General features: G+C 71.6%; 45 protein-coding genes and 2 tRNA genes (2 of these 47 running past the window's edge). 30 read left to right on the top strand and 17 right to left on the bottom strand.

What is annotated here, in order from left to right:
• Positions 1-777, top strand: partial view of a general stress protein gene (locus tag CRP27_RS10815; RefSeq protein ID WP_097180668.1) — the 3' portion only. The gene continues 153 nt to the left of window position 1, outside the view; 777 of the gene's 930 nt are visible here — the last part of the coding sequence; its start codon lies beyond the left edge, outside the window; the stop codon is at positions 775-777.
• A gap of 162 nt (positions 778-939) precedes the next feature.
• Here CRP27_RS10815 and CRP27_RS10810 read toward each other — a convergent pair whose 3' ends face one another.
• Positions 940-1,428, bottom strand: coding sequence for a GNAT family N-acetyltransferase (locus CRP27_RS10810; protein ID WP_097180667.1), 489 nt, complete (start codon positions 1,426-1,428; stop codon positions 940-942).
• Positions 1,429-1,437: 9 nt separating this feature from the next.
• Positions 1,438-2,922, bottom strand: coding sequence for an aminopeptidase P family protein (locus CRP27_RS10805; RefSeq protein WP_097180666.1), 1,485 nt, complete (start codon positions 2,920-2,922; stop codon positions 1,438-1,440).
• A gap of 70 nt (positions 2,923-2,992) precedes the next feature.
• Here CRP27_RS10805 and CRP27_RS10800 point away from each other — a divergent pair, with 70 nt between their 5' ends.
• Positions 2,993-3,865, top strand: coding sequence for a PHP domain-containing protein (locus CRP27_RS10800; protein ID WP_097180665.1), 873 nt, complete (start codon positions 2,993-2,995; stop codon positions 3,863-3,865).
• Between the two features lie 85 nt (positions 3,866-3,950).
• On the opposite strand, the gene CRP27_RS10795 is transcribed toward CRP27_RS10800, so the two are convergent.
• The gene (locus tag CRP27_RS10795) at positions 3,951-5,429 is read right to left on the bottom strand and encodes a DEAD/DEAH box helicase (protein ID WP_097180664.1); all 1,479 of its coding nucleotides are present in this window, start codon (positions 5,427-5,429) and stop codon (positions 3,951-3,953) included.
• 91 nt (positions 5,430-5,520) lie between these two features.
• Between CRP27_RS10795 and CRP27_RS10790 the strand changes: the two genes are divergently transcribed.
• A complete protein-coding gene (locus tag CRP27_RS10790; protein WP_255257545.1) occupies positions 5,521-6,237 on the top strand; it encodes a ferritin-like fold-containing protein in 717 nt (238 codons plus the stop codon).
• Positions 6,238-6,266: 29 nt separating this feature from the next.
• On the opposite strand, the gene CRP27_RS10785 is transcribed toward CRP27_RS10790, so the two are convergent.
• Together CRP27_RS10785 and CRP27_RS10780 are read right to left on the bottom strand one after the other, a co-directional pair.
• On the bottom strand, positions 6,267-6,563 hold the full coding sequence (locus CRP27_RS10785) for a hypothetical protein (RefSeq protein WP_097180663.1): 297 nt from the start codon (positions 6,561-6,563) through the stop codon (positions 6,267-6,269).
• Positions 6,564-6,567: 4 nt separating this feature from the next.
• Positions 6,568-6,792 carry a DUF3107 domain-containing protein gene (locus CRP27_RS10780; protein WP_079239209.1) on the bottom strand — a complete coding sequence of 75 codons (225 nt, stop codon included), beginning with the start codon at positions 6,790-6,792 and terminating at the stop codon, positions 6,568-6,570.
• Positions 6,793-6,919: 127 nt separating this feature from the next.
• On the opposite strand from CRP27_RS10780, the gene CRP27_RS10775 reads away from it, so the two are divergent.
• Both CRP27_RS10775 and CRP27_RS10770 read left to right on the top strand, forming a co-directional pair.
• Positions 6,920-10,075 carry a UrvD/REP family ATP-dependent DNA helicase gene (locus tag CRP27_RS10775; protein ID WP_176505556.1) on the top strand — a complete coding sequence of 1,052 codons (3,156 nt, stop codon included), beginning with the start codon at positions 6,920-6,922 and terminating at the stop codon, positions 10,073-10,075.
• Complete coding sequence (locus CRP27_RS10770) at positions 10,072-13,311, top strand: ATP-dependent DNA helicase (RefSeq protein ID WP_255257544.1); 3,240 nt, start codon at positions 10,072-10,074, stop codon at positions 13,309-13,311. Before CRP27_RS10775 ends, CRP27_RS10770 begins: the two co-directional genes overlap by 4 nt.
• A 90-nt stretch (positions 13,312-13,401) precedes the next feature.
• On the opposite strand, the gene CRP27_RS10765 is transcribed toward CRP27_RS10770, so the two are convergent.
• Positions 13,402-14,400 carry a phosphotransferase gene (locus CRP27_RS10765; RefSeq protein WP_097180661.1) on the bottom strand — a complete coding sequence of 333 codons (999 nt, stop codon included), beginning with the start codon at positions 14,398-14,400 and terminating at the stop codon, positions 13,402-13,404.
• Between the two features lie 106 nt (positions 14,401-14,506).
• On the opposite strand from CRP27_RS10765, the gene nudC reads away from it, so the two are divergent.
• On the top strand, positions 14,507-15,442 hold the full coding sequence (gene nudC / locus CRP27_RS10760) for an NAD(+) diphosphatase (RefSeq protein WP_097180660.1): 936 nt from the start codon (positions 14,507-14,509) through the stop codon (positions 15,440-15,442).
• Entirely contained in the window at positions 15,439-17,187 is a 1,749-nt protein-coding gene (locus CRP27_RS10755; protein WP_255257543.1) for an ATP-dependent helicase, read from the top strand. The genes nudC and CRP27_RS10755 overlap by 4 nt, the downstream gene beginning before the upstream one ends.
• Here the strand turns inward: CRP27_RS10755 and CRP27_RS10750 are convergent.
• Complete coding sequence (locus CRP27_RS10750) at positions 17,078-17,935, bottom strand: TOMM precursor leader peptide-binding protein (protein ID WP_097180659.1); 858 nt, start codon at positions 17,933-17,935, stop codon at positions 17,078-17,080. The two genes, CRP27_RS10755 and CRP27_RS10750, sit on opposite strands and share 110 nt — an antisense overlap.
• A 59-nt stretch (positions 17,936-17,994) precedes the next feature.
• The gene (locus CRP27_RS10745) at positions 17,995-19,386 is read right to left on the bottom strand and encodes a zinc-dependent metalloprotease (RefSeq protein ID WP_097180658.1); all 1,392 of its coding nucleotides are present in this window, start codon (positions 19,384-19,386) and stop codon (positions 17,995-17,997) included.
• Between the two features lie 106 nt (positions 19,387-19,492).
• Here CRP27_RS10745 and CRP27_RS10740 point away from each other — a divergent pair, with 106 nt between their 5' ends.
• The 4 genes from CRP27_RS10740 (at position 19,493) to CRP27_RS10725 (ending at position 24,876) form a co-directional block, all read left to right on the top strand.
• Positions 19,493-20,602 carry a PDZ domain-containing protein gene (locus CRP27_RS10740; protein WP_255257542.1) on the top strand — a complete coding sequence of 370 codons (1,110 nt, stop codon included), beginning with the start codon at positions 19,493-19,495 and terminating at the stop codon, positions 20,600-20,602.
• 239 nt (positions 20,603-20,841) lie between these two features.
• The gene (locus tag CRP27_RS10735) at positions 20,842-23,832 is read left to right on the top strand and encodes a UPF0182 family protein (protein WP_176505555.1); all 2,991 of its coding nucleotides are present in this window, start codon (positions 20,842-20,844) and stop codon (positions 23,830-23,832) included.
• A 64-nt stretch (positions 23,833-23,896) separates the two neighbouring features.
• Positions 23,897-23,973, top strand: a tRNA-Met gene (locus CRP27_RS10730).
• A gap of 90 nt (positions 23,974-24,063) precedes the next feature.
• On the top strand, positions 24,064-24,876 hold the full coding sequence (locus CRP27_RS10725) for a carbon-nitrogen hydrolase family protein (protein ID WP_097180656.1): 813 nt from the start codon (positions 24,064-24,066) through the stop codon (positions 24,874-24,876).
• 324 nt (positions 24,877-25,200) lie between these two features.
• Here CRP27_RS10725 and CRP27_RS10720 read toward each other — a convergent pair whose 3' ends face one another.
• Positions 25,201-26,403: an aminotransferase class I/II-fold pyridoxal phosphate-dependent enzyme gene (locus CRP27_RS10720; RefSeq protein WP_097180655.1), complete on the bottom strand. Its 1,203-nt coding sequence runs from the start codon at positions 26,401-26,403 to the stop codon at positions 25,201-25,203.
• A 192-nt stretch (positions 26,404-26,595) separates the two neighbouring features.
• Between CRP27_RS10720 and CRP27_RS18370 the strand changes: the two genes are divergently transcribed.
• From CRP27_RS18370 to CRP27_RS10695, 5 genes are all read left to right on the top strand, one after another.
• Positions 26,596-28,572, top strand: coding sequence for a S1C family serine protease (locus CRP27_RS18370; protein ID WP_217990727.1), 1,977 nt, complete (start codon positions 26,596-26,598; stop codon positions 28,570-28,572).
• A gap of 168 nt (positions 28,573-28,740) precedes the next feature.
• Complete coding sequence (locus tag CRP27_RS10710; RefSeq protein WP_097180654.1) at positions 28,741-29,784, top strand: glycosyltransferase family 2 protein; 1,044 nt, start codon at positions 28,741-28,743, stop codon at positions 29,782-29,784.
• Positions 29,785-29,793: 9 nt separating this feature from the next.
• A complete protein-coding gene (locus tag CRP27_RS10705) occupies positions 29,794-30,612 on the top strand; it encodes a CDP-alcohol phosphatidyltransferase family protein (RefSeq protein ID WP_097180653.1) in 819 nt (272 codons plus the stop codon).
• 59 nt (positions 30,613-30,671) lie between these two features.
• On the top strand, positions 30,672-31,517 hold the full coding sequence (locus CRP27_RS10700) for a glycosyltransferase family 2 protein (RefSeq protein WP_369680018.1): 846 nt from the start codon (positions 30,672-30,674) through the stop codon (positions 31,515-31,517).
• Between the two features lie 42 nt (positions 31,518-31,559).
• A complete protein-coding gene (locus CRP27_RS10695) occupies positions 31,560-32,792 on the top strand; it encodes a CDP-glycerol glycerophosphotransferase family protein (protein WP_097180651.1) in 1,233 nt (410 codons plus the stop codon).
• 28 nt (positions 32,793-32,820) lie between these two features.
• Here CRP27_RS10695 and CRP27_RS10690 read toward each other — a convergent pair whose 3' ends face one another.
• From CRP27_RS10690 to CRP27_RS10675, 4 genes are all read right to left on the bottom strand, one after another.
• Positions 32,821-33,126, bottom strand: a complete 306-nt coding sequence (locus tag CRP27_RS10690; protein WP_097180650.1) for a hypothetical protein — start codon at positions 33,124-33,126, stop codon at positions 32,821-32,823.
• A 109-nt stretch (positions 33,127-33,235) separates the two neighbouring features.
• Entirely contained in the window at positions 33,236-34,006 is a 771-nt protein-coding gene (locus CRP27_RS10685; protein WP_097180649.1) for an ABC transporter ATP-binding protein, read from the bottom strand.
• A complete protein-coding gene (locus CRP27_RS10680) occupies positions 34,006-34,830 on the bottom strand; it encodes an ABC transporter permease (RefSeq protein ID WP_097180648.1) in 825 nt (274 codons plus the stop codon). Before CRP27_RS10680 ends, CRP27_RS10685 begins: the two co-directional genes overlap by 1 nt.
• A 44-nt stretch (positions 34,831-34,874) precedes the next feature.
• Positions 34,875-35,570 carry an NTP transferase domain-containing protein gene (locus tag CRP27_RS10675; protein ID WP_097180647.1) on the bottom strand — a complete coding sequence of 232 codons (696 nt, stop codon included), beginning with the start codon at positions 35,568-35,570 and terminating at the stop codon, positions 34,875-34,877.
• Between the two features lie 298 nt (positions 35,571-35,868).
• Between CRP27_RS10675 and CRP27_RS18495 the strand changes: the two genes are divergently transcribed.
• From CRP27_RS18495 to CRP27_RS10660, 3 genes are all read left to right on the top strand, one after another.
• A complete protein-coding gene (locus tag CRP27_RS18495; RefSeq protein WP_255257541.1) occupies positions 35,869-37,155 on the top strand; it encodes an ABC transporter ATP-binding protein in 1,287 nt (428 codons plus the stop codon).
• Complete coding sequence (locus tag CRP27_RS10665; RefSeq protein ID WP_097180646.1) at positions 37,131-38,702, top strand: ABC transporter permease; 1,572 nt, start codon at positions 37,131-37,133, stop codon at positions 38,700-38,702. The genes CRP27_RS18495 and CRP27_RS10665 overlap by 25 nt, the downstream gene beginning before the upstream one ends.
• Before the next feature lie 148 nt (positions 38,703-38,850).
• Positions 38,851-39,111: a DUF3039 domain-containing protein gene (locus CRP27_RS10660; protein WP_097180645.1), complete on the top strand. Its 261-nt coding sequence runs from the start codon at positions 38,851-38,853 to the stop codon at positions 39,109-39,111.
• A gap of 7 nt (positions 39,112-39,118) precedes the next feature.
• Here CRP27_RS10660 and CRP27_RS10655 read toward each other — a convergent pair whose 3' ends face one another.
• Positions 39,119-40,405 carry a nicotinate phosphoribosyltransferase gene (locus CRP27_RS10655; protein ID WP_097180644.1) on the bottom strand — a complete coding sequence of 429 codons (1,287 nt, stop codon included), beginning with the start codon at positions 40,403-40,405 and terminating at the stop codon, positions 39,119-39,121.
• A 632-nt stretch (positions 40,406-41,037) separates the two neighbouring features.
• Between CRP27_RS10655 and murI the strand changes: the two genes are divergently transcribed.
• From murI to rdgB, 3 genes are read left to right on the top strand one after another with little or no spacing between them, the layout of a single operon-like run.
• A complete protein-coding gene (gene murI / locus CRP27_RS10650; RefSeq protein ID WP_097180643.1) occupies positions 41,038-41,883 on the top strand; it encodes a glutamate racemase in 846 nt (281 codons plus the stop codon).
• Positions 41,880-42,614: a ribonuclease PH gene (gene rph, locus CRP27_RS10645; protein WP_097180642.1), complete on the top strand. Its 735-nt coding sequence runs from the start codon at positions 41,880-41,882 to the stop codon at positions 42,612-42,614. The genes murI and rph overlap by 4 nt, the downstream gene beginning before the upstream one ends.
• Positions 42,611-43,201: an RdgB/HAM1 family non-canonical purine NTP pyrophosphatase gene (gene rdgB / locus CRP27_RS10640; RefSeq protein ID WP_097180641.1), complete on the top strand. Its 591-nt coding sequence runs from the start codon at positions 42,611-42,613 to the stop codon at positions 43,199-43,201. The genes rph and rdgB overlap by 4 nt, the downstream gene beginning before the upstream one ends.
• A 77-nt stretch (positions 43,202-43,278) precedes the next feature.
• Here rdgB and CRP27_RS10635 read toward each other — a convergent pair whose 3' ends face one another.
• The 3 genes from CRP27_RS10635 to CRP27_RS10625 form a co-directional block, all read right to left on the bottom strand.
• Complete coding sequence (locus tag CRP27_RS10635) at positions 43,279-43,974, bottom strand: DedA family protein (RefSeq protein WP_097180640.1); 696 nt, start codon at positions 43,972-43,974, stop codon at positions 43,279-43,281.
• Between the two features lie 130 nt (positions 43,975-44,104).
• Positions 44,105-44,185 (bottom strand) — tRNA-Leu (locus CRP27_RS10630).
• 161 nt (positions 44,186-44,346) lie between these two features.
• Positions 44,347-45,708, bottom strand: a complete 1,362-nt coding sequence (locus CRP27_RS10625) for an MFS transporter (RefSeq protein WP_097180639.1) — start codon at positions 45,706-45,708, stop codon at positions 44,347-44,349.
• A 39-nt stretch (positions 45,709-45,747) separates the two neighbouring features.
• Between CRP27_RS10625 and mnmA the strand changes: the two genes are divergently transcribed.
• From mnmA to CRP27_RS10585, 8 genes are all read left to right on the top strand, one after another.
• On the top strand, positions 45,748-46,854 hold the full coding sequence (gene mnmA, locus CRP27_RS10620; protein ID WP_079238467.1) for a tRNA 2-thiouridine(34) synthase MnmA: 1,107 nt from the start codon (positions 45,748-45,750) through the stop codon (positions 46,852-46,854).
• A 36-nt stretch (positions 46,855-46,890) separates the two neighbouring features.
• A complete protein-coding gene (ligA, locus tag CRP27_RS10615) occupies positions 46,891-49,215 on the top strand; it encodes an NAD-dependent DNA ligase LigA (RefSeq protein WP_097180638.1) in 2,325 nt (774 codons plus the stop codon).
• Positions 49,216-49,543: 328 nt separating this feature from the next.
• Positions 49,544-50,755, top strand: a complete 1,212-nt coding sequence (locus CRP27_RS10610) for an alpha/beta hydrolase (protein WP_097180637.1) — start codon at positions 49,544-49,546, stop codon at positions 50,753-50,755.
• A gap of 89 nt (positions 50,756-50,844) precedes the next feature.
• Complete coding sequence (locus CRP27_RS10605; RefSeq protein ID WP_097180636.1) at positions 50,845-53,103, top strand: transglycosylase domain-containing protein; 2,259 nt, start codon at positions 50,845-50,847, stop codon at positions 53,101-53,103.
• Between the two features lie 48 nt (positions 53,104-53,151).
• Positions 53,152-53,451 carry an Asp-tRNA(Asn)/Glu-tRNA(Gln) amidotransferase subunit GatC gene (gatC, locus tag CRP27_RS10600; RefSeq protein WP_079238471.1) on the top strand — a complete coding sequence of 100 codons (300 nt, stop codon included), beginning with the start codon at positions 53,152-53,154 and terminating at the stop codon, positions 53,449-53,451.
• Between the two features lie 11 nt (positions 53,452-53,462).
• A complete protein-coding gene (gatA, locus tag CRP27_RS10595) occupies positions 53,463-55,010 on the top strand; it encodes an Asp-tRNA(Asn)/Glu-tRNA(Gln) amidotransferase subunit GatA (protein ID WP_097180635.1) in 1,548 nt (515 codons plus the stop codon).
• Positions 55,010-56,515: an Asp-tRNA(Asn)/Glu-tRNA(Gln) amidotransferase subunit GatB gene (gatB, locus tag CRP27_RS10590; RefSeq protein ID WP_097180634.1), complete on the top strand. Its 1,506-nt coding sequence runs from the start codon at positions 55,010-55,012 to the stop codon at positions 56,513-56,515. Before gatA ends, gatB begins: the two co-directional genes overlap by 1 nt.
• Before the next feature lie 94 nt (positions 56,516-56,609).
• Positions 56,610-57,671, top strand: partial view of a type III polyketide synthase gene (locus CRP27_RS10585; protein ID WP_097180633.1) — the 5' portion only. The gene runs 81 nt beyond the window's last position; only the first 1,062 of its 1,143 coding nucleotides appear in the window; the start codon lies at positions 56,610-56,612; its stop codon lies off the right edge, out of view.

The following is a 57,671-nucleotide window of genomic DNA, read 5'->3' as shown; positions in this document are numbered from 1 at the left end:
ATCGTCGGCAACGACCTCAAGACCGTCGAGCGGGTCACGGGCAAGATGACCTACGGCCGCGCCGCCATCGCCGGCGCGCTGTCCGGACTCTGGCTCGGCATCTTCTTCGGCATCGTGCTCACCCTGTTCTCGCCGAGCGCCGGCGGGCTCATCCTCGCCGCCGCCATCATCGGCGCCGCGTTCGGCATGCTCTACGGCATCGTCTCGTTCGCGATCACGAAGCGGCAGCGGGACTTCACGAGCGTGCACCAGGTGCTCGCCACGAACTACCAGATCGTCGTCGAGCCGCAGCTCGTGGGCCAGGCCCGTCGCATCCTCGGTGAGGCCGGGCTCGCCCCCGCCACGCACTGGAACCCGGGGACGCCGGGTGCACCGGGACCGCAGAGCGGCCCTGGCGCCGGCTTCCAGGGCCAGCAGCCGCAGCAGCCGTGGCGTCCGGGACCGGCCGGTGGGCAGGTACCGCCCCAGCAGTCGCCGTACGGCGGCCACGCGACACCCCACCAGCAGCCTGGAGGCACGCAGCAGCCCGGCACGTCGGCGTCGGGTCCGCAGGCGGGTGCGCCCTCGGGCACGCCGCGCTACGGCACGAACGACGGGCCCCGGTACGGGGAGACGCCGTCCACGGCGCCGTCCTCGTCCGAGACTCCGGCGGCCGTGCCGCAGCCCCGAGCGGACGAGCCGCCGCGCTACGGCGAGCGGGTGACGGGCGCGACGCCGACGTCCGCGCCGCCGACGTCCTCGTCCTCGGACGAGTCGAAGGACGACGATCCCCGCTGACCCCGCGTCGGACGAGGCGGACGAGGTCGGCGAGGTCGCAAGACACGCCACTCACGTCCGCCGAGGTCGCACGAACGGCCGCTCCCCCTCGCGGGGAGCGGCCGTTCTCGCGACCTCGGCAGCCGCCCGGGGCGCCCCCGGGGCGCCCCCGGGCGGAACGGGCTACAGGACCTTCGAGTAGCAGATCGAGGTCGGGACCCCGACGTAGGGGCCGAAGTTCGCGATGCGGCCGAAGCCCTCGCGCTCGTAGAACCCGATCGCACGCTTCTGCTCGTTGCCCGTCTCGAGCACGAGCGCGGGTGAGCCGAGGTCGAGGGCGGCCTCTTCCAGCCGACGGAGCAGCGCCGCGGCGACACCCGCGCCCCGGGACTCCGGCCGGACGTACATCCGCTTGATCTCCGTGATGCCGTCCTGCACGACGCGCAGGCCCCCGCAGCCGAGCGGGGTACCGTCCTCGTCGCGCGCGAGGAAGAACACCGCGATCGACTCGGCAGTGGGCTTCTCGCCCGGCTCGGTGTCGCCGCCGTACGCACGATCGATCTCCAGGCGCTGCGCGGCACGGAGCCGTTGCGCGTCCGGGGAGTCGAAGTGCTCGACGTCGATCGAGAACGCGCTCTCGCTGGGGCTGGGGGAGACCTCCGGTGTCGTCACACGCTCAGGCTAGCGGCCGGAGCGGGCGATCCACCCCTCCACTTCCGAGGGGGTCCGGGGGATGCCGACCGACAGGTTCTCGGCGCCGTCCTCGGTCACCAGGATGTCGTCCTCGATGCGGACACCGATGCCGCGGAACTCCTCGGGCACGGTGAGGTCGTCCTGCTGGAAGTACAGGCCGGGCTCGATCGTGAAGACCATGCCGGGCTGCACGATGCCGTCGATGTACATCTCGCGGCGGGCCTTGGCGCAGTCGTGCACGTCGAGGCCGAGGTGGTGGCTCGTGCCGTGCACCATGTACCGGCGGTGGAACTGGTTGTCCTGCTGGAGCGATTCCTCGGCGGTGCCGGGCAGGAAGCCCCACTCGGCGGTCTTCCGGGCGATGACCTCCATCGCGGTGGCGTGCACCTGCCGGAAGGTGATGCCGGGCTTGACGATCGCGAAGGCCGCGTCGGCTGCTTCGAGCACGGCTTCGTACACCAGGCGCTGGACGTCGGTGAAGGTGCCGCTGACGGGGAGTGTGCGCGTGATGTCGGCCGTGTAGAACGAGTCGACCTCGACACCGGCGTCGATGAGGATCAGGTCACCCGGCTCGACGGCACCGTCGTTGCGGGTCCAGTGCAGGATGCAGGCGTGGTGACCAGAGGCGGCGATCGTGTCGTAGCCCACGGTGTTGCCGTCGGCCCGGGCACGGCGGTTGAAGGTGCCCTCGACGATGCGCTCGCCACGGGGGTGCGCCAGGACCGCGTCGAAGTCGGCGATGACGTCGTCGAACCCGGCCTTGGTGGCGTTCACGGCCTTGCGGAGCTCGTTGACCTCGTACGCGTCCTTCACCAGGCGGAGCTCGGAGAGGTCCCGCGCGAGGGCGTCGTCGGTCGCGGGCACACCGTCGGTCTCGGGCGCGCCGCCGACCGGGCCGCCCAGGCGCTCGTCGAGCGCACGGGTGAGCTCGGTGTCGGCGTCACGGACGAGCAGCGCCGAGGCGTCGAGGCCGGCCGTCACGGTGTCGAACGTGCCGAGGTCGGCCGTCGCGAGCCCGAGGTCCGCGGCGACCTCGTCGAGGGAGGGGCGCGGCCCGACCCAGAACTCACCGATCTCGGGGTTCGCGTAGAACTCCTCGGAGTCGCGACCCGCGGTGGCGCGGAAGTAGAGCGTGGCGTCGTGCCCGGAGCCGTTCGGCGTCATCACGAGCACGGAGCCGACGACGGTGTCGGTGCCCCAGCCGGTGAGGTGCGCGAACGTGGAGTGCGGGCGGAACGGGTAGTCGCAGTCGTTCGAGCGCACCTTCGCCTGGCCCGCCGGCACGACGATGGTGCGACCGGGGTGCAGCTCGGAGACCTTCGCGCGGCGCTCGGCGGCGAAGGCGGCCTGCTCGCGCGGCTCGGGCAGCGGACGGTCACGGTCGGCCCACTGCGAGCCGATGTAGTCCTTGAACGTCGAGGATCCGGGAGTCGTGGAACGGTTGCTCGTCGCGCGGGGAGTGGTGTCGGACATGCCCCCATCATCGCACCGCCCGACGGCGGGCGGCCTGTGCGCCCGCTCACCTGTGGATACCATTGGCCACGTGCCCGATCCGTTCATCGACCTGCACGCGCACTCGAGCGTCTCCGACGGCACCGAGCGACCCGCGGACCTCGTCCGGGCGGCAGCAGCCGCCGGGCTGGACGCCGTCGCGCTGACGGACCACGACACGACGGCGGGATGGGCGGAGGCGACCGCGACCGCGCGTGCCCTGCCGCTGACGCTGCTCCCGGGGCTCGAACTCAGCACCCGCGTGGGGTACCGCAGCGTCCACGTCCTCGGCTACCTGGTCGACCCCGAGCACCCGGGACTCGTCGCCGAGACCGAGCGCATCCGTGACGGCCGACTGTCCCGGGCACGGCGCATGGTCGACCGCATCGGCCGCGACCACCCGATCACCTGGGACGACGTCATCGCCCAGGCCAGCGAGGGCGCGACGATCGGTCGCCCGCACATCGCCGACGCGCTCGTCGCCCGCGGTCTCGAGTCCGACCGCAGCGCGGCGTTCCGCGGGATCCTGCACCCGGCCTCCGGGTACTACGAGCCGCACGAGGCACCGACCCCGCTCCGGGGCGTCGAACTCATCCGACAGGCCGGCGGTGTGCCCGTGATCGCACACCCGGCCGCGTCGTCCCGTGGGATCGTCATCGACGAACCCGCCCTCCGCGAGCTCGTCGAGGCCGGACTCGGCGGCCTCGAGGTCGACCACCGCGAGAACCTCGCCCACGGCAAGCGCACCCTGCTCGACTGGGCAGCGCGCTACGACCTGTTCGTCACCGGTTCGAGCGACTACCACGGCACCGGCAAGCCGAACCGGCTCGGCGAGCACCGCACGGCCCTCGCCGCGTTCGACGCCATCCGCGCCGAGGCGACGGGCAGCGCGCCCGTCGTCGGCGCCGGCAGCCGCCTGGCCTGACCCGAGTCTCGGGCCAGCGCGGCTGGTTGGGCGGGGACGACGAAGGGCCCGTCGCGTCAGCGACGGACCCTTCGTCCTGGAGGCGCTACTCGCCGTCCGACGTGCCCTGCGGCGCCGAGGCGGTCGCCTCGGACGACCCGGTGCCGGCACCGCGACGACGGCGACGCCGGCGACGCTTCGCCGCTCCGTCGCCGGACGCGGCCTCGGTGCCCTCGGCACCAGCGGACTGCGGAGCCGTCGACTCGGAGGCCGTGGCCTGCGAGGCGGGCTGGTCCGTGCCTCCGGTCCGGGTGCGGGTCCGAGGGGGACGCGAGCCGCTGCGCGGACGGTCGCCCGTCTTCTTGTCGGCGGGGCCACCGGCCGAGGCCGCGTGCGCGGACGCACCGGGGAGACGGCCCTTGGTGCCCTTCGGGATGTCGAGCTCCTCGAACAGGTGCGGCGACGACGAGTAGGTCTCGACGGGCTCGGGGATGCCGAACTCGAGGGCCTTGTCGATGAGCGTCCACTTGTGCAGGTCGTCCCAGTCGACGAACGTGACCGCGATGCCCGTCTTGCCGGCACGGCCGGTGCGGCCGGCGCGGTGCAGGTACGTGTCCGGGTCGTCCGGGATCGTGTGGTTGATGACGTGCGTGACGTCGTCCACGTCGATGCCGCGGGCCGCGACGTCGGTCGCGATGAGCACGTCGCGCTTGCCGGCCTTGAAGGCGGCCATGGCGCGCTCGCGCTGCTCCTGGTTGAGGTCACCGTGCACCGCTGCAGCGTTGAAGCCGCGGTCCTTCAGCTCCTCGACGAGCTTCGCCGCGGCGCGCTTCGTGCGGGTGAAGATGACGGTCTTGCCGCGACCCTCGGCCTGCAGGATGCGGGCGATGACCTCGTCCTTGTCGAGCGAGTGCGCGCGGTAGATGACGTGCTTGATGTTGGCCTGCATGAGGCCCTCGTCCGGGTCGGTCGCGCGGATGTGCACCGGGCGGCTCATGAACCGGCGGGCGAGCGCGACGATCGGCGCGGGCATCGTGGCCGAGAACAGCATGGTGTGCCGGACCTCGGGGATGGCCTGGAAGATGCGCTCGATGTCGGAGAGGAACCCGAGGTCGAGCATGCGGTCGGCCTCGTCGAGCACCACTTCCTGCACGTGGGACAGGTCGAGGAGCCGCTGGCGCTGCAGGTCGATGAGGCGACCGGGCGTGCCGACGACGATCTGGGCGCCGGCCTTGAGCTGCTCGATCTGGCCCTCGTACGCCTTGCCGCCGTAGATCGACACGATGGTCGTCGGGCGGTTCGAGGTGGCGAGCTCGAGGTCCTCGGTGACCTGGACCGCGAGCTCACGGGTGGGGACGACCACGAGGGCCTTCACACCGGGTGCCGGGTCGGCGCCGAGTCGCTGGATCAGGGGGAGTCCGAAGCCGAAGGTCTTGCCGGTGCCCGTCTTGGCCTGGCCGATGATGTCCTGGCCGGTGAGGGCGAGCGGGATCGTCTGCTGCTGGATCGGGAAGGGCTCGAGGATGCCCTTCGTCGCGAGCGCGTCGACGATGTCCTGCTCGATGGAGAGGTCTGCGAAAGTCAAAGAATCACCTTAGTTCTGGTGGAAGTCCCGACCAGTCTACCGACGGGCCGGTCGGGCGGGGCGCGGGGTGGTTCCCCGCTATGCTCGTCGGGTGGTGTCGTGGTGGAACCGGAAGCGCGCGGCGGAACTCGCGTCCGCGTGGCTCGCGTCGCGGAACCCGCGGAACGCGTCGCCCGTGGAACGCCTGCAGCTGGACGACGTCACCCCCGAGCTCGACGTGTACCTCGGCCAGGCCGCGTACCTCGAGCTCTCGCTCTACGAGACGATGGGCCGCGCAGGAGCCGGTGCCCCCACCCTGTCCGGACGCCTCGTCACCGGTGTGCTGGCGACGACCGCCCTCGAGCGGCACCGGACCATCGTCGCCGAGATCGAGCGGACCGGAGGCGACCCGGCCGCGCTGATGGCTCCCCACCGGGAGGCGATCGACCTGTTCCTCGAGCGGACCAGCGGCGCGGACTGGTACGAGTCGATGCTCACCGGCTACGTCACCGCCGGGATCCTCAACGACCTGTTCGGCTCGCTGCTCCGGTCGCTGCCCGCCGAGGTCCGGCAGCGCCTGAAGACCGTGTTCGACGCGCGTGAGGAAGCCGCCGTGGTCGAGGAGCTCTCCGCGCGCATCGCCGACGACCCGACCGTCGGATCGCGGCTGGCGATGTGGGGTCGACGGCTCGTCGGGGACACACTGCTCGTCGCCCGGTCGGCGCTCGCGTCCCACGCGCGTGAGGACCAGGAGCGCCTCGAACCCGTCTGGACCGAGCTCATCGCCGCGCACACGCGCCGGATGGACGCGCTGGGCCTGACGGCCTGACGCACGCCGGGTCGGCACCGGCCCTGGTGTCAGGCGCCCTGCGCCTTCACACGCTCGTAGTACGCCGTGTCCGCAGCGGTGCGGCGCTTGCCGAGCACCCACTCCGCGACGAGGGCGACCACGCCCGCGCCGACGAGGGTGACGACCCAGATCCAGGTCGCGTCGTACTGCCAACCGATCCAGGTCAGGGCTTCCCACAGGACCGCGGCGACGATGCCGCCGACCGCCGGCCCGAGGAGGGAACCGCGGCTGGAGCGCCAGGGCACGACGACGTGCGCGACGGCCCCGACGATCAGGCCGCCGAGGACCGCGAAGAGCAGTTCCACGTCGTCAGGCGACGAAGCCGATGCGACGGGCCTCTTCCGCGCCGACCTCGACGTACGCGAGCGAGGCGACGGGGACGATGAACCGACGGCCCTTCTCGTCCTGGAGGGAGAGGTGCGTCGACTTCGCGTCGAGGGCCTGCGAGACGGCCTGCTCGATCTCGTCGGCGGTCTGGGCGGTCTCGAACGCGATCTCGCGCGGGCTGTTGGTGATGCCGATCTTGATGTCCACGAGCACAGCGTATCCGAGCGGTCCACGGGGACATCGGACGTTCGCCGCAGGCGCACTGGTCGGGGATGCTGCGCGGTGTCGGTCGTGGCGCGTGCCCGGTGTCGGTCGCGGCGGTTACCGTACGAGGGTGCCCCAGACGACCCTGACGCCCGCTCCCGAGGCCGTCGGCGTCGCGCGGGCACTGGTGGCGGATCCGTCCCAGGCGGCGGTGCTCGAGCTGCCGGACGACCGGCACGCGGCCGTCATCGGCGCCCCGGGGACCGGCAAGACCACGACCCTCGCCCGACTCGTCGCCGCGCGGCTCACCCGTGCCGACGCGATCTCGCCCGACGGGCACGCCACCGTCCTCGCACTGACGTCCGCGCGCACGGCGGCGACCGCGCTCCGGGACCGCCTCGCCTCCTCGGTGGAGCGCGTGATGCCGGGGGCGCTCGCCCGGACCGTGAACTCCCTCGCGTTCCAGGTCGTCGCCCACGCCGCGGCGGTGCAGGGGCAGGAGGCCCCGACGCTCCTCACCGGCGGTGAGCAGGACCGGATCATCGCCGACCTGCTCGCGGGGCACGAACTCGACGGCACCGGCCCGGAGTGGCCCGCCCCGATCACCGAGGTCGTCCGGGAGCGCGCCGGTTTCCGCACCGCGCTCCGCGACGTGATGATGCGTGCCGTCGCCGCCGGGGTCGAACCCGATGACATGCGCGAACTCGGGGACGACACCGGCCGGCCGGAGTGGCGTGCCGTCGGCGACTTCGTCGACGAGTACCGCGCCGCCGTGACGTCCTTCCGTGCCACGAGCCTCGACGCGGCCGAACTCGTCGCCTACGCCGCCGCCGCGGTCCTGCGCGGCCAGGTGCCCGCGAGCGTCGCCGCCCTCCGGCTCGTCGTGGTCGACGACACGCAGGAGCTGGTGGAGGGGGAGATCGCCCTCCTCGGCGCGCTCGCCCGGTCCGGCGTGCAGGTCGTCGCGTTCGGCGACCCGGACATCGCTGCCTCGGCGTTCCGCGGCGCCGAGCCCGACGTCCTGGGGCGGTTGGCCGTGCGGCTCGGCGTCGACCGGGTGGACGAGCTCGTGCTCACGACGGTGCACCGGCACGCCGAACCCATCCGCACGCTCGTCTCGGGCATCACCGGGCGCATCGGCGCCGCGGCAGCCGGACGCCAACGGACCGCCACGGCCACCACGACGGACGCCCGGCCGGACGCGGTCGTGCACCTCGAGGGGGCGAGCCGAGCCGCGCTCGTGGTGGCGGTCGCCCGTCGACTCCGCGAACACCGCCTGCTCGACGGGGTCCCGTGGCACCGGATGGCCGTCGTCACCCGCAGCGGCGCCGCGATCCCCGAGCTCGTCCGCGCACTCTCGGTCGCCGAGGTCCCCGCGACCGCCGGCGCCGCCCCCGTCCGGCCGCGCGACGACACCGCCGCCCGCGCGCTGCTCGACGCGGCCGCGGTGTCCCTCGGGGTGCTCCCGCTCGACGCCGGGCTCGCGACGTCCTTCGCGACCGGACCGCTTGGCGGCCTCGACACCCTCGCGATGCGGCGGCTCCGGCTCGCCCTGCGGCGGGAGGAGCTCGCCGGGGGCGGGACCCGGACCGCCGACGAACTCCTGGTGGACGCACTCGGTGCACCCGAGCGCCTCGCCACCGTGGACGCCGGCTTCGCCCGCCGCGCGACCCGCCTGGCCCGCAGCCTCGTGCAGGCCCGGGCGGACGCCGACGCGGGCTCCAGCATCGAGGAGATCCTCTGGGGCCTCTGGGAGCGCAGCGGGCTCGCGGGCACCTGGGGCGGGCAGTCCGCAGCCGGGGGCGTCGGCGCTGCCGAGGCGGACCGGCACCTCGACGCGGTGGTCGGGCTCTTCACCGCGGCGAAGCGCTTCGTCGAACGCACTCCGGACGCCCCCGCCCGGGTCTTCGTCGACGACCTCCTCGGCGCGGACCTGCCCGAGGACTCCATCGGCCCGGACCGCACGGCCGGACGGGTCCGCGTGCTCACCCCGTCCGCCACGATCGGGCTCGAGTGCGACGTCGTCGTCGTGCTCGGGCTGCAGGACGGCGTCTGGCCGAACACCCGGGTCCGGGGCAGCCTGCTCGACCCGGACGGGCTCGTCCGCGCCGCGGCCGGGATCCACCAGACGACGATCGACGACCGCGCCGCCGTCATCGCGGACGAGCTCCGGCTGTTCGCCCGCGCGGTGTCCCGGGCGACCACCCAGGTCGTCATCGGCACGGTCGCCAACGACGACGAGGCCCCGTCCCCGTTCGTCCGCCTCGTCCCGGTGCCGCCCGACCGGCAGCCGACCGTGCACCCGCTGTCCCTCCGTGGCCTCGCCGGTTCACTGCGTCGCCGCGTGGTGGCGTCGGGTGGCCACGAGGCCGCCTCCGCCCTCGCCCGCCTCGCCGAGGCCGAGGTGCCGGGTGCCGCACCGGACGACTGGTACGGACTCGCCGAGCCCTCGACCGATGCCCCCCTCGTCGACCTCGCCGCGGCTCCCGAGCCCGCGGAGGACGGCGGGGAACCCGTGCCCCCGACGGTGTCCGTGTCGCCGTCCCGCATCGGCACCTACGAGGAGTGCCCCGTCCACTGGTTCGTGCAGACCTTCGGGGGCAGCGCCCCGAGTCCCGCGATGGGCATCGGGACGATAGTCCACGCGGCGATGGAGCACGCGACCGAGGTCGACGTCGAGTCGCTCTGGCAGCACGTCGAGGGACGCTGGGACGAACTGACCTTCGAGTCGCCGTGGGTCGCCGACCGGGAACGCGCCCGCACCCGCCGGATGATCGAGGGGCTCAGCGACTACCTCCGGACCTTCGCGAGCGCCGGGCGACGGCTGCTCGGTGCGGAGACCTCCTTCGCCCTCGTGACCGGTCCGGCCCGGATGCGCGGCAGCATCGACCGGATCGAGGTCGACCCCGACGGCCGGGTCAGCGTGGTCGACCTGAAGACCGGACGATCGATGCCGAGCGAGAAGAACGACATGCCGGAGCACCCGCAGCTCGGCGCCTACCAGCTCGCGGTCGAGGACGGCGCTGTCGAGGGCGTCCCGGCCGGCTCCGAGATGGCGGACGCCCGGCTCGTCTTCGTGCAGAACCCCCGCGGTGGACACGCCTACTCCGAGCGGACGCAGCAGGCGTTCGACGACGATGCCCGGGACGCCTACCGGCAGCGCCTGCACACGGTGGCGACGGGCATGGCGGGCCGGACGTTCCTGGCGAACGTGGACGACCACTGCGAGAAGGCCCGCACGGGCGTCGAGTGCCGGATCCACGTCGTGGGCGAGGTGACCTGGTGACCGGGGAACAGGTGCTGCAGCCGTCCGACGACGTCCTGGTCGAGGCCCCTCGCCACGACGCGGACACGATCGCCGACGCCCTCGGTCGTCCCCGGCCCACCCCGCAGCAGCGCGCCGTCATCGAGTCGCCGCTCGCCCCCGCGCTCGTCGTCGCCGGGGCCGGCAGCGGGAAGACCGAGACGATGGCGTCCCGCGTCGTGTGGCTGCTCGCGAACGGCATGGTGCGCCCGGACGGCATCCTCGGCCTGACCTTCACCCGCAAGGCGGCGGGGGAGCTCTCGGTCCGGATCAACGACCGGATCCGCGCGCTCGAGGACGTCGGCCTGCTCGACGCCGGCGACGCGTTCGAGGCGCCGACGGTGTCGACCTACAACGCGTTCGCCAACTCGGTCTTCCGCGAGAACGCCCTGCTCGTCGGGCGTGACGGCGAGTCCCAGGTCCTCACCGAGCCGTCCGCCTGGCAGCTCGCGCGCCGGGTCGTCGTCGCCGCACGGGACGACCGGCTGGCCGGGCTCGACCGCGACGTCGACACCGTCACCGCGGCCGTCGTGGCGCTCGCCGGAGCGGTGTCCGAGCACCTCGTCGAACCCGAACGGCTGCGGCGGTTCGCGATCGAGTTCGCCGGGCTGCTCGAACTCCCGGGGAACAACCGCGGCGCGCCGTACAAGGCGATCACCGACGCCGTCGCCGCGATCGGTGCCCTGGAACCCCTGGTCGACCTGGTCGAGGAGTTCCGGCGGCAGAAGGTGGACCGCGGCTTCGTGGAGTTCTCCGACCAGATCGCGCTCGCGCTGGCCGCCGCCGAGTCCGCGCCGCGCGTGGTCACCGACCTGCGCCAGCGGTACGGCGTCGTGCTCCTCGACGAGTACCAGGACACCTCGGTCGTGCAGACGCGCTTCCTCGCCCGGCTGTTCCGCGGGCACCCGGTCATGGCGGTGGGCGACCCGCACCAGTCCATCTACGGGTTCCGCGGCGCGAGCGCGGCGAACCTCGCGCGCTTCCCGCGGGACTTCGGGAGCGACGGTGAGCAGCCCGTCACCTTCGCGCTCTCGACGAGCTGGCGGAACCCGGTCGACGTCCTCGCCGGGGCGAACGCCGTCGTCGCGCCGCTGTCGGAGGCGTCCGAGGTCGACGTCGAACGGCTCGAACCACGCCCAGGGGCCGACGCCGGCACCGTGCGCGCGGTGTTCCCGGAGACCCTCCCGGAGGAAGCCGCCGCCGTCGCGCGGTGGTTCGCCGACCGCCGCGCCGCGGACCCGAAGGGCTCGATGGCGCTGCTCCTGCGCTCCCGGAAGGACCTCGCCGCCTTCACCGGTGCGCTCGGCGACCACCGCGTGCCGTACCACGTGCTCGGGACCGGTGGGCTGCTCCAGCGGCCGGAGATCGTCGACCTCGTGGCGTGCCTCCGCGTGCTGCACGACCCGGCCGCGGGCAACGACCTCATCCGCGTGCTCGCCGGCGCCCGCTGGCGGATCGGTGCCGCCGACATCGCCGCACTGCACGCCCTGGCCCGCTGGTTGTTCGGACGCGACCACACCCAGCAGCGGCTGGACGACGACCTGACCGCGGCGTTCCGGGCCTCGGTCGCCGCGGGGGAGCACGGCTCGATCGTCGACGCGCTCGACTTCGTCGCCACCGCCCCGGACGAGCACGGCGCCCTCGCGGACATCAGCGACGTCGGGCGCCGACGGATGCGGGAGCTCGGGAAGCAGCTCGCCGCCCTGCGGGCACGGGCCGGCGGGGACCTGGTCGACTTCGTCACGCTGGTCGTCCAGGAGATGCGGCTCGACATCGAGGTCGCGGCGCACGAGCAGGGCAGCGGCGCCTTCCTCGACGCCTTCGTCGACGAGCTCGCCGGCTTCGTCACGACCGACGACCGTGCCGACCTCGGCGCGTTCCTCGGCTGGATCGACGCGGCCGCTCGACGTGACGACATGGGCCCCCGGTCCGAGGAGCCCGAGGCCGGCACGGTGCAGATCCTGACGATCCACGGGTCGAAGGGTCTCGAGTGGGACGCCGTGGCGGTGCCCCGGATGGTCGAGGGCGGGCTGCCGGCGCGTCCGCAGGAGGGCTCCTCGGGCTGGATCGGCTTCGGGCGCCTGCCGTACGAGTTCCGCGGCGACGCCGACGAGCTCCCACGGCTGGACTGGCGCGGACACGACTCGCAGAAGGACGTCACCCTCGCGATCGACGCCTACAAGGAGCAGGTCAAGGCCCGCAACGAGGACGAGGAGCGCCGTCTGACCTACGTCGCCCTCACCCGCGCGAAGCACGACCTGCTCGTCACCGGGTCGTTCTGGGCCGGTGGCGTCCGGCCGACCGCTCCGAGCCGGTACCTCCACGACCTGGTCGAGGCGGGCGTGGTCGACGGTGCCGCCGTGCCCGAGACGACCGAGCACGAGGAGAACCCCCTCGGCGACGCCGGCGCGACGCAGTCCTGGCCGCACGTGCCGTTCGGACACCGTGCCGCGCGGGTCGCCGCCGCCGCCGACCGCGTCCGGAACGCCAACCCGGGCGCGTCCGGACGCTTCGCCGCGGACATCGACCTCCTGCTCGCCGAACGCGCCGCGAACCGGTCCGCCCGGCACACCGTCGTCGTCCCGCACCGGGTACCGGCGTCCGGCTTCAAGGACTACCTCTCCGATCCGGACACCGTCGCCGAACGGCTCCGCAGGCCGATGCCGGAGCGGCCGTACCGGGCGACGCGCCTCGGCACCCTGTTCCACCAGTGGGTCGAGCAGCGCGCGCGGAGCGGCGGCTCGCTCGAGACCCTCGACGCGTGGGACGGCGAGCTCGACCTGGACCCCGAGGACGTGGTCGACGCCTCCGCCGAACCGGTCGTGACCGACGACGACGCCCGCCGACTCGCTGACTTCCAGGCGACCTTCGCCCGGTCACGCTGGGCCGGTCTGACCCCGATCGAGGTCGAGCGGGAGATCCACATCCCGTTCCTCGGCCACAGCGTCGTGTGCAAGCTCGACGCCGTCTACGAGATCGACGGACGGGCCGAGGTGGTGGACTGGAAGACGGGCAAGGCGCCGACGGGCAGCGACGACCTGGCGAAGCGACAGCTGCAGCTCGCCCTGTACCGGGTGGCGTACGCCGAGTTCACCGGGCGGCCGCTCGACGAGGTCGACGCGGTGTTCTACTTCGTCGCCGACGACCTCGAGGTCCGTCCGACCGAGTTGCTCGACCGTGCCGGGCTCGAGCGGTCCTGGCGCGACGCGATCGGCTGACCACGCGACCGTCTGCCGGACGCGACCGGCGAGGCGGGGCCGCGCCGTGCCTCCAGGCCGTCGACCGTCAGCGCGACGCGACGCGCGCGCTCAGCCGTGCCGACGTTCGGTCGACGACAGCAGCTGCTCGACCTCGCCGATCTCCATCGTCTCGGGGGAGACCGACTGCAGCGGCGCCGCACTCGGCGTCTGCACCGCGTCGACCAGCCGGTGCATCATCGCGACCGCGTCGTCGACGACCTCGGTGCTCTTGGCCTGCACGCCGTGCAGCAGCCACTGCGCCGTCTCGAGCTCGTGGTGGACCCGGGCGCGCTGCGCGAGCTGCCGGTCACGACCGCCGCCGTTCGCCTCGTACGCGCTGAGGACGGCGTCGAACGCGTCCTTCCGGCCGGAGAGCACCCACGCGAGGTCCTTCGCCGGGTCACCGAGCCGCAGCTCGCCCCAGTCGATGACCCCGGAGACCGCGTCGCCCTCGACCAGGATCGTCTCGGTGCCGAGCGAACCGTGCACCACGGTCGGCGTGAACTGCCACAGCTGCTGGTCGCGCGCGGCACCCTCCCACCGCTCCTTCAGCGCGGCGGGCACGAGCTTCGTGGCGACCGCCCGGTCCATCACGGAGACGGCGGAGCGGAGCACCTCGAACGGGGTGAGGGACGGCAGACCGGCGTCGGTGACGAAGCTGGTCGGCAGCTGGTGGATGGCCGCGACGGCACGGCCGACGCTCGTGGCGAGCTCTGGTCGCTCGACGAGCGCCTGCATGGTCGGGTGCGAGCCCGGCAGGTAGGTGGTGACGATGGCACGGGTCGATCCGATCGGCGCCTGTCCGCGGTACTCGGCCACGGCGAACGGGAGGCGCGTGCGGATGCCGGCGCTCAGCGCGCGGATCGCGACGAGGTCGGCTGACTGCCGCGCCTCGGCACGCTGGTTGCGCGGTCGCCGGATGGCCGTCTCGACGCCGTCGGCGTCGCGGAGGACAGCCGACTCGTAGTCCCCGGACGCGGCCGAGCCGAGCGTGCGCGTGCCGGTGACGAGGAGGCCTGAGACGGCCGTCGTCGCCAACGCGGCTAGAGTGAACTGGGATCCCGCCATGCCCCTCAGGGTAGGTCCGCAGCAGGTGGACGAGCGTGCGCCACGCTGGCCCGGGCAGTGCCGGGAGTTCCCGTCCCGTACCGATCGACCCGAGGAGCCCCCTGCCGTGACCGTCGAGTTCGCCGCCCGGCTCCCCCTCTCCCGCAACGACCTCGACCGTGACGCCGAGTTCCGCACGACGCCAGACGTCGAACGCGTGCTGCGGGACGACCCCGCGACCCGGTACCTGCCGGTGCGTGGTTCGGAGATGCTCCGGAACGCCGACGGCACGCTGCGCTTCGTGTCCGCGTCCGACGTCAGCGAGGGGACGGTCACGCTGTACCTCGGTCGTGCCGTGTCGGACGCTCCCGATGCGCCCGCGGGCACCCGGTTCGTGGCCGCCTTCGTCGACGCCGCCACCGCCGACGCGATCGAACCCGACGACGACGCCTGGGAGAGCCTGCGCATGTTCGGCACCGAGCTGTCGCCGCGGGACCAGGGCCTCGCGGTCGAGGCCGTCGCGATGGCGAACTGGCACGCGGTGCACGGGTTCTCGCCCCGGACCGGTTCCGCGACCGAGGTCGTGACCGGCGGCTGGGTCCGCCGGGACCCCGAGGGGCACGAGCACTTCCCGCGCACCGACGCCGCGATCATCGTCGGCGTGACCGACGCCGACGACCGGATCCTGCTCGGCTCGAACGCGGCGTGGGACGCGAACCGCTACTCCCTGCTCGCGGGCTTCGTCGAACCGGGCGAGTCCCTCGAGGACGCCGTCCGCCGCGAGGTCTGGGAGGAGTCGGGTGTCCACGTCGAGGAACCCGAGTACCTCGGCTCGCAGCCGTGGCCGTTCCCGGCGTCGCTCATGCTCGGGTTCCGCGCCCGGGCGGTGGACGGGGACCCGACGACCGCGCGGCCCGACGGCGTGGAGATCCTCGACGTGCGCTGGTTCTCGCGGGACGAGATCCGGGAGCGTGCCGGCGACACCCTGCTGCTGCCGGGCAGGACGTCGATCGCCCGCGCCATCATCGAGGAGTGGTACGGCGGGCCGCTGGACCTGCCGTGAGCGAGGTGGCCCCGGGCGTCCGCCCACCGTCGCCTGACGAGCTGCTCGCCGCCCTCGACGCCGAACAGCGCACCGTCGCCCGGACCCTGCTCGGCCCGGTGGCGGTCCTCGCCGGTGCCGGCACCGGCAAGACCCGCGCGATCACCCACCGCATCGCGTACGGCGTCGCGACGGGCACCTACGCGCCGAACCACGTCCTGGCGCTGACCTTCACCACGCGTGCCGCCGGTGAGCTGCGGTCGCGGCTGCGGTCGCTCGGCGCGGGCACCGTGCAGGCACGGACCTTCCACGCCGCGGCGATGGCGCAGCTCAGCTACTTCTGGCCGGACACCGTCGGCGGGCACGCCCCGCGCATCGTCGAGTCGAAGGGCCGGATGATCGCGCACGCGGCCGACACGGTCGGGCTGCGCGTCGACACCCCGACGCTCCGCGACCTGGCGGGCGAGCTCGAGTGGCGCAAGGTCCAGATGCTGTCCTACGACGAGTACGAGGCGGCGGCGGCCGACCGGGTGATGCCGCGGGACACCTCGCCGCGCCGGGTCCTCGACCTCATGCGTGCCTACGAGCAGCTGAAGGACGACCGCCGGCAGCTCGACTTCGAGGACGTCCTGCTCGCCACCCTCGGGATGGTGGAGTCCGAGCCGCGGGTGGCCTCGTACGTCCGACAGCAGTACCGCTTCTTCGTCGTCGACGAGTACCAGGACGTCTCGCCGGTGCAGCACGACCTGCTCCGGGCCTGGCTCGGCGGCCGGGACGACCTGTGCGTCGTCGGTGACGCCAGCCAGACGATCTACTCGTTCGCGGGTGCCTCGAGTCGGTACCTGCTCGGCTTCGGGTCGGAGTTCCCGCGCGGGTCCGTGCTGCGCCTCGAGCGGAACTACCGGTCGACGCGGCAGGTCGTGCACGCCGCCAACGCCCTGATGCGCGGGCAGCCGGGTGCGCTCGACCTCGTCGCGCAGACCACGGAGCCGGGTCCGGAGCCCGAGGTGCTGGCGTGCGTGCACGACGGGGACGAAGCCCAGACGGTGGCGCGCACCATCGCTTCCCTGGTCGCCGACCCGGCCACGCCCGCGTCGTACGGGGACGTCGCGGTGCTGTACCGCGTCGGTGCCCAGGCCGCGGCGATCGAGTCGGCGCTCGGCCGAGCCGGCATCCCGTACCGCGTCCAGGGCGGCACCCGGTTCTTCGACCGGCCCGAGGTGAAGCTCGCGGTGCACCACATGCGCGGCGAGGCCGTCCGGCAGACCGACGACGAACTCACCCGGCGGGTCGGCCTCGTGCTGCAGGTGAGCGGCTGGACGCCGACGCCGCCCGAGGGCACCGGCGCGGTGCGGGACCAGTGGGACGCGCTCCAGGCGATCATGGGCCTCGCCGAGGACGCCCCTGCTGGCACGACCATGCAGCAGTTCACCCAGGACCTCGTCGACCGTGCCGCGACGCACCACGAACCCGAGCTCGACGCCGTCACCCTCGCCACGCTGCACTCGTCGAAGGGCCTCGAGTGGCCGCACGTCGTGGTCATCGGTGCCGCCGAGGGGCTGCTGCCGATCTCGCACGCGACGACCGACGCCGAGGTCGACGAGGAACGCCGGCTGTTCTACGTCGGCCTGACCCGTGCCCGTCGTTCGGTGACGATCACGTGGTCCGGACAGGGCTCCACGCGTGGGGGAGCCCGGGTGGCGAGTCGCTTCCTGGCAGCGCTCGGCACGCACACCGCGGATGGAGCCGCACCGGCTGGCGACTGACCGACAGGTCGTCGCGGTCGAACACCAGCTGCTCGAGCCCCGGCCGCTGCGTGACGAGCGGCAACCGCTCGAGCAGCATCCGGATCGTGGCCGCCGCCACCGCCGCGGTCCGGTACGGGGACAGCGGTGGCGCCGGACGACCCCACACCTGCGCGGCGATCGCCGGCCACGACGGGTCGTCGTCGGCGTGGGCGTACTCGACGCACTGGAGGCACGGGCCCGCACCCGGGACGACGAACGGTCCGACCCGCACCCGGCCGTCACCCACCACGACCGACAGGTGCGGCACGCCACGTCGGGTCCACGCTGCCCGGAGGGCCGGGTCAACCACGTGGTCGGCGACCACGACCGCCAGACGCGGGTCCTGCTCCGGCACGACGACCGGGCCGCCGCGGGGTGCCGACGTGCGGGCGACGGTGACGCCCTCGCCCGCGAGCAGGTCGGCGACCGTGTCCGCCAACGGACCGGTGCCGTGCACCTCGACGCGGGACAGCGGTTCGGGCAGGACGTCGACGACGGCGGGCGACGCCGCTCCGAGCACCCGTGCGGCGACGTCCGGCGCGCACCCGGTCGCCGCGGCGAGGCCGGACAGTGCCTCGCGCCCCGTCTCACGACGGAGCGCGCACAGGAACCGTTCCTCGCCCGTGGTCGGGACGGCGACCACGGCCCGCGGCGGATCGACCCCGAGCTGGACCGTCGTCGGGTCGCGCCAGACGAACTCGAGCGTCGGATCGATGCGGATGCCCATGCCCCCACGCTGACGGACGGCGCCGTCGCGCGGGGGAGCGGCCCCGGATCTGTGGAGAACTACTTCGGAGTGTCGCCCTCGTCGGCGTCGCCCTCGTCGACGTTCCCGGACTCGTCCTCCCGCGGCCGGTCGCCCGTCGCGTCGTTGAGGAGGTCCTCGAGCGCCTTGTCGAACTCGTCGTCCTCGGCGGACTGCCCCGGGTTCTTGAGCCGCGCGACGAAGGCGTCCGGCGCGTCGATGTCGTCGGAGGTCGGGACGGCGTCGAAGTGCGACCACAGGGCGTCGCGCTGCTCGGTGCCGAGCTCGTCGGTGACCCGCTGCCACATCGCGGCAGCCTCGCGGAGCCGACGGGGGCGGAGTTCGAGACCGACGAGCGTGGCGAAGGCCGACTCCGCCGGACCGCCGGCAGCACGACGGCGCCGGACCATCTCGGCGATCGCGCCGGACTTCGGCAGGCGTTCGGTCGCCGCCGCGGTCACGGTGTCGACCCAGCCCTCGACGAGCGCGAGCATGGTCTCGAGGCGGGCGAGCGCTGCCTCTTGTTCCTCGGTGCGCGGCGGGATGAGCGCGCCGGAGGCCAGGGCGTCGCGGAGCTGCTCCTGGTTCGTCGGGTCGATCTCGGACGCGAGCTCCTCGACGCGGTCGAACGGGATGTGGATGCCCCGCGCGTAGTCGGTGATCGACGAGATGATGTGCAGCCGGAGCCAGCGCGCGGAGCGGAACAGCCGGGCGTGCGCGAGCTCGCGGACCGCCAGGTAGATGCGGACCTCGTCCTCGGGGACGTCGAGGCCCTCGGCGAACTCGGCCACGTTCTGCGGCAGGAGCGCGGCGACCTGCTCGTCGAGGAGCGGCACACCGACGTCACCGCCGGACACGACCTCCTTCGAGAGCTGCCCGACGACCTGGCCGAGCTGGATCGCGAACAGGGCGCCACCGACGCCCCGCATCGCCTTGGAGACGTCGCCGAGCATCGCCTTGAGTTGCTCCGGTGCCCGCTGCTCGATCGCCTCGGTCAGGGCGTTCGAGATGCTCAGCGCCACGGGTTCGGCGATCTGTGCCCACACCGGGGTGGTCGCCTTCGCCCACTGTTCACGGGTGTACAGGCTCGGGGTCGCGGTGAGTTCGGCGACGGTGGTGGCCTCGTCCAGCCAGAGGGCAGCGACCTGGAACGCCTGGTCCGCCGCCTGCGAGGTCGCGGGGTCGACCGGGTGGCCGCCCTCCCGCGCGATGGCCGTGGCCCGCTCCGAGGCGACCGAGAAGTCGATGCCGTCCCCGCCAGACTGGGCGGCACGCTGCAGCTGGCTCATCAGGTTCGCCACGAAGGCCGGGTCGTTCGGCAGGCCGGCGGCACCGGCGAGCTGCGACGGGTCGATCTGGCCCTCGCCGGACAGGAGCTTGCGGAGCATCTCCTGGAAGTCGTCGTCCGGCCCCGGCTGCGGTTCATCAGGCATGACGACTACGCTAATCGCTGCTCACGGGGCCGCACCTGGGACGCCCCCGTGGGAACGCCCGAACCGCTGCGCCGAGGGCGAACAGCCCGCCCTGGAAGGACGTTGTGTGACCCTCTTCGCCGCCGAGCCCCGTCGTCGTTCGCGCTCCAGGACCGTCGGGTGGGCGTTCGTGATCGGGGCCGTCGTCCTCGGGCTGCTCGCGAGCTTCCTGCCGAGCCCGTACCTCATCGAGGTACCGGGCCCCGTGTACAACACGATCGGGACGCAGAAGCAGGGCACGGGCAAGGACGCGAAGAACGTCAAGCTCATCCAGGTCGACGGTCACCCGACCTACCCGACGGCCGGCGCGCTCGACATGCTCACCGTCGGGATCCAGGGCGACGCCACCAACCGGCCGTCCTGGACCAGCGTCATCCGCGCGCTGTTCACCAGGTCCGAGGCGGTGATCCCGGCCTCCGCGATCTACCCAGAGGGCGTGACCACCGACCAGGTGAACCAGCAGGACACCGCGGACATGCAGGCCTCGCAGCAGTCCGCGGTCGCCGCCGCCCTCATCCAGCAGGGCTACGAACTGCCCACCGACCTCGAGGTCGGCACCGTCCAGAAGGACTCCGCCGCGGACGGCGTCATCGAGAAGGGCGACGTCATCCGCTCGTTCGACGGGACCTCCCTCACCGAGAACGCGGACGCCACGTCGCTCCGGGAGCTCGTCGCGAAGCACGGCACGTCCGACCCGGCGAAGGTCGTCATCGAGCGCGACGGCACCGAGAAGACCGTGGAGCTCACGCCGCGGAACGAGCAGGGAACGGCTCTCATCGGCGTCGGCGTCACCGAGCGGTACGACTTCCCGTTCCGCGTCTCCATCGAGCTCCAGGACGTCGGCGGCCCCTCGGCCGGCATGATGTTCGCCCTCGGGATCATCGACGAGATCACGCCGGGCAAGCTCAACGGCGGCAAGCACGTCGCGGGCACCGGCACCATCACCGCCGACGGCGAGGTCGGCGCGATCGGCGGCATCCGGCAGAAGATGTACGGCGCGAAGGACGCCGGCGCGACCGTCTTCCTCGCACCGGCCGACAACTGCGACGAGGTCGTCGGGCACGTCCCGTCCGGCCTCGACGTCTACAAGGTGAGCACCCTCGACCAGGCGGTCACGGACCTCGAGACCATCGCCTCCGGGAAGAGCACCGCGAAGCTCGCGCGCTGCACGTCGTAGGGCCGGCCACGCGCTCCACGCGACGTCCGCGGCCGTCGCGATCCGTGCCTCCAGGCAGTCCTCCTGGAGGCGCGACGCGCCTTCCTGAGTCTCCGTACAGTTTCAGACGTGCTCGGGCCACATAGGATCGATGCACTGACGGCCCGCCGCGCCGGGCCCGCCGGTTCGACACGTCTGGAGCACATCAAGTGACGACAACCTCGTCCACCTCGGGGCGGCGTTCGCCGCGGGTCCCGATCGTGGTCACGATCATCGTGCTGGCCGCACTGGTGATCGCCTTCTTCATCTTCGCGAGCCTGTACACCGACTACGCGTGGTTCGCGCAGCTCGGCTTCCAGCAGGTCCTGACCACGCGGTGGATCGCCGGGACGTTGATGTTCCTCGCCGGGTTCCTCGGGATGGCGGTGCCCGTCTACGCGAGCATCGCGATCGCGTTCCGGTTCCGGCCGGTCTACGCGAAGCTCAACTCGCAGCTCGACCGCTACCAGCAGGTCATCGAGCCGCTGCGTCGCGCCGTGATGATCGGCATCCCGGTCGTCCTCGGCATCTTCGCGGGGCTGTCGACCGCGGGGCGCTGGAGCATGGTGCTCGAGTACTTCAACCGCACGCCGTTCGGCAAGACCGACCCGCAGTTCGGACTCGACATCGGGTTCTACGTGTTCGAGCTGCCGTTCTGGCGCGCGATCGTGGCGTACTCGTCGGCCGTCGTGCTCATCGCGGGACTCGCCGCGCTCGCCGCGTGCTACCTGTACGGCGCCATGCGCTTCGGCGGCCGCGAGGTCCGCATCTCGAAGGCCGCTCGGATCCAGCTCGCCGTCACCGCCGCGGTCTACATCGCGCTGCAGGCGGTCAGCCTCTGGCTCGACCAGTACGCCGCGCTGACGAAGTCGAACTCGCTCATCACGGGTGCGCAGTACACCGAGGTGAACGCCGTCATCCCTGGCCGCGAGATCATGGCCGGCATCGCGGCGATCGTCGCGATCCTGTTCATCGTCACCGCGGTCATCGGCCGCTGGCGCATCTCGATCGTCGGCACCGGGCTGCTGCTCGTCGCGGCGATCGTCATCGGCGGGATCTACCCCTGGATCGTCCAGCGCCTGCAGGTGAAGCCGTCCGAGCGCACGTTCGAGTCGGCGTACATCGAACGGAACATCAAGGCCACCCGTGACGCGTACGGCGTCTCCGGGGTGCAGGAGAAGAACTACGACGCGACGACGGAGGCCAGCTCCGGCGCCCTGGCGCAGGACGCCCAGACCACGGCGAACATCCGCCTGATCGACCCGAAGATCGTCTCCGACACCTTCAGCCAGCTGCAGCAGTACCGGCAGTACTACCAGTTCCCGAAGGAACTCGACGTCGACCGCTACGACGTCAAGGGTCAGACCGAGGACACCGTGATCGCGGTCCGCGACATCGACCTGGACGGGCTGAGCTCGCAGGCGAACACCCCGTACAACCGGGCGTTCGTCTACACCCACGGCTACGGGGTCACCGCGGCCTTCGGCAACCAGCGGGCCAGCGACGGCAAGCCGGTCTTCCTCGAGTCGGGCATCCCGTCGAACGGTGCACTCGGGGACTTCCAGCAGCGCGTGTACTTCGGTGAGACCTCGCCGGCGTACTCGATCGTCGGTGCGCCGAAGGGCTCGAAGAACGTCGAGCTCGACTACCCGTCCGGCTCCGACGACAGCAACGGCGGCAACGCCACGACGACCTACGCCGGCAACGGCGGGCCCAGCCTCGGCAACTTCTTCAACCGGCTCGTCTACGCGGCGAAGTTCCAGTCCGAGCAGATCCTGCTGTCGGACGCGGTCAACCAGGACTCGCAGATCCTGTACGACCGCGACCCGATCTCCCGCGTGCAGAAGGTCGCGCCGTACCTGACGCTCGACAGCGACGCGTACCCGGCGATCGTCGACCACCGCATCCAGTGGGTCGTCGACGGCTACACGACGAGCGACGCGTACCCGTACTCGCAGAGCCAGAGCCTGTCGGACAGCATCGCCGGCTCCGAGTCCTCGGCGTACCGGACCGACCAGGTGAACTACATCCGGAACTCGGTGAAGGCCACGGTCGACGCGTACACGGGCAAGGTCACCCTGTACTCCTGGGACACCAAGGACCCGGTGCTGAAGACCTGGGAGAAGATCTTCCCGACCGCGGTCAAGCCGGTGTCCTCGATGAGCGCGGAACTGCTCGACCACGTCCGGTACCCGACCGACCTGTTCAAGGTGCAGCGGTCGATCCTCGGCACCTACCACGTCACCAACGCGAACTCGTTCTACTCGGGCGACGACGCGTGGAACACGCCGCAGGAGCCGACGTCGGGCACGAACGACTCGTCCGACACCGCCGACACGTCGACGACCACGAACTCGGGCACGAACGCGCTCGGGGCGACCACGACGACCACCAGGGCGAACCTGCAGGATCCGTACTACCTCACGATGAAGGTGCCTGGTCAGGGGACCGCGTACACGCTGTACACGACGTACATACCCCAGCAGTCGGCCGGCTCGAACAACCGCAACGTGCTCACCGGGTACCTCGCGGTGGACTCCGACGCGGGCGGTGCGGGCAAGGGCAAGAAGGCGTCCGGCTACGGCAAGCTCACGCTGTTGACGATGCCGAAGACGGACAACATCCCGGGTCCGGCGCAAGTGCAGAACCTGTTCAACTCGGACACCACGGTGTCGCAGGAGCTGAACATCCTGAAGCGGGGCAACTCGACCGTCAAGCAGGGCAACCTGCTGACGCTCCCGGTCGGTGGCGGGTTCCTCTACGTCCAGCCCGTGTACGTCCAGTCGACCTCGAGCGGTTCGTACCCGCTGCTGCAGAAGGTCCTCGTGGCGTTCGGCGACAAGATCGCGTTCGAGGACACCCTCGACGAGGCCCTCAACAGCCTCTTCGGCGGTGACTCGGGTGCCGCTGCCGGTGACCAGGGCGCGGCCGGTGGCTCGTCGGGGTCCTCGGGGTCTGACTCCGGGTCGTCGTCCGGGTCCGACTCCGGATCGTCGTCGGGCTCCGACTCCGGCTCGTCCGCGGGTTCGGGTTCGTCGTCCGACTCGGGGACCGACAACGCGGCGCTGCAGAAGGCCCTCAACGACGCCAAGCAGGCGCTGCAGGACCGTCAGGACGCCTACGCGGACAACGACCTGGTCGCCGCCGCCGAGGCCGACCAGCGCCTGCAGGAAGCGATCCAGGCCGCCACCGAGGCCGAGAGCGGGAACTAGACACACCGTGGCGGGGAGCTCGATTTGTGCCCCGCCACGGCCCCGTGTAGGCTGATCAACGTGCCGCGGGGTGGAGCAGTTCGGTAGCTCGCTGGGCTCATAACCCAGAGGTCGTAGGTTCAAATCCTGCCCCCGCAACCAAGCGTCACAGAGAAGGCCCCGGTCCAGTCGGACCGGGGCCTTCTTCGTGGGCCCGGGCCCCTGGCTCGTGCTGGCCGGTACGCTCGGCGGATGGGCACCCTGACGATCGCCGCGGCGCAGTTCGCACCCGTGGACGACCCCGCCGCCAACCTCGAGACCGTCCGTTCCGCGGCGGTGGATGCGGTTTCGCGGGGTGCCGACCTGCTCGTGACGCCGGAGTACACCTCGTACTTCACGGCCGAGATCGACGACCGGTTCGTCGCGGCAGCGCAGCCGCTCGACGGCCCGTTCGTCAGCGGTCTGCAGGCCATCGCCCGCGACACCGGGATCGCACTCGTGGTCGGGGTCGCGGAGAGCGGTTCGGCCGACCGCTTCCGGAACACCCTCGTCGCCGTGCTGCCGGACGGCTCGATCGCCGCGGCGTACCGGAAGGTGCACCTCTACGACGCGTTCGGGTCCCGGGAGTCCGACCGCATCGAGTCCGGTGACCCAGCGCAGCTCCCGGTGTTCGAGCTCGGTGGTGTCCGGATCGGCCTGGAGACCTGCTACGACCTGCGCTTCCCCGAGGTCACCCGCCGCCTCGCCGCCCCGGAGCACGGAGCCGCCGACGTCGTGGTGCTCCCCGCCGAGTGGGTTCGTGGACCGGGCAAGGAACACCACTGGCGCACCCTGCTGACCGCGCGCGCCATCGAGAACACCGTGTGGGTGGTGGGCGTCGGGCAGACTCCGCCGATCGGCATCGGGGGCTCGGTCGTGCTGGACCCGTCCGGGGTCGCTGTGGCTGCGGCCGGTGCGGTCCCGGGGATGCTCGTCGCGACGGTCGACACGGCGGTGACGGAGTCGGTCCGGCAGACGAACCCCTCCCTGGCCCTGCGGCGCTACGAGGTCACGCTGCGCGACTGACCCGCGCGCGCTGCGGCCCGGGCGCTGGCTGCTCGTCCGTCCGTCGCGAGCGGGCGGAATGTGTGCCGTCCGGTGGGTGAGGGGGACGTGTTTCGCCCGCTCGTGTTCGGCGCGCTTGGGGTCGGTCCGGTGTTCGTCGCGAGCGGGCGGAATGTGTGCCGTTCGGTGGGCGAGGGGGACGTGTTTCGCCCGCTCGTGTTCGGCGCGCGTCGGGTCGGTCCGGTGTTCGTCGCGAGCGGGCGGAATGTGTGCCGTTCGGTGGGCGAGGGGACGTATTTCGCCCGCTCGCGCAGGGACGGACGTCGGCGGCAGGACCCCGGGCCGTCAGGCGTGCGGGGTGAGCCCTGCCAGTCGGGCCGCCGCGTCCTCGAGTACCGAGCGGCGCTTGCAGAAGGCGAACCGGACGAGCGAGCGGTACCCGGCGGCGTGGTCCGGCCGGACGAACGCCGACACGGGAACGCCGACCACGCCGGCGAGCTCGGGCAGCTTCGTGCAGAACTCGCGGGCATCGTCGTACCCGAGCGCGGCGGCATCGGCGATGACGAAGTAGCCACCGTCCGGCCGCATGACCTCGAAGCCGGCGGCGCGGAGACCGGCGGCGAGCAGGTCGTGCTTCGCGGAGAGCTCGGCCGCGATCCCGGCGAACACCGAGTCGGGCAGCCGCAGTCCGGCGGCGACCGCGGGTTGGAACGGGGCGCCGTTCACGAAGGTCAGGAACTGCTTCACGGACGTGATGGCGTCGACAATTGCCGGGGGAGCCGTGAGCCAGCCGATCTTCCAACCCGTGGTGCTGAAGGTCTTCCCAGCGCTCGAGATCGTGACGGTGCGGTCGGCGGCGCCGGGAAGGCTGGCGATCGGCACGTGGGGGACGTCGAACGTCAGGTGCTCGTAGACCTCGTCCGTGACGATCAGCGCGTCGTACTGCTCGGCGAGCTCGACGATCGTCGCGAGCACCTCGTCGGGGAGCACCCGCCCGGTCGGGTTGTGCGGCGTGTTCACCAGCACGACCCGCGTGCGGTCCGAGAACGCGGCGCGGAGCGTGTCCTCGTCGGGCAGGAAGTCCGGTGCCGTCAGCGGGACGGTCACGTGCGTCCCTCCGGCCAGCCGGATGAGCGCGCCGTAAGCGTCGTAGAAGGGCTCGAAGGTCACGACTTCGTCGCCGGGTTCGACGAAGGCGAGGAGGGTCGCAGCCAGGGCTTCGGTCGCACCGGCCGTGACGAGGACCTGCCGGTCGGGGTCGACCTCGAGGTCGTACCACCGCGCCTGGTGCTCGCTGACGGCCAGGCGCAGGTCCGGCGTCCCACGTCCAGGCGGGTACTGGTTGACGCCGTCCCGGATCGCGGCGACGGCGGCGTCGAGGACCTCGACGGGGCCGTCCTCGTCCGGGAAGCCCTGCCCGAGGTTGATCGCACCGGTCGCGGCGGCCAGGGCGCTCATCTCGGCGAAAACGGTCGGTGCGGGGACACCGTCGGATCCGAGGAGCATCGCTCCCTCGGCTGCTCGCAACCAGGGTCCTGCCTGCCGCATGTGATTCCCTCCGAGGTGTCGACCGCGCCGTGCGGTGCCGAACGCACCCAACCTACTGGCGGACCGACGCACCATCCGAGCGCTCGCCCACAGCCCACGCATAAGATCGCCATAGGTCGCTCGCAGCGTCAGCAGGAGCAGCGCTCAGGTGGGTCCGACAGACTGCACGAGCTTGAAAGGAGCACGTCCAGCATGACCGACACCACGCCCCACGGGCAGGACGACGACTTCCGTCCGGACGACACGGCTGCACAGGCCGCATCCGAGGACGCCGCGACGAACGACTCCGAGCACACGAACGCCGCTCCGGCGAGTGACGAGCGAGCGGACCACACCGACGTGATCGACGCCGCTCCCGCGAACGAGACCGACGTCATTGCCGCGTCGACCGATCACCCGACCGACCGGTACACGGCTCCGTACCCGACGGTCGCACCGGAGACGGCGCAGACGAGCCAGTACGGCCAGACCAGCCAGTACGGCCAGACGAGCCAGTACGGCCAGGGCAGCCAGGCAACAGGCGGGTACGGCCAGCACGCGACCCCGTACGGCACCGACCAGGCGCCGACCGGCCAGTACGGCCAGCCGCAGCAGCAGGAGCAGCCGACGAACCAGTACGGCCAGACCCAGTACGGCCAGAACCAGCCGACGAACCAGTACGGCCAGAGCCAGTACGGGCAGGCGCAGCAGGCGAGCCAGTACGGTCAGGGCCAGTACGGCCAACCCCAGCCCGCCTCCGGCCAGCAGCAGCCCCGCTACGGCGAGTACGCCCAGCCCACCTCCGCCCCCGCATCGGCCTCCGAGTACTCCGGGTACGCCGGCGCTCCTTCGGCGCAGGCCCCGACCTCGGCCACCAGCTCCTTCGGTGACGTCGACGGCTCCAACCAGCGCAACGGCCACTACTTCGGCGCCGCCGCGACCGGTGCTGGCGCAGGTGCAGCCACCGGCACCACGACCCGCTCGAAGGACGGCCGCGGACGCCTCGTCCTCCCGATCGTCGCCGGCCTCGTCGTCGCCGGCCTCGTCGGCGGCGGCGCCGGCTGGCTCGCCGGATCCAGCCAGAGCGGCGGCACCGTCGTCGGTTCCTCGACGTCGCAGAACGGCGGGAACCTGACGGTCAACGACTACAACAACGCGACGGTCGTCACCGCCGTGGCCGCCCAGGCGACCCCGTCGGTCGTGACGATCAACGTGTCGTCGAGCAGCGAAGCCGGCACCGGTTCGGGCGTCGTGTTCAGCAAGGACGGCTACATCGTCACGAACACCCACGTGGTGACGCTCGACGGCGACAGCTCGAACGGTTCGATCACGGTCACGACCTCCGACGGCAAGATCTACCCGGCGAAGCTCGTCGGCACGGACCCGACGGTGGACCTCGCGGTCATCAAGATCGACGCCACCGACATGAAGCCGATCAGCTTCGCGGATTCGTCCGACCTCAACGTCGGTGACACCGCGGTCGCGATCGGTGCGCCGCTCGGCCTGTCGAACACCGTCACCGACGGCATCGTCTCGACCCTCAGCCGCAGCATCCAGGTGACCTCGAGCGCTCCCAGTGAGGGCGGCGACTCGAACGAGGGCGGCAACGGCAGCAGCGGCGGCCCGTTCGACTTCTGGGGCAACGGCGACAACGGCAGCAGCTCCTCCTCGAACACCACGGTCTCGCTCCCGGTCATCCAGACCGATGCCTCGATCAACCCGGGCAACTCCGGCGGTGCGCTCCTCGACTCCAAGGGCAAGCTGATCGGCATCAACGTGGCGATCGCGAGCGCGAGCAGCTCGTCCGACTCGTCGAGCCAGTCCGGCAGCATCGGCGTCGGCTTCTCGATCCCCTCGAACCTCGTCAAGCGCGTGGCGAACGAGATCAAGGAGAACGGGTCGGCGACGCACGGTCTGCTCGGCGCGACGGTCGGCGACGCCGCCGAGGACGCCAAGGCCACCCAGATGGGCGGGCTCATCAAGTCCGTCTCGTCCGGCGGCGCGGCGGCGAAGGCCGGTCTGCAGAAGGGCGACGTGGTCACCAAGATCGGTTCGGCGACGGTCTCCGACGCCACCGACCTGACGGCGCAGGTCCGCTACTTCGCGGGTGGCGCCAAGACGACCATCACCTACATCCGCGGCGGCGAGACCCGCGAGACGGACGTCACGCTCGGGACCTACAAGGGCTGACGCGCGTCAGCGGAACGCAACGACACGACGGCCTGGAGGCGCGGTGCCAGCTGGCACCGCGCCTCCAGGCCGTCTCCCGGTTGCGTCCTTGATAGGCTCAGGGTCGCTCTGCGGGGCGGCACCGTCCGCGGTGCGTCCCGTGCACCCAGCCAGGACCCCGAGGTACGCATGCAGACAGACGGACACCCCCTGCCGGGCGTCTCGTACGTGATGCCCGTCCTCAACGAGGTGACCGAGGTCCGCGCGGCCGTCCAGAGCCTGCTCGACCAGGACTACGCCGGCCCGTTCGAGGTCATCCTCGCGCTCGGCCCGTCGATCGACGGCACGAACCAGCTCGTTGCCGAGATGAGCGCCGCGGATCCCCGCATCCGGGCGATCGACAACCCGATCGGTTCGACACCCGCCGGCCTGAACGTGGCGATCCGTGCGTCGGTGCACCCCGTCGTCGTCCGCGTCGACGCCCACTCGGTGCTGCCGCAGGACTACACGCGGATCGCGGTGCGGGTGCTGCAGGAGTCCGGGGCGGACAACGTGGGCGGCATCATGCACGCCGAGGGCCGGACGCCGTTCGAGCGGGCCGTGGCGCTCGCCTACGGCAGCCGGGTCGGTCTGGGCGGGACCCCGCACCACGTCGGCGGCCAGGCCGGGCCGGCCGAGACCGCCTACCTCGGGGTGTTCCGGCGCGACCGACTGTTCGAGGTTGGGCTGTTCGACGAGGGCATCAAGCGCGGCCAGGACTGGGAGCTCAACCGGCGGCTCCGGCAGACCGGCGGCACGGTGTGGTTCACCCCCGAGCTCGTCGTCACCTACCGGCCGCGACCCAGCCTCAAGCGACTCGTGCGGCAGTTCGTCGCGACCGGGTTGTGGCGCGGTGAGCTCGCCCGCCGGTTCCCGGCGAACAACGGCCTGCGCTACTTCGTCCCGCCCGCGATGGTCGCCGCGATGGCGCTCGGCATCGTCGCCGGGATCGTCGGCATCATCGGCGCAGTACTCGGCTCCGGTGCCGCGTGGGCCCTGCTCGGGTTCGTCGTGCCCGCGGTCTACATCGTCTTCGTCGTCCTGGGGGCCGTCGCGGTCGCCCGGCGGTCGGGGCTGCCGACCCTGCTCTGGCTCCTCGTGGTGCTGCCCTGCATCCACGTGGGCTGGGGCCTCGGCTTCATCATCGGCTTCCTCACCCGGACGTCCGAGCTGACCACGCACACGGGACGGTGACCTGACCTCTTGACCGATGACACGACCGGCCGCGGGAACACCCGCCCCACCTCGATCGCCGAGCTCCGTGCCGTCGCCCAACCGGACGAGGTCCGATCGCGGGCGAACGCCGAGCACTGGACGGCGTCGCTGTACCTGCGGGACGTCTCGCCGTACCTGACGTGGTTGCTCCTGAAGACCCGGGTGAGCGCCAACCAGGTGACCGGCCTGATGATCCTGGTCGGGTGGAGCATCGCCGCGGCCCTGCTCATCCCGGGCATCTGGGGTGCGGCGCTCGCACTCGTCCTCGGCCAGCTGCAGATGCTCGTCGACTGCAGCGACGGTGAGGTCGCGCGGTGGCGGGGGACCCGGTCGCCGGCCGGCGTGTTCCTCGACAAGGTGGGGCACTACACGACTGAGGGGCTCATCCCGATCGCACTCGGCGTCCGTGCTGCGACGTGGCCGATCCACGGCGCCGACTGGATGTGGACGACGATCGGCTGCGCGCTGGGGCTCGTCATCGTGCTCAACAAGGCGTTGAACGACATGGTGCACGTCGCCCGCGCGAACGCCGGGCTCGACAAGCTCGTCGACCGCCGTGACGCCGGCACCGTCCCGTCCGGACGTCGGCTCGCCACCCTGCGCCGGGCAGCCCGGTTCCTGCCGTTCCACCGGCTGTACCACTCGGTCGAGCTGAGCATCCTGGCGTTCGTCTTCGCGCTGCTGGCACTCGTGATCGGGCACCCGCTGGCCGATCGCATCCTGGTGGGTGCGCTGCTGCCGCTCGCGGTGGTCGCCACGTTCGGGCACTTCCTGGCGATCATCTCGTCGAAGCGGGTCCGCGCGTGACGCCCGGGACCGTCCGACGTCACGCGGTCTCGCACCGCGACCGCCCGCGTGTGGCCGTCGTGAGCCTGTCACAGGGCACCCGCCCGGACGACCTGCGCCGCGGACTCGAGAGCGTGCTCGCGCAGCAGGACGTCGAGCTCGACGTCGTGTGCGTCGGCAACGGCTGGGAGCCCGAGGGCCTGCCGGAGGGCGTCCGCGCACTGGGGCTGCCGGAGAACGTCGGGATCCCGGCCGGACGCAACGCGGGGGTCGAGGTGGTCGACGGCGACTACGTGTTCTTCCTCGACGACGACGCGTCCGTGCCGTCCGAGACCTTCCTGCGGGACGCGATCGGGCTCTTCGAGCGGGACCCGTCCCTCGGGCTCGTGCAGCCGCGGGTGGTCGACCCGACCGGAGCCGCGAACCCCACGCGCTGGATCCCCCGGATCCGCAAGGGCGAGCCGGACCACTCGTCGCCCGTGTTCTCGGTGTGGGAGGGCGCGGTCGTGCTGCCGATGGACGTCTACCGCGCCACCGGCGGGTGGGGAGCCGAGTACTTCTACGCGCACGAGGGCATCGAGCTCGCCTGGCGCGTGTGGGACGCCGGACGACGGACCTGGTACGCCGGCGACCTCGTCGCGCACCACCCCGCGATCGACCCGGCACGCCACACCGAGTACTACCGACTGAACGCCCGGAACCGCGTCTGGCTGGCCCGCCGCAACCTGCCCGTCGTGCTCCGCCCGCTGTACGTCGGGTCGTGGGCGGCGATCCAGGTCGCACGCTGGTGGCGTCACCCGCGCCGCCTGGCGACCTGGTTCGGCGGCATCCGAGAGGGCTGGACCTCGGACTGCGGCCCCGTGCACGTCATGGGGTGGCTGACCATCGGCCGCATGACACTCGCCGGTCGCCCGCCGATCGTCTGACCCGACCACCACCAACCGTCCGCCGACACCGGGAGAGGGACCATGCCGATCATCCGCGACGTGCGCACCGCCGTGCGACTGGCCGAGCGACTGCTCAAGTCGCGTCGGAGCCGTCGTACGCTCGCGCGTCGGCTGCCGAGCGCGCCGACCCCCGCCCCCGGCACGATCGAGATCGCGGTGTACTTCGCCGACGGCCCGGTGAACATGTACCAGGTCCGCCAGTGGTACGCGCCGCTCGCCGAACTGGCGGCCACGCACCCGGTGGCGATCGTCTCGCGCAGCCCCGGGACGATGCTGACGTTGCTCGACGAGTCGCCGGTGCCGGTGGTCTACGCGCGCCAGGTCGTCGACCTCGAACGGTTCGTCGACGAGCAGGCGCCCAAGATCGTCCTGTACGTCAACCAGAACGCCCGCAACTTCCAGATGATGCGGTACGGGCGCATGTGGCACGTCTTCGTCAACCACGGCGAGAGCGACAAGATGTACATGACGACGAACCAGTTCAAGGCGTACGACTACGCCCTGATCGCCGGCGACGCTGCTCGTGACCGACTCGCCGACGCCCTGTGGGACTACGACCTCGACGCCCGTACGATCGCCATCGGACGCCCGCAGGCCGACCACTTCGCGGGTGCAGCGCCCTACCCGGAGGACGACCGCACCGTCGTGCTCTACGCGCCGACGTGGGAGGGTGACCGGGCAGCGGCCGCCTACGGGTCGATCGCGACCCACGGCACCACGATCGCCGAGCGGGTCCTGGCGTCTCCCGCGCACCGGCTGGTGTACCGACCCCACCCGCGCAGCGGTGTCCGTGACGCCGCCTACAAGGCCGCCCACGAGCGCATCGTCGCGGCGATCGCCGCCGCCAACGCCGCTGATCCGAGCGCGCACCACGTGTACGACGACGGGGCGGAGCTCGGCTGGCAGCTCGCCGGTGCCGACGTAGCCATCACCGACATCAGCGCGATGATCTACGACCGCCTGGCCGTCGGGAAGCCGCTCATCGTGACCCGGCCGGAGTCCCCGGAAGCCGACGTCGACGAGCGCGGCTACCTGGGCGACGCCAGCTGGCTGACGGCGTCCGATGCGGGAGACGTGGTCGCGCGGGTCGACGCCGCAGCCAACGACGCCGCCGAACTCGCGAAGCTGCAGCACTGGGTGCAGCGGTACTTCGGCGACACGACGCCGGGGGCTGCGACGGCACGGTTCCACGGTGCGATCGAACGGCTGCTCGACCGCTGGCGTTCGGTCGCTGCGACGCGCAACGAGGGCTGACGGCGACCGCGACGCCGGCCCGGCGTCGTCAGGCAGCACGGCCGTCGGCCACGAGGGACATCCGCCAGAGGTACTCGGACCGGTCCGGACGGCGCCACCGGACGACGACGATCCCCGTGTCGTCCGCGGCGGCGCCGAACACCGCGATCGTGAGCGCACGTCCCGGGTCGAGCCGCCGTACGGCGAGCGGTGGGCAGTACCCGTTGCCGAGGTGGGTGAGGGTGAGACCGTCGACGGGTTCGTCGCCGGTGTTCACCAGGTCGTAGCGACGTGGTGCGAGGGAACGGTCGATCGTGAACGGGACGGCGTAGGCCGTCGGTGTCGGGTGGTGCATGCCGTCACGGTAGGGGGAGGGTCCGACGTTCGGGGCTGCGTTCCGGCGGGGGAGCGGACGGCTGTGGAGCGTGGGCTCGTGGGCCGGGTTGTTGAGGGGGAGTGGGGCCTCAGACGCCGTAGTCGGAGGAGTACCGCGCGAGGGCTTCCTCGATCGTGCCGTCCAGCTGCAGGCGCCCCTTGTCGAGGTAGAGTCCGCGCTCGCAGAAGCGTCGCAGGTCCTTGTCGCTGTGCGAGACGAAGAACAGGGTCCGGCCGCCGGCCAGGAGTTCCTCGATGCGCTTGTAGCACTTCTCACGGAACGCCTTGTCGCCCACGGCGAGCACCTCGTCCACCAGGATGACCGGTTCGTCGAGCCGCGAGATCACCGCGAACGCGATGCGCACCTTCATCCCGCTGGACAGGTGCTTGTACGGGGTGTCGACGAAGTCACCGATCTCGGCGAAGTCGATGATCTCGTCGAACGCGTCCCGGATCTCCGCGCGGGACATGCCGTGCAGCCCCGCCGTGAGGAACACGTTGTCGCGGACCGAGAGGTCGCCGACGAATCCACCCGTGATCTCGATGAGGGGAGCGACGCCGGCTCCGACGTGGACGCGGCCCTCGTCCGGGAGCATCACCTGTGCGACGAGCTTGAGCAGCGTCGACTTGCCCTGGCCGTTCCGTCCGACGACACCGATCGCCTCGCCCGGGCGGACGTCGAAGGTCACACCCCGCAGGGCCCAGAACTCGTCGGCGCGCTTCCGGCGGTTGCTGCCGGCGAAGAGGTCCTTGAAGCTCCGGCTGGCGCGGCGGTTGCGCTTGAACCGGATCCCGGCGTCGCGCACCGAGATCACGGGGGCGACGGTCGTGCCCCGTCCGGTCTGCTCGGTGGCGGTCATCACAGCTCCTTCAGGACGCGGTGCTCGCTGCGTCGGAAGACGACCGTCCCGATCCCGATGACCACCACGGTCACGACGACCGAGACCGCGACCTCGAACCAGTCCAGTTGGGACGGGAAGAACGCCGAGCGGTAGATGCCGAAGATGCCGCTCAGCGGGTTGAACGCCGCCAGGTCGTGCAACCGGTCCGGCAGGGCCTGGGTGCTGTAGATGATGGGCGATGCGTAGAACAGGAAGCGGAGCACGAGCTTCACGGCGCGTTCGAGGTCACGGAAGAAGACGACGAGCGGCGCCACGATCAGCCCGAGTCCGTACACGAGTCCGCACTGCAGCACGATCGCGAGGGGGTACAGCGCGAGTTCCCAGTGCACGTGGGCGCCGGTCGCGATCGCGAAGACGGCGAGCACCGGCAGGCTCAGCAGGAACTCGATGCCCTTCGACGCGTTCACCCGGGCGACCCAGATGCTCCGGGGGATCGTCGTCGACCGGATGAGCTTGGTCTCCTTGATGAACGCCCGGGTCGAGTCCGAGACGGCCCCGGTGAACCACATCCACGGCAGCAGCGCCGAGAGCAGGAACACGATGTAGGGCTCTTCGCCGACCTTGCCGCGGTGGAACACCTGGGTGAAGACGAACCAGTAGATCGCCGACATCACCAGCGGGTCGAGGATCGACCAGAAGTACCCCAGCGCCGACGTCGAGTAGCGGACGCGGAGGTCCCGGACGGTCAGCAGCCAGAGGGCATGACGATAGCGCCGACCGGCGCTCCGGGACGCCGCGGGTGCGGCAGCCGCGGGCGCGGTCGGCGCACTCGCTGTGGTCACGGTTTCCCTTCGGGCGGAACCGCCGAGGGGGTCCTGACGGTGGTTCAGGCGAACAGGTTGTTCGCGCGCTCGAGGTCCTCGGCGAAGTCGATCTCGACGGCGTACATGTCGGAGATGTCGATCGGGCTCCAGCGTAGCCCGTCCTCGGCGATGGCAGCCTCGATGCCCCCCTCGAAGTACTCCTGGTCGTCGACGCGGCCGAGCTGGCGGATGAGTGCCTGCTTGTCGGCGGAGGAGACGTAGTTGATGCCGACCGCTTCGCCGAGACCGCCCACGACCTGCTTCGACAGCTTGTGGATGAAGCCCTCGGCGTCGACCGTGTACTTGACCTCTTCGTCGGAGACCTTGTCGGTGTTGACGCTGACGAAGGAGCGGTCCTCGTCGATCATGTCCGCGGCACGCACGAGCGCACGCGGATCGAAGACGACGTCGCCGTTCATCCAGAGGACGCCGCCCTTGCCCGTCGCCTTGAGCGCGCGGAGGAGGCTCTTCGAGGTGTTCGTGGAGTCGTAGGACTCGTTGTAGACGAAGTTCGCGTCGGGGAAGGCCTCGACGATGTACTCCGACTTGTAGCCGACGACGATCGTCACGCGGGCGCTCGAACCGAACGCGGCACGGATGTTGTCGAACTGCTGCTGCATGATGGTGCGGCCGTCGCTGAGTTCGGTGAGCGGCTTCGGCAGGCTGCGCCCGAGGCGGCTGCCCATCCCCGCTGCGAGGATCACGATCTGCGTGGTCATGCTGGTCCCTTCTGGTGTCCGCCCGCGCGCCCTGGGGCACGGGCGGGCCTGGTCGAGTCTGCTCGCGGAAGGTCCGATTCGGCCGGGAAGCACGCCGTCTCTGCGGTCATTCGCAGGGAAGGGCGTCACGGACTCGCCGGCCGGAGCAGGTTTCCAAGTGGTGAACACTTCGTCGTGCCCTGGTGAATGATACGGAACGTCCCTCCTGCGGGGTACGTCTCCGGGCGCTTCGTGCTCAATTCGTGACACTGCGTCCGGCGGTCCCCCGCTGTCCGGAGAGCGTTGGTACGGTTGGGCCGTGGCAGCTGGAGCAACGGATGACGACGACGTGTACAGCACGTCGGACGCTGCCTGGCTGACCGAGGCGGACGACGCCGAGGCCGACGACGCCGAGCGCGACGACGCCGAGCAGGACGACATGGGGGACGGGGATGCGCGCGACGCCTCCGCTGAGGACGCGATGACCGACGACACGACGGTCACGGACACGACGAGCACGGACACGACGAGCACGGACACGACGAGCACGGACGACCGCACCGCGGTCGCTGCGGAGTCGGACGGCGCAGCCGCGACGCCGCAGGCCGCCACGACCACCGGCCGCCGTCCCGGCAAGCCGCGCGGCGGCAAGGGACGCGCCACGCGCCCGACGCAGGCCGCCGGAACGACCGGCACCGTGCCTCCAGGCAGGCAGACCGAGGACGACGTCGACGCGACGGACGGCGCCACCGAGGCGACCGCCGCCACCGACGAGCCCGCCGCGAAGGCGAAGAAGCGCCCAGCATCGACGAAGCGCCCCGCCGCCGGCCCGAAGCAGCCCACGCAGCCCGTGGTGCTGCGCGCGAGCGGTCTCGTGAAGCGCTACGGCCAGACCCTCGCGGTCGACGAGGTCGACCTCGAGATCCGCCAGGGCTCGATCTTCGGCGTCGTCGGCCCGAACGGCGCCGGCAAGACCACCACCCTGTCGATCGTGACCGGTCTGCTCCGCCCCGACGCGGGCACCGTGACCGTGCTCGACCACGACGTCTGGGCCGATCCCACCGCCGCCAAGCGCGACCTCGGCGTCCTGCCCGACCGGCTGCGGCTGTTCGACCGGCTCACCGGTGCGCAGCTCCTCTACTACTCGGCGACCCTCCGCGGGCTCGACGGCGCCACGGCCCGGAAGCGCAGCGCCGACCTGGCCGAGGCGTTCGGCCTGGGCGAGGCACTCGGTCGTCAGGTCGCGGACTACTCCGTGGGCATGGCGAAGAAGATCGCCCTCGCAGCGACGCTCATCCACTCGCCTCGGGTGCTCGTGCTCGACGAACCGTTCGAGTCCGTCGACCCGGTGAGCGCCGCGACCATCACGGAGATCCTCCGCCGGTACACGCGCGGGGGTGGCACCGTGGTGCTCTCCAGCCACTCGATGGAGCTCGTGCAGCGCACCTGCGACTCCGTCGCCATCATCGTCGGTGGCCGCGTCCTGGCCTCCGGCACGATGGCGCAGGTCCGCGGGCGCAAGAGCCTCGAGGACAAGTTCGTCGAACTCGCGGGCGGCCGCGTCGTGGCAGAGAGCATGGAATGGTTGCACAGCTTCTCCGGCTGAGGGCCGACCTGCTCGCGGGGGAGGTCCGCGGCAGCGCCGGACGGTCCGTCCTCGTCGTGCTCGGCAGCCTCGCCGGCCTGCTCGCCGCGGTGTTCGTGGCGGTCGAGATCGTCGGACTCCGGTCCGCCGCGCCCGAGGTGGCGCGCGCGGTCATCGTCCCCGTTGGCACCCTCGTCGCCTTCGCGTTCACGGTCGTGCCGCTCGTCGTCGGCCGCAGTGACCAGTTCGACCCGCGGCGGTTCACGGTGTTCGGGATCGGTCGGCGCGACCTGGCCGTCGGTCTCGGTGTCGCAGGTCTCGTCGGCGTCCCGGTCGTCGCCGTGGCGATCGTCGCCGTCGCGCAGTCGGTCACGTGGATGCGCGGTGCCGGTGCCGGCGTCCTGGGCGTCGTCGGAGGGCTGCTGGCGATCGCGACCTGTGCGCTCCTCGTCCGGGTGGGCTGCGCGGTCGGCGCGGCGCTCATCGGTCCGCACCGTTCGCGGGACGCCGGGTGGCTCGTCGCGCTGCTGATCGTGGTGCTCGGGATCCCGACCGCGTCGCTGCTGCTCAGGGTCGACTGGCTCGACCCTGCGGGCGCCGAGATGCAGCGCATCGCCGACGTCGCCGGCTGGACGCCGTGGGGTGCGGCCTGGGCGGTCCCCGCCGACGTCGCGAACGGCCTGGTCGGCGAGGGCGTCGTCAAGCTCGTGATCTCCGTCGTCGTCGTGGCCCTGCTCGGATGGGCGTGGTGGGCCGTCGTCGGTCGTGCGCTCGAGACCGTGGACGGCCGCGCCACGGCTCGCCGGTACCGCGGGCTCGGCTGGTTCGACCGGCTCGGTTCGACACCGGTGGGCGCGGTCGCGGCGCGCGCACTCACGTACTGGGTGCGCGATCCCCGCTACCGCGCGTCCTACCTCATCATCGTCTTCGTCCCGGTCGTGGTGATCCCGCTCGGGGTCGCCGGCGTCCCGTGGCACTGGACCGCGCTCGTGCCGCTGCCGCTGATGGCGCTCATCGCCGGGTTCCTGCCGCACAACGACGTCTCCTACGACAACACCGCCGTGTGGCTGCACGTCGCGTCGGGAGCCCCTGGCTGGAGCGACCGCCTCGGTCGGCTCGTCCCCGTGCTCGCCGTGGGCATCCCCGCGATCGTCCTCGGGTCGTGGTTCTCCGCGTGGCTGTTCGGCGACTGGACCGCGTTCCCGGTGCTCATCGGGGTGAGTGCGAGCGCCCTGTTGTCCGGCCTCGGACTCTCCAGCGTCGTATCCGTGCTGCTGCCCTACCCGACCGTCCGACCCGGCGACCACCCCTTCCAGCAGCCGCAGGCCGCCGGTGCGCTCGCCTCGGTGGCGCAGTCGTCGATGGTGGTCGGGATCGTCGTCTGCTCGGTGCCCGCGGCGTGGATGGCGGTGCTCGCGTTCGCGGACGGCCCGTCGCCGTGGAGCGTCCTGACCCTCGTCGTCGGTGTCGTGGTCGGCGTGGTCGTCCTCGTGGCCGGGGTCGTCGCCGGTGGTCGGCTCTTCGACCGCCACGGGCCGGACCTGCTGGCCGCGGCGCAACGCAACTGACCGGGTCGCGCCCGACGCGACCACGAGACGGCCTGGAGGCGCGTGGCGGCCCCGCCCCGCGCCTCCAGGCCGCCACGTGGTCGCGGTCGCGAGCCGCACGCGCCATCGCACCGTCGCGGTGCGCCGCGCACCGTCGTACCCTTGGTGCATGAGCATGACGGAACCCGGTGGCGGCCTCGACGTGATGGACCGTGAGCTCGAGAAGCTCCTCGAAGAGGAATCGATCGAGCCCGGCGACCACGAGCGGTTCTCGCACTACGTCAAGAAGGACAAGATCCTGCAGTCGGCTCTGAGCGGCAAGCCCGTGAAGGCGCTCTGCGGAAAGAAGTGGATCCCGGGCCGCGACCCCGAGAAGTTCCCGGTGTGCCCGGACTGCAAGGCCATCTACGAGAAGATGAAGGCCGAGTAGCCCCGGCTCAGATCACCAGCGTCGGGATGGCCGGGTCACCGCGACCGATGCGCGCGGCGTCCGCCGGCAGTTCGGCCTTCGCGAGCTTGTGGTGCGCGCGCGCCGCCTCGACGCCCTGCACGCCCAAGAACTCCTGGTGGACCTCGCCGTTCGTCACGACGGGGACGAGCAACGGGCGCTCGTCGGGTCCGACCTGGCCCGTGGTGAGGACGACCTCGGCCGTGGCGATCCCGTTCCGGAGCCGGCGCCCGGCTTCCTTGCGGCCGCCGAGCGACGCCTTGTCGGCGGACTTCTTCGCTACCGGCACCCATTCGCCGCCGTCCTCCTTGTGGGCGACCAGCTTGAACACCATGCCCGCGGCGGGGTGCCCGGAGCCGGACACGACCGAGGTGCCGACGCCGTAGGAGTCGACCGGCGCTGCCCGGAGCGCGGCGATGGTGTACTCGTCGAGGTCGTTCGTCACCGTGATCTTGGTGCCCGTGGCACCGAGGCGGTCGAGCTGTGCCCGGACGGACGCGACGACCGACGGCAGGTCGCCGCTGTCGATGCGGACCGCGCCGAGCTTGCCGTCCGTCAACCGGACGGCGGTGTCGACCGCTGCCTCGATGTCGTACGTGTCGACGAGCAGGGTCGTGCCCGTACCGAGGGCGTCGAGCTGCGAGCGGAAGGCGGCCTCCTCGGAGTCGTGCAGGAGCGTGAAGGCGTGCGCCGCGGTGCCCATCGTGGGGATGCCCCAGGTGCGTCCGGCCTCGAGGTTGCTCGTCGCACCGAACCCGGCGATGTACGCGGCGCGGGCGGCGGCCACGGCGTTCCACTCACCGGTCCGCCGGGAGCCCATCTCGGCAAGAGGACGCTTGTCGGCCGCTGACACCATGCGCGCCGCGGCGGAGGCGATCGCGGAGTCGGCGTTGAAGATGCTCAGCGCAAGCGTCTCGAGCACCACTGCCTCGGCGAAGGTGCCCTCGATCTGGAGCACGGGGGAGTTCGGGAAGAAGACCTCGCCCTCGCGGTAGGCGCGGACGTCACCGGTGAAGCGGTAGTCGGCGAGGTAGGCGGCCGTCCCGGCGTCGATGACGTCGCGGTCCCGCAGGAAGCCGATCTCCTCGTCGCCGAACCGGAAGTCGGTCAGCGCCGTGAGGAACCGACCGAGGCCCGCGGCCACGCCGTAGCGCCGGCCGTCCGGGAGCCGGCGAGCGAAGACCTCGAAGACGCAGCGGCGGTCGGCCGTGCCGTCCTTGAGGGCCGCATCGACCATGGTCAGTTCGTACTGGTCCGTGAGGAGCGCGCTGGTCACCCCTCCGACACTACTGTTGCGGCCTCCGCGAGGCGCGGATTGCGTCGTGGGGCGCGCGAGCGGGCGAAATGCGTCCCGCTCGTGTGCCGAGGGGGACGCATTCCGCCCGCTCGCGTGGGCCGGGCAGTGGAGGTGACCGTCTGGAGGCGCGGGTCGACCGCGCGAGTCTGGTCGCGCCTCCGGGCAGTCGCGTGCACCGCGTCGCCGCGAGCGGGCGGAATGCGTCCTGTCCGAGGGCTGATGGGGACGCACTCCGCCCGCTCGCGTGAGCTGGGCGGTGGGGGTGACCGCCTGGAGGCGCGGGCCGGCCCCCGCGAGTCTGGTCGCGCCTCCAGACAGTCGCGTGCTCCGCGTCGGCGCGAGCGGGCGGAATGGGTCCCGTTTGCGGGCCGCAGAGGAACGGACCTCGCCCGCTCGCGTGGGACCCGGGCGGTGCACCCCGGCGAGCGGGCGGAAGACGTTCCGTCCGGGCGCTGAGCGGCGCACGCTTCGCCCGCTCGCGGGGAAGCGGGCGCGGACGCGGGGGCGGGCGCGGCCCGGAAGAAAGGCGCCGGTCCGACGGATCGGGTCGCGTTCCGCGGGTGCGCTCCGGCCGACGCATTCCGCCCGCTCGCGTCGGTACGCTGGTCACCGTGACGGATGCACCGATCGGAGTCTTCGACAGCGGGGTCGGCGGGCTCACGGTGGCCCGCGCGATCATCGACCAGCTGCCGCGCGAGAGCATCCGGTACGTCGGGGACACCCTCCACTCGCCGTACGGTCCGAAGCCGATCGCCGACGTCCGCCGGTACGCGCTCGAGGTCATGGACGACCTCGTCGACCAGGGCGTGAAGGCCCTCGTGATCGCGTGCAACACGGCATCGTCCGCTGTGCTCCGCGACGCCCGCGAACGGTACGAGCAGGCGTACGGCATCCCCGTGGTCGAGGTCATCCAGCCCGCGGCCCGTGCCGCCGTGAAGCAGACCAGGACCGGGCGCATCGGCGTGATCGGCACAGTCGGCACCATTGCGTCCCGGTCGTACGAGGACGCCTTCGCGGTCGCCTCGGACGTCACCCTCACCCTGGCGGCCTGCCCCCGGTTCGTGGAGTTCGTCGAGGCCGGCGACACGTCGTCGCCGGCCCTCCGCACCGTCGCGGAGCAGTACCTCGCCCCGATCCGGCAGGCGGACGTCGACACGCTCGTGCTCGGCTGCACCCACTACCCGCTCATGTCCGCCGCGATCCAGTACGTGATGGGGCCGGACGTGACGCTCGTCTCCAGCGCCGAGGAGACCGCCAACGACGTGTACCGGCGACTCGTCGAGCACGGGCTCGAACGCACTGCCCCGGAGCCGCCGACGTACTCGTTCGAGGCGACCGGCGACGACAAGAACGGCTTCATCCGACTCGCCCGACGCTTCCTCGGCCCCGAGGTCTCCAGCGTCGGCCACCTCCAGACCGGGGCCATCACGCTGCCCCGCATCGAAAGGACCCCATGAGCGACACGCTCCGCATCGACGGCCGCACCGCGACCGACCACCGTCCCGTCACGATCGAGCGGGGGTGGAGCACGCAGGCCGAGGGCAGCGCGCTCATCTCGTTCGGCAACACCCGGGTGCTCTGCACCGCGTCCTTCACGAACGGCGTCCCGCGCTGGCTCGCCGGCAAGGGGACGGGCTGGGTCACCGCGGAGTACTCGATGCTGCCCCGCTCCACGAACGAGCGCATGCAGCGCGAGTCGATCAAGGGCAAGGTCGGCGGCCGCACGCACGAGATCTCCCGCCTGATCGGCCGGTCGCTCCGCGCGGTCATCGACACGAAGGGCCTCGGCGAGAACACCCTCGTCATCGACTGCGACGTCCTGCAGGCCGACGGCGGCACCCGGACGGCGTCGATCACCGGCGCGTACGTGGCGATGGTCGACGCGATCGAGTGGGGTCGTGAGAAGGGCTTCATCGGCAAGAAGGCCACGCCGCTCACCGACAGCGTGCAGGCGATCTCGGTCGGCATCGTCAAGGGTGAGCCGATGCTCGACCTGGCCTACACCGAGGACTCGGCGGCCGACACGGACATGAACATCGTCACGACCGGGTCCGGCAAGTTCATCGAGGTGCAGGGCACCGCCGAACACGCGCCGTTCGACCGCGACGAGCTGAACACGCTGCTCGACCTCGGGCTCGCCGGCAACCAGTCCCTCGCCGCCATCCAGCGCGAGGTGCTGGGGCTGTGACCGGCACCGTCGTCCTCGCGACGCACAACCAGGGCAAGGTCGTCGAGCTGCGCGAGATCCTCGGGTCCGCGTTGGGCGAGGGTGTCGAGCTCGTCGGCTACGACGGTCCCGAACCGGTCGAGGACGGCGACACCTACGCGGCGAACGCCCTCATCAAGGCGCGTGCCGCGGTCGCGCACACCGGGCTGCCGGCGCTCGCCGACGACTCCGGGATCGCGGTGGACGCCCTCGGCGGCGCGCCCGGGATCCACTCGGCCCGGTACGCCGGCACTCGCGTGGACGCGGACAACATCGCGCTGTTGCTGCGGAACCTCGAGGGCGTGCTCGAGCGCACGGCCGCGTTCGTCTGCGCGGCGGCGTTCGTGACGCCCGACGGCACCGAGCACGTGTTCGAGGCGGTGTGGAACGGCGAGGTGACGACCGAACCGATCGGCGACGGCGGGCACGGGTACGACCCGGTGTTCCGGCCGGACGACGCCGATCGGACCTCGGCGGAGCTCACGCGCGACGAGAAGAACCAGCTGAGCCACCGATCGAAGGCCTTCCGGGGCATCGCTCCGATCGTGCGGGAGTACTTCGGCGTCTGACGGCGACGCGACCGACAGACGGACGGGAGGCGCGGTGCCAGCTGGCACCGCGCCTCCCGTCCGTCGGATGGGGACCGTCAGTGCTGCGGTTCGGTCCCTGCGTCGGCCTCCGCCGTGCGCTTGGCCTTGCGGGCGTTGCGGAAGTACGTCAACGCCATCGGCACGACCGTGACGACGACGGCCGCGAGCAGGATGATGTCGATGTACTCGCGGACGATGTGCGCCACGAACGGGATGTGCCCGATGAAGTAGCCGAGGAAGGTGACGCCGACGCCCCAGATCACGGCGCCGATCGCGTTGTAGAGCGAGTACTTCTTGTAGTTCATGCGTCCGACGCCGGCCGCGATCGGCAGGAACGTCCGGACCACGGGCACGAACCGGGCGAGGATGACCGCGAGCGGACCGAAGCGGTGGAAGAAGGCGTTCGTGCGGTCGACGTTGGCCTTGGAGAACAGGCCGCTCTCCTTGCGTTCGAAGATCGGCGGGCCGGCCTTCTTGCCGATGTAGTAGCCGAGCTCGCCGCCGAGGAACGCGGACGCGGCGATCATCAGCGCCGCGATCCAGACCGGGATCCCACCGATCTCGCCGCCGCGGTCGAACGCGAACAGGCCCGTGATCACCAGCAGGCTGTCGCCCGGGAAGATGAACCCGACGAGCAGCCCGGTCTCGGCGAAGATGATGGCGCACACCACGAACACGGCGATGGCACCGAAGTTGTCGAGGATGTACTGCGGATCCAGCCAGGGGATCAGGGCGAGTGCGACGGAGTGCATGGTTCTTCCGGTCGTGGTGGCGGGGTCACGGGGAGGACTCCCGCGTGACGAGGGTACCGTCCGGGGGTTGCGCCCCCATCCCTCGCGGGTATGACTTCCCCTGATCGTGCGGGCAGGGTGCGGTGAACCGTGCGGAAGGAGGGACTCGAACCCTCACGCCTGGGGCACAGGAACCTAAATCCTGCGTGTCTACCGATTCCACCACTCCCGCGAGCAGCGGCAGTCTACCGAGCGCAGGCCGACGGGTCAGACGTGATCCGTGCCTCCAGGCCGGTCCTGCGCGACCACGGTGCGAGGTGACGCGCATCGTGCGAGGCAAACCGCGTGGCACCGTGCGCGGAACCTCGCACACTGCGAGCGTGCCGCCGCGCGTCAGCGCAACCGGCGGGGGAGGTACCGCGGGACGTACCGGAGCAGGATGCCCGCGCCGACCAGGCCGAGCACGCCCATCACCCCGCTCGCCACCGCGATCGACGCGACGGCCGTCACCCCGGAGATCACCAGCGGCGCAGCCGCCTGCCCGAAGTCGCCCGTGAACCGCCACGCGCCGAGGAAGGGCGCCGGGTGGTCCCGCGGCGCGAGGTCCGCACCGAGCGTCATGAGGATGCCGGAGCCGACACCGTTGGCGAGGGACATGCCCATCGCGATCGCGACGAACCAGCCCACCCGGGCGTCGAGGTGCCCGGACCACGCGAGCAGGAAGTAGCTGATGCTCAGGCCGAGCATGCAGGGGAGGGCGCTCGCCAGGCGGCCCCAGCGGTCCATGATCTGCCCGCTCGTGTAGAACAGCGCGAAGTCGACGGCGCCGGCGATGCCGATGACGAGGGCGGCGGTCGAGTCGTCGAGTCCGACGCTGACGGCCCAGAGCGGCAGGATGACCTGCCGTCCGGCGCGGAGTGCGCCGATCAGGCCGGCGCCGCTGCCGAGCCGGAGGAGGACGGCGCGGTTCGCGCGGATGGTGCGGAAGAGGCCGTGCGCTTCCTCCTGCACGAACTGCGCGCCGGTGTCGGTGGGCGGCTCGGTCGGGCGGCCCGCGTCGGTCGCGGAGTCGGCGGTCGGCCTGGGGCGACGCCGCCGGTTCCCGGACGACGCGCCAGCGGCGTCCGGGCCGTGCCGGTGGGGAGAGGCGCGGGTCGGCTTCCGGAATCCGCGTGCGCCCGTCGCGGGGTCGCGCAGGACGAGCAGCACCACCGCTGCCAGGAGGCAGCAGACGACGTGGATCCAGAAGGCGCTCTGCGTGGTGCCGGTCAGGTGCACGACGCCTGCGGCGATGAAGGGGCCGACGAAGTAGCCGAAGCGGAACACGCCGCCGAGGCTCGACAGGGCCCGCGCGCGGATGGCGAGCGGGATCGCGGTGGTCATGTAGGCGTGCCGGGCGAGGGCGAACACGGCCGTGGACACACCGACGAGGAACACGCCGAGCGCCAGGACCCACGCGTTCGGTGCCACGGTGCAGACCAGGAGCCCGACCACGGAGACGGCCGCTGCGCCGATCATCGCGTTCCGCTCGCCGATGCGTGCGACGACGACACCGGACGGGACGTCGCCGATGAGTTCGCCGACGAGGATGAGGGCCGCGACGAAGCCCGCGAACGCCAGGCTGGCCCCGAGGGAGCTCGCCGCGATCGGGATGATCGGGATGATGGCGCCCTCGCCGATCGCGAAGAGGGCGGCGGGCAGGAAGCCGGACAGCAGCACCGCCCGGAAGTCGAAGGCGGGGGTCTCGGAGGTCATCGCTCGTGCAAGGCTACGCTCGCGGCTTACCCTTGACGCATGCGAGTACTTGCAGCGATGAGCGGTGGCGTCGACTCGGCGGTGGCCGCCGCCCGGGCCGTCGACGCCGGACACGACGTCGTCGGCGTCCACCTCGCGCTGAGCCGGATGCCGGGAACGCTCCGCACCGGCAGTCGTGGTTGCTGCACGATCGAGGACTCGATGGACGCCCAGCGCGCCGCGTCCGCGCTCGGCATCCCGTACTACGTGTGGGACTTCTCGGCGCGGTTCAAGGAGGACGTCGTCGACGACTTCGTGGCCGAGTACCAGGCCGGACGCACGCCGAACCCCTGCATGCGGTGCAACGAGCGGATCAAGTTCGCGGCGTTGCTCGAGAAGGCGCTCGCCCTCGGGTTCGACGCGGTCTGCACGGGCCACTACGCCTCGATCGTCACCGGTCCGGACGGTGCCCGCGAGCTGCACCGGTCGGCGGCGTGGGCGAAGGACCAGTCGTACGTCCTCGGCGTCCTGACCGCCGAGCAGCTCCAGCACGCGATGTTCCCGCTCGGGGCGACCCCGTCGAAGGACGAGGTCCGGGCCGAGGCGGCCGCGCGCGGGCTCACCGTCGCGCAGAAGCCCGACTCGTACGACATCTGCTTCATCCCCGACGGGGACACCCGCGGTTGGCTCGCCGACCGGGTGGGCACGACCCCCGGTGACGTCGTCGAGCGGGACGGCACGGTCGTCGGCTCGCACGACGGGGCGACCGGCTACACGGTCGGCCAGCGGCGGGGGCTCGCACTCGGTCGGCCGGCCGCCGACGGCAAGCCGCGCTTCGTGCTCGAGATCCGCCCGAAGGACAACACCGTCGTCGTCGGCCCGAAGGCGGCGCTCGACGTCACCTCGATGTCGGGTTCCCGGTTCACGTGGGCCGGGACCGCTCCGGCGGACCCGTCCGTGCCGTTCGCGTGCGACGTGCAGATCCGGGCGCACGCCGACCCGGTGCCCGCGACGGCGCGGGTGACCGACGGCCAGCTCGTCATCGACGTCGACGAGCCGCTCTCCGGCGTCGCGCCGGGGCAGACCGCGGTGGTGTACGTCGGGACGCGCGTGCTCGGGCAGTGCACGATCGACGCGACGGTGTCGGCGGTGCCCGTCTCCGCCTGACGTCCGGGGTCGGTGGTCCACGGTAGAACTGATGCCATGAGCGACACGACGTTCGAGACCCTGGCCCCGTCCGATCTCGACGGTGCCCAGGCGCAGCGGGAGGTCGAACGGCTCCGCATCCGGATCAACGAGCTCCGCGACCAGTACTACGAGGGCAACGGCTCGACGGCGTCGGACGGTGACTACGACGCGCTCGTGCACCGGCTCGACGCGATCGAGCAGCGCTTCCCCGACCTCCTCACCGAGGACAGCCCGACGCAGACGGTCGGCGGGCAGGCACAGACCGTCCAGTTCGCCCCGGTCGAGCACGCCGAGCGCATGCTGAGCCTCGACAACGTCTTCAGCCCCGAGGAACTCACGGACTGGGCGGTCAAGGTGCAGCGTGACGCCGGAGCCGAGCGCGTCCGGTTCCTCACCGAGCTGAAGATCGACGGACTCGCGATCAACCTCCGCTACGAGAACGGTCGGCTCGTGTCCGCGGCCACCCGGGGCGACGGCGTCGTGGGCGAGGACGTCACCGGCAACGTCCGCACGATGGGCACCATCCCGGACCGTCTGTCCGGCTCCGGCCACCCGCCCATCGTCGAGGTCCGTGGCGAGATCTTCTTCCCGGTCGAGCAGTTCGACGAACTGAACGCCAAGCAGCGCGACGCGGGGGAGCGGGTGTTCGCGAACCCGCGCAACGCCGCCGCCGGGTCCCTCCGCCAGAAGGAAGAAGGCAAGTCCGAGGCGAAGCGCGAGCTCATGGTGGACCGGCTGCGGCGACTCCGCATGCTCGTGCACGGCATCGGCGCCTGGCCCGTCCGTGAACTCGAGCGCGACACCGACGTCCGCGCCCAGTCCGAGGTCTACGAGCTCCTGCAGACCTGGGGCCTGCCGACGAGCACGCACTACCGGGTCTTCGACTCCATCGACGAGGTCCTGGGGTTCGTCAAGGACTACGGCGACCGACGCGCTTCGGTGGAGCACCAGATCGACGGCATCGTCATCAAGGTCGACGACCTCGCCCTGCACGAGGAACTCGGGTCGACCTCGCGCGCTCCCCGCTGGGCGATCGCGTACAAGTACCCGCCGGAAGAGGTCCACACGAAGCTCCTCGACGTGGTCGTCAGCGTCGGCCGTACCGGTCGTGCGACGCCGTTCGCGGTGATGGCCCCGGCCGAGGTCGCGGGATCGGTCGTGCGGCAGGCGACCCTGCACAACCAGCAGGTCGTCAAGGCGAAGGGTGTCCTCATCGGCGACACCGTCGTCCTGCGGAAGGCCGGCGACGTCATCCCCGAGGTGCTCGGCCCGGTCGTCGAACTCCGGGACGGCAGCGAGCGCGAGTTCGTCATGCCGGCGGACTGCCCCGAGTGCGGCACGCCCCTCGCCCCCGCGAAGGAGGGCGACATCGACCTCCGCTGCCCGAACGCGAAGAGCTGCCCGGCGCAGGTCCGCGGCCGCGTCGAGCACATCGCGTCGCGCGGGTCGCTCGACATCGAGGGCCTCGGCGAGGTCGCCGCGGCGGCACTCACCCAGCCGCTGTCCCCGGAGCAGCCCCCGCTCGTGACCGAGGCCGGTCTCTTCGACCTGACGATGGAGGACATCGTCCCGATCGAGGTCATCGTCCGCGACGCCGAGACCGGCATGGAGAAGACCACCGACGACGGTGCCCCGAAGCGGGTCACCCCCTTCAGCCGGGCGCGCAAGAAGACCGACCCGCCCTTCGACCCGGAGGCCCGCGGCGCCGACCACACCGGCGAGCCGAGCCGGTACCCCTCGAAGAACGCGTTCGAGATGCTCGCGAACATCGACGCCGCCAAGACGAAGCCGCTGTGGCGGATCATGGTCGGCCTGAGCATCCGCCACGTCGGTCCCGTCGCTGCCCGTGCACTGGCGAACCACTTCGGGTCGCTCGACGCGATCCGAGCGGCTTCGCGCGAGGAACTCGCGGCGGTGGACGGGGTCGGCGGGATCATCGCGGATGCCCTGCTCGCCTGGTTCGAGGTCGACTGGCACCGCGAGATCATCGACCGTTGGACGGCCGCCGGCGTGCAGTTCACGACGCCCGGCCACCCCGGCCCGGGTGCGGCCAGCGAGGAAGGCGGAGTTCTCAGCGGCCTGACGGTCGTGGCGACCGGTTCGTTGGAGGGGTACAGCCGGGAGGGCGCGCAGGAGGCGATCATCGCCGCGGGGGGCAAGGCGGCGTCGAGCGTCAGCAAGAAGACCGACTTCGTCGCGGCGGGACCTGGTGCCGGTTCGAAGCTCGCGAAGGCCGAGCAGCTCGGCCTTCGAATCATCGACGCCGAGCAGTTCCGCTTGCTCGTGACGGAGGGCCCGGCGGCGCTCGGCGACCCCGCCGCCGACCCCGAAGAGAGCTGAGCGGAACTCGCGAGCACACCGGATCGTCGTCCGGAGACCGCGGCGCGCCCGTCCGCGCACCCAGTTCGAGGGTCAAGTTGCAACTCGCACGCCCGCAGGAGGCCGTTCTCCTTACACTCGTTAGAGCATCACCCGTCGTCTGCAGGGGGACGACGGGACGGCCTTCCCGGGGGAGACCCGATTGCTGCTCATCGCCGCGGCTCTGCTCACCGCCTCGATGCACTCGCTCGGAGTGGTCGAGGCCCCCGTCGCGCCCGCTCCGCAGCCCGCGGTCGTCGCTGCCGCGGCGGCAACGGTACCTGAGGGGAATTCAGTACCTCGACCGGTCATGACCGGGGGACAGGGAACGGTCGACGACCTGGCCGTTGCGCACGGTCGCACGTTCCTCACCGACCTGACCGCGCTGGGGCGTTCCGACCTCCTGCGGGCTGGTCGGGACCGGAGCGTGCTCGCCACGGCGCAGGACGCACCGCCGACCGCGGCCGAGGTCACCACGTGGTGGGCCGGCCTCGACGCCCAGGCCCGCCAACGGCTCGAGACGTTCGCGCCGTCGGTCGTCGGGAACCTCGACGGCGTCCCCTACGCGGTGCGCGACCGGGCAAACCGCGCCGTCCTCACGTCCGGGCTGGCGGACCACGCGGCGTCGGCGGCGCGCACGGCGATGCTCGGGCAGGTGCGCGACTCGCTGCGGCACGACGTGGGTGCTCCGGACCGGTACCTCGTCACCCTCGACACCCGCGGGTCCGGCCGTGCGGCCATCGCCATCGGCGACCTCGACACCGCGGCCGACGTCACGGTCGTGGTGCCGGGCATGTTCTTCACCGTCACGGGCCAGATGCCGGACTTCACGAACACCGCGAACGACCTGTACAGCGAACAGGCGACGCTCGCCGGCATCGCCGCCCCGGGATCGGGCAGCGGCGTCGCCGTGGTGGCCTGGATGGGGTACCGCACGCCGGACCTGTCCAACATCCTGTCGCTCGGACTCGCCAAGACCGGGGCGGCACGGCTCGAACGTGCCGTCGACGGCGTCCGGCAGGTCCGCGACGGCGACCAGCCCCGCGTGAACATCGTCGCGCACTCGTACGGTTCGACGACCGCCCTGATGGCACTGGCCTCCGGGAAGATGCGCGCCGACACCCTGACGGTGCTCGGCTCCCCGGGGAGTGGCGTGCAGCACGCGGGCGACCTCGCGGTGGAGCACGACCAGGTCTTCGTCGGCGATGCGCACAGCGACCCGATCGCCGGGTCGGGCTACTTCGGCACCGACCCGGGGTCGGCGGCGTTCGGGTCCACGCTGCTCGACCTGGCCGGTGGAGCCGACGCGCAGGACGCCGGTGACGTGTTCCGGCGCCCGGTCGGGCACAACGACTACCTCAAGCCCGGCACGGCCTCGCTGCACGACGTCGCGCTCATCGCCGTCGGGCGGGGTGACCTCGTCCGCGAGCAGGTGCGTCGCGGCGAGGGCGGTCGGGACGGTGTGCCGCAGTCGCCGGACATGTACCTCGTCCGACCGCAGGACCTGCAGCCGCGCGACTGACCGAGCCTGGGTGGCAACCTGAACACCGGTGCAGCCTCGACTCGTTCCACGGCAGAACCAGTACAGACCGCCCCCATACGGTGCGGTGCATGCGTGTGGTGCGATGGCCTGGTGCTCTCCTGACGTTCGTCGCGATGTCGGCGCTGGCCGGCATGCTGGTGGCCGTCGCGGTGACCCCGGGGGTCGCCGTCGCGGGTGAGACCACGTCCGGCGCGGTGTCCTTCTTCGAGGACCTGCCGAGCTACCTCGACATCCAGACCCCGCAGCAGGTGTCCTCGGTGTACGCGACCAAGGGCGGGCAGCAGGTCAAGATCGCGTCCTTCTACGCCGAGAACCGCACCAATGTCGCCTCGAGCGCGATGGCGAAGTCCCTCAAGCAGGCCGCCATCGACACCGAGGACCCGCGCTTCTACGACGAGGGCGGCATCGACGTCGTCGGCACCCTCCGTGGCGCTGCCGCGACCGTCGTCGGCGGGGACGTGCAGGGCGGGTCGAGCATCACGCAGCAGTACGTGAAGAACGTCCTCGTCCAGCAGTGCGAGGAGCTCACCGGCAAGAACGCCGCGGACACCGAGAAGAAGATCGCCGCGTGCTACCAGGACGCAGCCGGGGTCACCCCGCAGCGCAAGCTGCAGGAGATGCGGTACGCGATCGCCGTCAACAAGAAGTACTCCAAGGACCAGATCCTCACCGGGTACCTCAACCTCGTCGGGCTCGGCGGCCGGGTGTACGGCGCCGAGGCCGGTGCCGAGTACTACTTCGGCGTGCACGCCAAGGACCTCTCCCTCGTGCAGTCCGCGACCCTCGTCGCGATCCTGAACAACCCCTCGAACCTGCGGATCGACCAGCCCTCGGACGCCGACAACGGCACGGCGAACGGGTACGCGGCGACGAAGGACCGCCGCGACTACGTGCTCCAGCGGATGTACGTGCACCACGACATCACCAGGGCACAGCTCGACGCGGCGAAGGCGACGCCGGTGACGCCGAAGATCACCGCCACCGCCAACGGCTGCTCGTCGGCCGCGACCGGGTACGACGCCGGCTACTTCTGCGACTACGTGCGGGACCAGGTCCTGCAGGACCCCGCGTTCGGCAAGAGCGCCGCCGAGCGCATCGCGACGCTCGACACCAAGGGGCTCGAGATCCACACCTCGCTCGACCTCGACCTGCAGGCCCAGGCCCAGACCGCGCTGTCGACCTACGTCCCCGCGACCATGGCGGGCGTCGACGTCGGCGGCTCGAACGTGACCGTCGAACCGGGCACCGGGCGGATCCTGTCGATGGTGCAGAACACCGCGTACACCCAGGGCGACAACGCCGCGGCCGGATCGACGGCGGTGAACTACAGCGCCGACAGCGGCTACGGCAACTCCGGCGGCTTCCAGACCGGATCCACGTACAAGGTGTTCACGCTGGCGGAGTGGCTCGCCACCGGGCACACCCTGTCCGAGTCGGTCTCGACGAGCGAGCACACGTTCGAGAACGCCGAGTTCACGAACTCCTGCCAGAACGTCAGCGGCGGGACGTGGCCGGTGTCCAACGCCGAGAGCGTCCCCGCGTCGATGACCGTCCAGGCGGCGACCTCGGAGTCGATCAACACCGCGTACGCGCAGATGGGCAAGCAGCTCGACCTGTGCAAGATCGCGCAGCTCGCCCAGTCAATGGGCATCCACCCGGCCTCCGGCGGAAGCCTCTCGCAGGTGCCGTCGTCGATCCTCGGGGTGAACGACCTGTCGCCGATCGACCTCGCCGAGGCGTACGCCGGGTTCGCGAACAGTGGTGTGGTGTGCACCCCCACCGCGATCGACTCCGTCACCGAGTCCGACGGCACCAAGATCACGCCGTCGCCGTCCTCGTGCACCCAAGGTGTCTCCTCCGACGTCGCGGGGACCGTTGACTACGCGCTGCAGGGCGTGCTCACCGGTGCCGGGACCGCTGCGTCGGCCAACCCGGGCGACAGCGTCCCGAAGTTCGCCAAGACCGGCACCACCGACGGTGACGTGCAGAACTGGCTCGTGGCGTCGACGACGAAGTACACGAACGCGACCTGGATCGGCAACGTGCAGGGGGGTGTCAGCCTGGCGAACTGGCCGTTCCTGCAGGGCACGACCGGGTACAGCGCGAAGTTCGGGGTCGGGAAGTCGATGATGTCCTACCTCGACCAGACCGTCGGCGGGGGAGCGCTGCCCGCGCCGGACCAGGCGATGATCGGCCAGGCGAGCCACGCGTCGGCCCAGTCCTCGGCGCAGAGCACCGGCACCGACCAGTCGACGCAGTCGCAGCAGCGGTCCCCACAGCAGCAGCAGTCTCCACAGAAGCAGCAGGGGAAGCAGAAGGGGAAGTGACGCACCAATAGACTGGTGGGCATTCCACGAACCGATCGACGGAGCACCATGCCTGACATCACGAGCGAGCAGGTCGCCCACCTGGCGAACCTCGCGCGTATCGCACTCACGCCCGACGAGATCGAGAAGCTGACCGGGGAGCTGTCGCACATCGTCGAGAGCGTCGCCAAGGTCGCCGAGGTCGCGACCCCCGACGTCCCCGCGACGAGCCACCCCGTGCCGCTCGGCAACGTCACCCGACCCGACGTGGTCGGGCCGACGCTGACGCAGGAGCAGGCGCTCTCCGGGGCGCCGGACTCCGACGGCGAGCGGTTCCGCGTGACGGCCATCCTCGGCGAAGAACAGTAGGGCGAAGAACAGTGACCGACGACATCACGAAGCTCAGCGCCGCGGCGCTCGCCGACGCCCTCGTGGCCCGCGACGTCTCGAGCGTCGAGGCCACCCAGGCCCACCTCGACCGCATCCAGGCGGTGGACGGCGACGTCCACGCCTTCCTGCACGTCAACCAGAACGCCGTCGCCGCGGCGAAGTCGATCGACTCCCGCCGTGCCGCGGGCGACGACCTCGGCCCGCTCGCCGGCGTGCCGATCGCGGTGAAGGACGTCCTGTGCACGCAGGACATGCCGACCACCTCCGGCTCGAAGATCCTCGAGGGCTGGGTGCCGCCGTACGACGCCACCCCGGTCGCGAAGCTCCGCGCCGCCGGTCTCGTGCCGCTCGGCAAGACCAACATGGACGAGTTCGCAATGGGCTCGACGACCGAGTTCTCGGCGTACGGCCCGACCCACAACCCGTGGGACCTCGACCGGATCCCCGGCGGTTCCGGTGGTGGCTCGGCCGCCGCGGTCGCCGCGCACGAGGCACCGCTCGCCCTCGGATCGGACACCGGCGGCTCGATCCGTCAGCCGGGTGCGGTCACGGGCACCGTCGGCGTGAAGCCCACCTACGGCGGTGTCAGCCGCTACGGCGCGATCGCCCTGGCGTCCAGCCTCGACCAGATCGGCCCGGTGTCGCGCACCGTCCTCGACGCCGCGCTCCTGCACGACGTCATCGGCGGGCACGACCCGAAGGACTCCACGAGCATCCCGGACGCGTGGCCCTCGATGGCCGCCGCTGCGCGCGAAGGGCTGCAGGCCGACACGCTGCGCGGCCTCAAGGTCGGCGTCGTGAAGGAGCTCGCCGGGGGTGAGGGCTTCCAGGCCGGCGTCACCCAGCGCTTCCAGGAGACCGTCGCGATCCTCGAGTCCGCGGGTGCCGAGGTCGTCGAGATCGACGCACCCTCGTTCGCCTACGCGATCAGCGCCTACTACCTGATCCTCCCGGCGGAGGCCTCGTCCAACCTCGCGAAGTTCGACTCGGTGCGCTTCGGCCTCCGCGTCACGCCGGAGAACGGCGCCACCGTCGAGGACGTCATGGCGGCCACGCGCGAAGCCGGCTTCGGCCCGGAGGTCAAGCGCCGCATCATCCTCGGCACCTACGCCCTGAGCGCCGGGTACTACGACGCGTACTACGGCTCGGCGCAGAAGGTCCGCACGCTCGTGCAGCGCGACTTCGCGGCGGCGTTCGAGCAGGTCGACCTGCTCGTCAGCCCGTCGGCACCGACGACCGCGTTCCCGATCGGCGAGCGCATCGACGACCCGCTCGCGATGTACCTCAACGACCTCACGACGATCCCGGCGAACCTCGCCGGCGTCCCCGGCATGAGCATCCCGAACGGCCTCGCGCCGGAGGACGGTCTGCCGACGGGTGTGCAGCTCATGGCGCCGCAGCGTGAGGACGCCCGCCTCTACCGGTACGGCGCCGCACTCGAGCGCCTGCTCGAACAGCAGTGGGGTCGTCCGCTCATCGAGAGCATCCCGAACCTCGACCAGAGTCAGCAGTCCGCTGCGCAGGAAGGTGTGATCTGATGGCGCAGAAGGACGCGCTGATGGACTTCGACGAGGCACTCCGGCTGTACGAGCCGGTCCTCGGCTTCGAGGTCCACGTCGAGCTCGCGACGAAGACCAAGATGTTCTCCGACGCGCCGAACTTCTTCGGTGGCGAGCCGAACACGAACGTGACGCCGGTCGACCTCGGGCTGCCCGGGTCGCTGCCGGTCGTGAACGCCCAGGCCGTGCGCTACTCGATCCAGCTCGGGCTCGCGCTCGGCTGCTCGATCGCCGAGTCCTCGCGGTTCGCCCGGAAGAACTACTACTACCCGGACAACCCGAAGAACTACCAGATCTCCCAGTACGACGAGCCGATCGCGTACGAGGGCGAGGTCGAGGTTGAACTCGCCGACGGAACGATCTTCAACGTCCCGATCGAGCGCGCCCACATGGAGGAGGACGCCGGCAAGCTCACGCACGTGGGTGGTGCCACCGGCCGCATCCAGGGCGCCGAGTACTCGCTCGTCGACTACAACCGCGCCGGTGTCCCGCTCGTCGAGATCGTGACGAAGCCGATCTTCGGCGCCGAGGAGCGTGCCCCGGAGCTCGGTGCCGCCTACGTGCAGGTCATCCGTGACCTCGTCCGGGCGCTCGGCGTCTCCGAGGCCCGCATGGAGCGCGGCAACCTGCGCTGCGACGCGAACATCTCGCTGCGCCCCCGCGGCCAGGAGAAGCTCGGCACCCGAACCGAGACGAAGAACGTCAACTCGTTCCGCGCCGTCGAGCGTGCGATCCGCTACGAGATCCAGCGCCAGGCCGCGATCCTCGCCGCCGGTGGGACGATCACGCAGGAGACCCGGCACTGGCACGAGGACACCGGTCGCACGTCCGCCGGGCGTCCGAAGTCCGACGCCGACGACTACCGCTACTTCCCGGAGCCCGACCTGCTCCCCGTGGTGCCGGACCCAGCCGTGGTCGAGGAGCTCCGGGCGTCGCTGCCCGAGGCCCCCGTCGCACGTCGCCGTCGGCTCAAGGGCGACTGGGGCTTCACCGACCTCGAGTTCCAGGACGTCGTGAACGGCGGTCTGCTGGACGAGCTCGAGGGCACGGTCGCCGCCGGTGCCGCACCGCAGGCCGCCCGCAAGTGGTGGACCGGTGAGATCAGCCGCGTCGCGAACGCGCAGGACGCCGCACCCGGCGACCTCGTGTCGCCGCAGCACGTCGCCGAGGTCATCGCGCTCGTCGAGTCCGGTGACCTCACCGACCGCCTGGCGCGCCAGGTGCTCGAGGGCGTCATCGCGGGCGAGGGCTCACCGGCGCAGGTCGTCGAGTCCCGCGGGCTGAAGGTCGTCTCGGACGACTCGGCACTCACCGCCGCGGTCGACGAGGCGCTGGCCGGCCAGCCCGACGTCCTCGCGAAGATCAAGGACGGCAAGGTCCAGGCCGCCGGCGCGATCATCGGCGCCGTCATGAAGGCGATGAAGGGCCAGGCGGACGCCGCTCGCGTCCGCGAGCTGGTGCTGGAGCGCGCGCAGCAGTCGTAGTCACGGTCGTACGGACAGGAGGCACGGGGCGGCTCCGCCTCGTGCCTCCTGCTGATCCTGGGGACGCGTCAGCGATCCGGTGACAAGATGGGTCGTGACCGCAACGATCCGCGCCATCGGTACCGCCGTCCCCGCGACGACGCTCGACCAGGGCCGCGTGCGCGACCTCTTCTCCTCGCAGCCCGGCCTCGGCCGACTCGGCAGCCGGCTGGTGCCGGCGGCGTTCGACGCCTCCGCGGTGGACCACCGGCACACGGTCCTCGACGAGCTCGACTCCTCGCGGTCGGGCGGTGCCTTCCGGGACGACGACGGCTCCCTACGGTCCCCGACGACCGGGGCCCGCAACGACCGCTACCGCGAACTCGCACCCCCGCTGTTCGTCGCAGCAGCCCGCGACGCGGTGGAGCGAGCCGGCGTGGCACCGGAGCGCATCACGCACCTCGTCACCGTGTCCTGCACCGGCTTCACGCAGCCGGGTCCCGACATCGACGTGGTCGAGCAGCTCGGTCTGCCAGCAGGCGTCTTCCGCCACCACATCGGGTTCATGGGGTGCTGCGCGGCCTTCCCGGCGCTGCGGATCGCCGCCGCGTTCACCGAGGCCGACCCGGAAGCGGTCGTCCTCGTCGTCTGCGCCGAGCTGTGCACGTTGCACGTCCGGGCATCAGACGACCCGGACCAGATCGTCGCGAACAGCGTCTTCGGTGACGGAGCCGCCGCGGCCGTCGTGGCGGCCGACGGCGCCGGGCTCCGGCTCGAGGGCTTCGCGACCGCGATCGTCCCGGAGGGTGCGTCCGAGATGGCGTGGAACATCGGCGACGAGGGGTTCGAGATGGTCCTGTCGACGGCGGTCCCCAAGCTCGTCGGCGCGCACGTCCCCGGCGCGGTCGCACCGCTGCTCGCCCACCTCGGCGCGCCAGCGGACGTCCCGGTGTGGGCGGTGCACCCCGGTGGACGCGCGATCCTCGACCGGGCGCAGGAGGCCCTCGGGCTCCCGGACACCGCGATGGTCTCGAGCCGTCGGGTGCTCCGCGAACACGGCAACATGTCCAGCGCGACGGTGCTCTTCGTGCTGCGCGACGCCGTCGACGCCGGCCTCGAGGACGGCAGCGGCGTCGTCGCCCTCGCCTTCGGCCCCGGGCTCACCGTCGAGTCGGCA

It is taken from the genome of Curtobacterium sp. 314Chir4.1, assembly GCF_900215175.1.
GTDB classification, from domain to species: Bacteria; Actinomycetota; Actinomycetes; order Actinomycetales; family Microbacteriaceae; genus Curtobacterium; species Curtobacterium pusillum_A.
Note: the sequence above shows the minus strand (reverse complement) of the source record. Positions and strands in the feature narration are given on the sequence as shown.

Bases quoted from the DNA above. Each gene is read 5' to 3' on its own strand.
- CRP27_RS18370 (WP_217990727.1), top strand. From the start codon at position 26,596: ATGACCGACACCACGCCCCACGGGCAGGACGACGACTTCCGTCCGGAC.
- CRP27_RS10720 (WP_097180655.1), bottom strand. From the start codon at position 26,403: ATGCGGCAGGCAGGACCCTGGTTGCGAGCAGCCGAGGGAGCGATGCTC.
- CRP27_RS10605 (WP_097180636.1), top strand. From the start codon at position 50,845: ATGCGTGTGGTGCGATGGCCTGGTGCTCTCCTGACGTTCGTCGCGATG.
- rph (WP_097180642.1), top strand. From the start codon at position 41,880: ATGAGCGACACGCTCCGCATCGACGGCCGCACCGCGACCGACCACCGT.
- gatB (WP_097180634.1), top strand. From the start codon at position 55,010: ATGGCGCAGAAGGACGCGCTGATGGACTTCGACGAGGCACTCCGGCTG.
- mnmA (WP_079238467.1), top strand. From the start codon at position 45,748: ATGCGAGTACTTGCAGCGATGAGCGGTGGCGTCGACTCGGCGGTGGCC.
- CRP27_RS10635 (WP_097180640.1), bottom strand. From the start codon at position 43,974: ATGCACTCCGTCGCACTCGCCCTGATCCCCTGGCTGGATCCGCAGTAC.
- ligA (WP_097180638.1), top strand. From the start codon at position 46,891: ATGAGCGACACGACGTTCGAGACCCTGGCCCCGTCCGATCTCGACGGT.
- CRP27_RS10685 (WP_097180649.1), bottom strand. From the start codon at position 34,006: ATGACCGCCACCGAGCAGACCGGACGGGGCACGACCGTCGCCCCCGTG.
- CRP27_RS10765 (WP_097180661.1), bottom strand. From the start codon at position 14,400: ATGGCGGGATCCCAGTTCACTCTAGCCGCGTTGGCGACGACGGCCGTC.
- CRP27_RS10725 (WP_097180656.1), top strand. From the start codon at position 24,064: ATGGGCACCCTGACGATCGCCGCGGCGCAGTTCGCACCCGTGGACGAC.
- CRP27_RS10660 (WP_097180645.1), top strand. From the start codon at position 38,851: ATGAGCATGACGGAACCCGGTGGCGGCCTCGACGTGATGGACCGTGAG.
- CRP27_RS10675 (WP_097180647.1), bottom strand. From the start codon at position 35,570: ATGACCACGCAGATCGTGATCCTCGCAGCGGGGATGGGCAGCCGCCTC.
- gatC (WP_079238471.1), top strand. From the start codon at position 53,152: ATGCCTGACATCACGAGCGAGCAGGTCGCCCACCTGGCGAACCTCGCG.
- CRP27_RS10690 (WP_097180650.1), bottom strand. From the start codon at position 33,126: ATGCACCACCCGACACCGACGGCCTACGCCGTCCCGTTCACGATCGAC.
- CRP27_RS10805 (WP_097180666.1), bottom strand. From the start codon at position 2,922: ATGTCCGACACCACTCCCCGCGCGACGAGCAACCGTTCCACGACTCCC.
- CRP27_RS10745 (WP_097180658.1), bottom strand. From the start codon at position 19,386: ATGCCTGATGAACCGCAGCCGGGGCCGGACGACGACTTCCAGGAGATG.
- CRP27_RS10695 (WP_097180651.1), top strand. From the start codon at position 31,560: ATGCCGATCATCCGCGACGTGCGCACCGCCGTGCGACTGGCCGAGCGA.
- CRP27_RS10625 (WP_097180639.1), bottom strand. From the start codon at position 45,708: ATGACCTCCGAGACCCCCGCCTTCGACTTCCGGGCGGTGCTGCTGTCC.
- CRP27_RS10665 (WP_097180646.1), top strand. From the start codon at position 37,131: ATGGTTGCACAGCTTCTCCGGCTGAGGGCCGACCTGCTCGCGGGGGAG.
- CRP27_RS10750 (WP_097180659.1), bottom strand. From the start codon at position 17,935: ATGGGCATCCGCATCGATCCGACGCTCGAGTTCGTCTGGCGCGACCCG.
- CRP27_RS10610 (WP_097180637.1), top strand. From the start codon at position 49,544: ATGACCGGGGGACAGGGAACGGTCGACGACCTGGCCGTTGCGCACGGT.
- CRP27_RS10710 (WP_097180654.1), top strand. From the start codon at position 28,741: ATGCAGACAGACGGACACCCCCTGCCGGGCGTCTCGTACGTGATGCCC.